The organism is Streptomyces sp. NPDC016640, from assembly GCF_043076215.1.
Classification (GTDB): Bacteria; Actinomycetota; Actinomycetes; order Streptomycetales; family Streptomycetaceae; genus Streptomyces.
In genome coordinates, this window is record NZ_JBIBRG010000018.1 from 1 (window position 1) to 54,892 (window position 54,892).

The window sequence follows — 54,892 nt, forward strand, 5'->3', positions numbered from 1 at the left end:
CTCACCCTCTCGGGCTTTCCTCCGGGCTTCCCTTCGGTGTCTCCGACTCTATCAGATCCTTTTCTCGGTCTGACCCCCGGTCGGCGGGGTTTGCCGTCGGACCTTCGGCTTTCGCCTCTCGCCCTTTCGACGTTCACTACGTTAACCGATTCCCGCGTCCGATTCATAATCGGGCGCTGCGATCCGTAATTCAGGCATGTGAACACACCGAATTCGACCCCGTTGAGGGTGATCGTAGGTAGTGGGTTGTCCGCTTCCGGCTGCAGGCGATCGCCGTACCCGGTCCAGCGGCTCGGACTACATTACGCATCCTTCAAGGTCGAGTCAACTCGACCGGCGCCGCGGTACGTGGGCCCGATACGGACTCGCCGTCGGGTCGTTGGCGACCCGGTAGCGCCGGGGTGGACGGCTCCGTCGGCGAAGACGCCCGCGCGCGGGCCGTTGCCTGCCTGGGCGGAGGGGCGGGAGTTCCGGTGAGGCGCACGGCGGCTCAGGCTCCGGCGGACGGCTTGGCCCTCGGGCTCAGCCGGTACGCCGAGACCGTTGGATCACCGGCGAGGTAGAAGCGGTGCTGCCAGTCGTGGGCTCTGCTCACGCCTACCCGGGGGCCGGCCCGGATGAGCGCAGCGGGTACCGGCTCGCCCTCGGACAGCGCGACCGAGACGCCCGTCAGCAGGTCCGTGCCGTTGTGCTCTGCCGTGATGCCGAGCGCCTGGCAGAAGTTCCCCGGACCCCGCGCAAGGCGTGGGCTCTCGACTTTCGCCCCTCGCCGCTTGCGTGCCAGGTCTTCCCCTTCGATGACCCTGCCTGCCCGGATGAGGACGGCCGAGGCGATGCCGTCCACCCCGGTGACGACGTTGGCGCACCAGTGGAGACCGTGAGACCGGTAGACGTACAGGTGTCCCGCGGGTCCGAACATGACGGCGTTGCGAGGTGTCCTGCCCCGGTAGGCGTGCGAGGCGGGGTCGGCCGTACCCGAGTACGCCTCGGTCTCCGTGATGGTGATACTCACGGTTCCCTCGGGTGTCTTGTGGGTGAGGACGGCACCGAGCAGCTCGGGGGCGACTTCCTCAGCGGGGTGAGCGAGATCCATGACGTTCATACTCGGTCCGGCGGGAGGGCGATCGGGCCGTCCGGGGTGGTGCGTACCGGGATCCGGCCCGGGAGGCCGGGGGTGACCTCGGGCACGGGGCGGTCGAGGAACCTCCCGGGCAGGGGCGTACGGTCGGGGGTCGCGATCATGCCGTCCGAGGGTACTGGAGGCGGGCGGGGCCACGGGGTGGTCACCGGGCGCCGCCCTTGCCGGGGTGCGGGCCACGGAACCGGCCACGGCCGGATCGCGTTGATGTTGACAGGGATCAAGCGTCCATACGCGCGAGGGAGAGACATGGCGTTCAAGAAGCTGCTGGCGAGTCTGGGAGCCGGCGGGGCCTCGGTCGAGACGGTGCTGCACGAGGTCAACGTCGTTCCGGGTGGGGTCGTCCAGGGCGAGGTGCGGATCCAGGGCGGATCCGTGAACCAGCAGATCGAGGGCCTGTCGGTCGGGCTGCAGGCCAAGGTCGAGGTGGAGAGCGGCGACCAGGAGTACAAGCAGGACATCGAGTTCGCGAAGTCGCAGCTCGGTGGGGCCTTCGAGCTCCAGGCCGGTGCGGTGCACGCGGTGCAGTTCGGGCTGGAGATCCCGTGGGAGACGCCGATCACGATGATCGACGGGCAGTCGCTGCGCGGGATGAACATCGGTGTGACCACCGAGCTGGCGATCGCGCGGGCCGTGGACTCCGGTGACCTGGACCCGGTCAACGTGCACCCGCTGCCGGCGCAGAAGGCGATCCTGGACGCGTTCATCCAGCTGGGCTTCCGGTTCAGGAACGCGGACATGGAACGCGGGCACATCCGGGGCACCCGGCAGAAGCTGCCCTTCTACCAGGAGATCGAGTTCGCCCCGCCCCAGCAGTACCGGGGGCTGAACCAGGTCGAGATCAGTTTCGTGGCCGACGAGCAGGCCATGGACGTGGTGCTGGAAATGGACAAGAGGCCGGGTCTGTTCAGCGAGGGCAGCGACACCTTCCGGTCCTTCAAGGTGGGTCTGAACGACTACCAGGGGACCGACTGGACGGCATACCTCAACCAGTGGCTGTCGGAGGTCGGCAGCAAGCGCAACTGGTTCTAGGCTCGGTCCCCACTGAACGCAAACGATCAGGAGGTACCGAGGTGACCGAGCTCAAGCGGCGGCCGCTCCCCCACGACTTCCATCCGCCCGTGCCGTCGTTCGCGGTGACGAGCGAGGACGTCCGGGAAGGGGCGACGCTCAAGGACGCTCAGGTCCACGCGGCCGGCAACACCTCACCGCAGCTGCGGTGGGAGGGCTTCCCGCCCGGGACCAAGAGCTTCGCCGTGACCTGCTACGACCCCGACGCCCCGACGGGCAGCGGGTTCTGGCACTGGGTGGTGTTCGACATCCCGGCCTCGGTGACCGAGCTGCCGGCGGGTGCGGGCAGCGGCGCGTTCGAAGGACTGCCGGAGGGCGCCGTGCAGGCGCGCAACGACTACGGCGGCAAGGACTTCGGCGGGGCCGCGCCGCCGCCCGGGGACGGCCCGCACCGGTATGTGTTCACGGTGTACGCCGTGGATCAGGAGAAGCTGGGGCCGGACTCGGACGCCTCCCCCGCCGTCGTGGGCTTCAACCTGCGGTTCCACACGCTCGCCCGGGCCCAGCTGATCGGTGAGTACGAGGTGCCCGCCGGCTCCTGAGGGTGCTGAGGGTTCACGGAACGTTTGCCCGCCCCTGGTCCTGGAATTGATCAGGGGCGGGCATTTTTGTTGCCGGGAATCGCGGGGGTCACCTCCCGCAGGAGCAGCAGATATTGCGTTGTCCATCTCGGCGTGCCCGGCCAGAGTTGAGCCCAGCCCGCCGAGGAGTGGGCCGGTGCACACGGGAGGTGGGCTGGTATGCGGGACACGCTGGTGCTGAACGCGAGCTTCGAGCCGCTGTCGACGGTGACGCTGAACCGCGCCGTCGTTCTGGTGCTCCAGGACAAGGCCGTCGTCGAGCAGGCCCACCCCGAACTGCGGATGCGTGGAGCCGCCGTCGACATACCGGCGCCCCGCGTGATCAGGCTCTGCCACTACGTGAGGGTGCCGTTCCGAAGACAAGCGCCCTGGTCGAGGCGGGGTGTCCTGGTGCGGGACCGGCACCGGTGCGCGTACTGCGGGCGGCGGGCGACGACCGTGGACCACGTGGTGCCGCGGTCGCACGGCGGGCAGGACACGTGGCTGAACACGGTGGCCTCCTGCGCGGAGGACAACCACCGCAAGGCGAACCGGACGCCGGAGCAGGCGGGTATGCCGCTGCTGCGGAAGCCGTTCGAACCGACGCCCGCCGATGCGATGTTGCTCGCGCTGGCGAAGGACGATCTCGAGTCGTTGCCCGACTGGCTGGCTCGGGACGCCGCGTAGAGGGCTTGCCGCAGGGGCTTCCGTGGGGCGCCGGTGCGCGCGTCGTGGGTGAACGCGCAGTTCCCCGCGCCCCGGGTGGGGTGCGGGGAACTCGTGTTCTCAGGGGTACGTCAGTCGATGGAGGGCTTCTCGCGGCGCTCCTGGGCGGGGACGGAGGCGCCGTTGCCGCCCGAGCCTCCGCCGCCCATGGCGCCGAAGTTGCCCATGGCGCCGGAGAGGCCCTTGAGGGCGTCGCCGATCTCGCTGGGGACGATCCAGAGCTTGTTGGCGTCGCCCTCGGCGATCTTGGGCAGCATCTGGAGGTACTGGTAGGAGAGCAGCTTCTGGTCCGGGTCGCCGGCGTGGATGGCCTCGAAGACCGTACGGACGGCCTGGGCCTCGCCCTCGGCGCGCAGGGCCGCGGCCTTGGCCTCGCCCTCGGCGCGCAGGATCTGGGACTGCTTCTCGCCCTCGGCGCGCAGGATCTCGGACTGCCGGACACCTTCGGCCTGGAGGATGGCGGCGCGCTTGTCGCGGTCGGCGCGCATCTGCTTCTCCATCGAGTCCTGGATGGAGGTGGGCGGTTCGATGGCCTTGAGTTCGACGCGGTTGACGCGAATGCCCCACTTGCCGGTGGCCTCGTCGAGGACGCCGCGCAGGGCCGCGTTGATCTCCTCGCGGGAGGTGAGCGTCCGCTCCAGGTCCATGCCGCCGATGATGTTGCGGAGCGTGGTGACGGTGAGCTGCTCGATCGCCTGGATGTAGCTGGCGACCTCGTAGGTGGCCGCGCGGGCGTCGGTGACCTGGTAGTAGATGACCGTGTCGATGTTGACGACCAGGTTGTCCTGGGTGATCACCGGCTGCGGCGGGAACGGGACGACCTGTTCGCGCAGGTCGATGCGGTTCCGGATGGTGTCGATGAACGGGACCACGATGTTGAGGCCCGCGTTGAGCGTGCGCGTGTAGCGGCCGAAGCGCTCGACGATGGCGGCGCTGGCCTGTGGGATGACTTGGATCGTCTTGATCAGGGCGATGAAGACCAACACCACCAGGATGATCAGGACGATGATGATCGGCTCCATCGGTTCCCCGTACCCTTCTTCGCCTCGGCGCCTTCGGCCAGATCCTATGCCTGCGGAAGATCTTTTGTTGCGGATCTTGCTGCTCGAGTCTGACAGACCGTCGCGCAACTGGGGAGTTGTTCCCGCCAGTTGGGTCGCGGGACGTCACATGACGATCGCCGTGGCTCCCTCGATGTCCACGACGTCCACTTCCTGGCCTGCTTCATAGGCGTGTCCGGCGTCGAGGGCGCGCGCCGACCAGACCTCGCCGGCCAGCTTGATCCGGCCGCCGGCGCCGTCGACGCGCTCCAGCACGACGGCCTGTCTGCCCTTCAGGGCGTCCACCCCGGTGGTGAATTGGGGTCGCTGGGCGCGGTGTCTCCTGGCGATGGGCCGCACGAGGGCGATGAGGGCGGTCGAGGCGACGGCGAAGACCGCGACCTGGGCGACGGCGCCGCCGCCGAAGACGCCGGAGACCACCGCCGCGGCGACGGCGCCCACCGCGAGCATGCCGAGTTCGGGCATCGCGGTGATCACCAGCCCGATGCCGAGTACCGCCGCGCCGATCAGCCACCACAGCCATGCGTCGATGTCCACACCGTCATGGTAGGACCGCGCACCCGGTCGCGGACAGGGCGCGATCGGTTTGAACGGGCCTCGCCGCTCCGGGCATTGGGCGCCGGGAGGGGATCAGGACATGGGAAGGCCCTGGGCGGTCCAGCGGTCGCCGACCTGTTCGACGACGAGCGGGAGGCCGAAGCAGAGGGAGAGGTTGCGGGAGGTCAGTTCGAGCTCCAGCGGGCCGGCCGCGAGCACCTTGCCCTGACGGATCATCAGGACGTGGGTGAAGCCGGGGGCGATCTCCTCGACGTGGTGCGTGACCATGATCATGGAGGGGGCGATCGGGTCGCGGGCGAGCCGGCCGAGACGGCGTACGAGGTCCTCGCGGCCGCCGAGGTCGAGGCCGGCGGCGGGCTCGTCGAGGAGCAGCAGTTCGGGGTCGGTCATCAGGGCGCGGGCGATGAGGGTGCGCTTGCGCTCGCCCTCGGAGAGGGTGCCGAACCTGCGCTCCAGGTACCCGGACATGCCGAGGCGGTCGAGGAAGGCGCGGGCGCGCTGCTCGTCGATGTCCTCGTACTCCTCCTGCCAGCCGGCGGTCATGCCGTAGGCGGCGGTGAGCACGGTCTGCAGGACGGTCTGGCGCTTGGGGAGCTTGTCGGCCATGGCGATGCCCGCGATGCCGATGCGCGGGCGCAGCTCGAACACGTCGGTGCCGGGGGTGCCGAGGGTCTCGCCGAGGATGGAAGCGGTGCCCTTGGTGGGGTAGACGTAGCTCGACGCGACGTTGAGGAGGGTGGTCTTGCCGGCGCCGTTGGGGCCGAGGATGACCCAGCGCTCACCCTCCTTGACCGACCAGGAGACCTGGTCCACCAGAGCCCGGCCCTCGCGGACCACGGATACGTCCTGAAGCTCCAGAACATCGCTCATGAGCGCGTTGTCTCCCCTTGCAGTGTGGCCGGTCTCGGCTGTCGCGTACGCCTGTGGTCGGTCCGCCGCACCCTTGGGCGCAGCCCTTCATGAAATCTACGCCACCGGCCGACCCGGACATTCCATCGGTCCGGCTCTTGGGCTCTGTCTAGGGTGGGGGCATGCTCTCGGAACCTCGCGCCGGACGTCTTGCCGCTTGGGGCAATGCCCTGCTTGCCGGACTTGTCTCACCGGATGATGCCGTACTCGCCGTCGTCGGTGAGGACGCGGTGCACCGGGTGGAGGGGGTTCCGGGGGAGTCCGCGCCCGTGGGGCTCACGCTGGCGCTCGGACGGCTGCGTGCGCTGGGCGTGACCGGGCTGCGGGTGGCGCTGCCGGCGCCGGGGCATCCGCTGGGGCTGAGCGGGCCGCCGGAGTTCAACGCGCGGGCGCTGGAGGCGGAGGAGGCGGTGGTCTGTCACGGGGCCGCCCTGGGGCTGGTGCCGGAGGTGTACGAGGCCGGGCCCGCCGGTGATGTGCATGTGGAGGTGGTGTGGCACTGCCTGCCGGTGCGGGAGGCGCCGCCCGCCGACGTGCCCTCGCTCGGGGAGGCGGAGCGGGAGCTGGCGGAGGCGCTCCGGGAGGCGACCGAGGTGCTGACGCGGCTGGACGTGGCCGGGTCGGGGCCGGTGGCGGAGGCGGCGGTCGAGGCGTACCGGGCGCGGGCCTCGCGCGGGCGGGAGGTGCTGGCGCCGGGGTATCCGCCGCGGGCGGCGCGGGTGCTGGAGCTGGCTCAGCGGGTGGGGGCGCTGGTCTCGCTGGCGGGGGCGCAGGGGCACGGCGGTGCGGTGAGCGCCTCCGAGATGGCGGCGCGGGGTGCCGCGTTGCGGCCGGTGGAGCGGACGGCCCGGCGGGCGCAGGTCGCTGCGTACAACTCCGTTGTGGAGGAGCGGGAGCGGGGGGCGCGGTGACGTCCGCATCCGCTGGCCCGGGGGCCGGCGCCGGAGCCGGACGGGGGCGGTGCGGTGGCCGCGGTCGCGCCACGGCCTCCCGGGTGGGGGCCGGGAGGCCGTGGGTTCACCGGTGCCGTGACAGGCGTCAGTGGTTGACGGCCACGTTGCCGAAGGCCGGGTTCAGCACGCCGATGACGTTGACGCTGTTGCCGGACACGTTGACCGGGACGTCGACGGGGACCTGGACGAGGTTGCCGGAGACGACGCCCGGGGAGCCCACGGCCGTGCCGTCGGCGTGCGCGCCGTCGGTGGCGGAGGCCATGCCGGTACCGGCCGCGAGCAGGCCGCCGGCGATCATCGTCACGGCCGCCGCTTTCTTCAGGTTCTTCACTTTCCGAGCCCTCCTTGCGATGGGCCACGGCAGGCGCCGCGGCACGCACTGGAGAACGGTGGGCGCCTGGAGGGGATACGGCCGTCCGGGGGACATTCCCACGACGGTATGAATCTCTGACCGGAGGGGAACCTTCCGGGCGGTCCGCGGCGTCCCGGGTCAGTCGCTGAGGCCGTGGCGTACGGCCCACAGGGCGGCCTGGGTGCGGTCCGCCAGATCGAGTTTCATCAGGATGTTCGAGACGTGCGTCTTCACCGTCTTCTCGGAGAGCACCAGGGCGCGGGCGATCTCCCGGTTGGCGCGACCGTCGGCTATGAGACCGAGCACCTCGCGCTCCCGTTCGGTGAGGGCCCCCGGGCGTCCCGGGCCGGAGCCGGTCTCCTCCTGCGAGAGCAGGGCACCGGCGACCTCGGCCTGGAGCAGGATGTGTCCGGCGTGCACGGAGCGGATGGCTCCGGCGAGCGCGTCGGGGTCGACGTCCTTGTAGACGTAGCCGGCGGCGCCCGCGCGCAGGGCGGGGACGACGGTGCGCTGTTCGGTGAAGCTGGTGACGACCAGCACGCGCGCGGGGTGCTCCAGTTCGCGGAGCCGGCGCAGCGCCTCCACACCGTCCATGCCGGGCATCCTGATGTCCATGAGGATGACGTCGGGCCCCAGCTCCGCGGCCAGGGCGATGCCTTCGGCCCCGTCCGCGGCCTCGCCGACGACCTCGATGTCGTCCTGCACCTCCAGGAAGGTGTGCAGACCCCGGCGTACCACCTGGTGGTCGTCGACCAGCAGCACCTTGATCGCGTCAGCCACCGGGAACCTCCATCTCGATCGTGGTGCCCTTGCCGGGCGCCGATTCCACGGTCAGCCTGCCGCCGACCCCGCTCGCCCGGTCCCGCATGGAGACCAGGCCCAGATGGCGGCCCGCGCGGCGGACGAGCCGCGGGTCGAAGCCGCCGCCGTCGTCGCTGACGCGCAGGACCGCCCCGCCGCCGCGGCGGTCCAGGGTGACGTCGACGCGGTCGCCGCCGGAGTGCCGCAGGGCGTTGTGCAGCGCCTCCTGGGCGACGCGCAGCACCGCCTCCTCCTGGGCGGCCGGCAGGGCGCGCACACCGTGCCCGGTGAAGGTCACGCGCGCGGTGTGGGCGCGGTCGAGGACCTGGACCTGGGTGCGGAGCGTGGCGACCAGGCCGTCCTCGTCGAGGGCCGCGGGGCGCAGCTCGACGACCGCCGCGCGCAGTTCGTCGACGGCCTCGGCGGCCAGGGCGGCGACCTGCTGGAGTTCGCCCTTGGCCCGGGAGGGGTCGCGGTCGACGAGGCGGGCGGCGGCCTGGGCGGTCAGGCGCAGGGAGAAGAGTTTCTGGCTGACGGCGTCGTGCAGCTCGTGGGCGAGGCGGGAGCGCTCCTCGGCGATGGTCAGTTCGCGGCTGCGCTCGTAGAGGCGGGCGTTGGTGAGGGCGATGGCCGCATGCTGGGCGAGGATGCCGAGCAGTTCCTCGTCGTCCTCGGTGAAGCCGCAGGTGCCCTCGGGCTTGGGGCGCCGCTTGTTGGCCAGGAACAGGGCGCCGATGACCTCGTCCCCGTCGCGGATGGGCAGGCCCAGGAAGTCGGCCAGGTCGGGGTGGGCGCTCGGCCAGCCCTCGAAGCGCGGGTCGCGGCGCACGTCGGCGAGGCGCTGGGGCGTGGCCTCGCGCAGCATCGCGGCGAGGATGCCGTGCTGGCGCGGGAGGGGGCCGATGGCCTTCCACTGGTCGTCGTCGACGCCGTCGACGACGAACTGGGCGAAGCCGCCGTGGTCGTCGGGCACGCCGAGGGCGGCGTACTGGGCGTCGAGGAGGTCGCGGGCCGAGGCGACGATCGTCTTGAGGACGTCGCGTACCTCGAGGTGCCTGCTCATGGCCAGCAACGCGGAGCTCACCGCGGCGAGGCCGGACCGGGGGCCGTGGCTCATGTCCTCACGGTACCGGCGGGCACCGGGGTCGTGGATCGGACGTGCGGCGGCACTCGTCCCGGGCGGTGGTCCTGGGTCCGGGGCCGGGCGTCGTGGCGGGTGCCGTAGGTCCCCGGCGCCGGGGACGGCGGCGCAGGCCGAAAGGACCCGGGGTCCTGCGTCCCGGGCCCGAGGCGGTGGCGGCGGGCCGCCGCTGGCTGGACCGGTCCGGTGGTGACGCCCGAGCGGGGAGTGCGAGTGGTGGACGGTCTGCCGACCGGGCGGCACGAGCCGGAGGTCTCGCGCCTGCTGACGCTGGAGGCGGTCGCGGGACGGGCGGCGGTCGGGCGCGGTTACGAGGAGGCGCTGCGCGGGCGCCGCCTGTGGCACGAGTTCGGGGACGTGCACCTCGTGCTGCCGGGGTGACCCGCCGTCCGGCCCGCCGGAGCACTCCTCACGCTGTGCATTGCTCGCGCAACCATCGGTGAGACAGGCGGGCCGCCGATGTGAGGCCGGGCATAGGGCGTACATCACGTACGAAGGGGATTAGGAGCGACATGACGACCCACATGAGCGGGGCTTATTACCCAATCTGTCCGCATTCGCACCTCCCTGATCCACTACCCGGCTTCGTACGTCACACCTTTGCCCAGTCTTTTCGCGGCCGCTAAGAATTGCAGCGTCGCTCAACGCCGTGGGCCTTCGCCCGCGGCGTTTGTGCCGGAAGCACCCTGTCCCCTCCACCGGACGTGAGCGACCTCCGCGCGATTCGAAGAGGTCCCTTTCGCATGTCCGAGAACTTCCTCACCCGTGGTCGCAGTCGTGCCCTGACCCGCCACCACAAGATCGCCGCCGCGGGTGTCGCCGCCCTCGGCGCCGCCGCCATCGGTCTCTCGGCGGTTCCGAGCGACGCCTCCACGACCACCACGAGCGAGGTCGCCGCCCCCACGGCGAAGGTCGCCTACAGCACCGAGCGGATCGCCGACGTCAGGGCCGACGTCACCGACCAGCTCGCCGGCGCCGGCCTGAAGGCCGAGCAGATCGCGGCGAGGAAGGAGGCGGCGGCCGAGGCCGCCGCCACGAAGAAGGCCGCCGCCGCGAAGAAGGCCGCCGCCGCGAAGGCCGAGGCCGAGAAGGCCCGCCAGGCCGAGGAGGCCGCCGGTCGCGCCGCCGAGCGCGCCGCGGTGAAGAAGGCCGCCGCCCCCAAGAGCCACGCCGACAACCTGGACGGCTGGATCCGTGAGTCCCTGGACATCTTGAGGAAGCACGGCATCCCGGGCTCCTACGAGGGCATCCACCGCAACATCATGCGCGAGTCCTCCGGCAACCCCAGGGCCGTCAACCTCTGGGACGTCAACGCCCGGAACGGCATCCCGTCCAAGGGCCTGCTGCAGGTGATCCCGCCGACGTTCGCGGCCTACCACGTCCCGGGCACCTCGGCGAACATCTACGACCCGGTCGCCAACATCACGGCCGCCTGCAACTACGCGGCCGACAAGTACGGCACCATGGACAACGTCGACAGCGCGTACTGAGGCCGGCGCGGACCTCTCGACGCGAACGCGGACGCCGAAGGGCGGCACCCTCCTGACGGGGTGCCGCCCTTCGGGATCGCACGGCGCGGGTTACTTGCGCATGACCTCGGGCTCGTGGCGGCGCAGGAAGCGGGCCACGAAGAAGCCGCAGACCACGCCGAGGGCGAGCAGCGCGCCCATGTCCATCGCCCAGGCCCCGACCGTGTGCTCCCACAGCGGGTCGGTGTCGCCGGCCGTCTCCGGCGGGCTGATCCTGTTGAAGTCCAGCGTGGCGCCCGACGCGGCGACCGCCCAGCGCGACGGCATCAGGAACGAGAACTGGTTGACGCCGACCGAGCCGTGCAGGGCGAACAGGCAGCCGGTGAAGACGACCTGGATGATCGCGAACATGACCAGCAGCGGCATGGTCTTCTCGGCGGTCTTCACCAGCGCGGAGATGATCAGGCCGAACATCATCGAGGTGAAGCCGAGCGCCATGATCGGCAGGGAGAGCTCCAGCAGCGTGAAGCCGCCGAGGACCAGGCCCTCCTCCGGGAGCTCCCGGCTGGAGAAGCCGATCACGCCGACCAGCAGGCCCTGCAGCACGGTGATCATGCCGAGCACGAACACCTTGGACATCAGGTACGCCGACCGGGACAGACCGGTGGCGCGCTCCCGCTCGTAGATGACCCGTTCCTTGATCAGCTCGCGCACGGAGTTCGCGGCGCCCGCGAAACAGGCGCCCACCGCGAGGATCAGCAGCACCGTGGTCGCCGTGCCGTTGGGGATGATCCGGCCGGTCTGCGGGTTGGGCGGGTTGGGCAGCAGCCCCCTGTCCGGGTCGATGAGCAGGCTGACCGCGCCCAGGACGGCCGGCAGGATCACCATCAGGGCGAGGAAGCCCTTGTCGGAGACGATCACGGAGACGTAGCGGCGCACCAGCGTGACGAACTGCGACATCCAGCCCTGCGGCTTGGGCGGCTTCATCGCCTGCATCGCCGGTACCTGTACGGACTGCGGCGCGACCGCGTCGATGTCCGCGGCGTACATCTGGTAGTGCTGCGAGCCCTTCCAGCGGCCCGCCCAGTCGTAGTCGCGGTAGTTCTCGAAGGCGGAGAAGACGTCGGCCCAGGTGTCGTAACCGAAGAAGTTCAGCGCCTCCTCGGGCGGGCCGAAGTAGGCGACCGAACCGCCCGGCGCCATCACCAGGAGCTTGTCGCAGATCGCCAGCTCGGCCACCGAGTGGGTGACGACGAGGACCGTACGGCCGTCGTCGGCCAGACCGCGCAGCAACTGCATGACGTCACGGTCCATGCCCGGGTCGAGGCCGGAGGTCGGCTCGTCCAGGAAGATCAGCGACGGCTTGGTCAGCAGCTCCAGGGCGACGGAGACGCGCTTGCGCTGGCCGCCGGAGAGGGAGGTGACCTTCTTGTCCTTGTGGATGTCGAGCTTGAGCTCGCGCAGCACCTCGTCGATGCGGGCGTTGCGCTCGGCGACCGTGGTGTCGGAGGGGAAGCGGAGCTTGGCCGCGTACTTGAGGGCCTTCTTGACGGTCAGCTCCTTGTGCAGGATGTCGTCCTGCGGGACCAGACCGATGCGCTGGCGCAGCTCGGCGAACTGCTTGTAGAGGTTCCGGTTGTCGTAGAGGACCTCGCCCTGGTTGGCGGGGCGGTAGCCGGTGAGCGCCTTGAGCAGGGTGGACTTGCCGGAGCCGGACGGGCCGATGACCGCGATCAGCGACTTCTCCGGGACACCGAAGGAGACGTCCTTGAGGATCTGCTTGCCGCCGTCGACCGTGACGGTCAGGTGACGGGCGGAGAAGGACACCTCACCGGTGTCGACGAACTCCTCGAGCCGGTCTCCGACGATCCGGAACGTCGAGTGACCGACGCCCACGACGTCGGCGGGGCCGAGCAGTTGCGTGCCGCCCTTGGGGATCGGCTGCCCGTTGACGTACGTGCCGTTGTGCGAGCCCAGGTCGCGGATCTCCATGCGGCCGTCGGGCGTCGAGTGGAACTCGGCGTGGTTGCGGGAGACCTGGAGGTCGGAGACGACCAGGTCGTTCTCCAGGGCACGGCCGATGCGCATCACGCGGCCGAGCGAGAACTGGTGGAACGTGGTCGGGCTGCGGTCGCCGTGGGCCGGCGGCGCCCCCGCCGCGCCACCGGGGCCCTGCTGCTGCGGGATGTGCGGCGCGGACTGCTGTGGTGCCGCCTGCTGCGGCTGCTGCCAGCCGGGCTGCTGCACGGGGGGCTGCTGCGCCGGCGGCTGCTGGTGCGGCGCCTGCTGGGCCCAGCCGGCCTGCGCACCCTGGGCGGCGTACGGCTGCTGCGGCTGTGCCTGCGGCGTGGCGGCCGGTGCCGCGGTGCCGGACAGGGTCACGCGCGGCCCGTCGGTGGCGTTGCCCAGGTTCAGCACCGTGCCGGAGCCGAACTCCAGATGGTGGATCCGCTGCCCCTGCACGAACGTGCCGTTGGTGCTGCCGTGGTCCTCGATGACCCAACTGCGGCCGTTGAAGCTGATCGTGGCGTGGCGCCAGGAGACCCTGGCGTCGTCCAGCACGACGTCCCCCTGCGGATCGCGTCCGAGGGTGTAGGCCCTGGACGGATCAAGCGTCCAGGTCCGTCCGTTTGATTCCAGTACGAGTTCCGGCACTCCATGCCCCACTGAGTTGTCCCCCGAATTTCCCCCATCGCAGGGAGTCTAGGGATGTCGAACATCGGGGGAACTATTTCAGGCTCGGCCCTCCGACCGAAAGTCGGGCCTTGTCACGAGCGCGCACCAAGGCGTTCACGGTCTTTCTCCCAGGGGGTTGAAACCTGCCCGGAGGTGGCAAACCCCGCGAGGTGGACACACGCGGCGGTTTCGCCGCGACCCGGTCACGCCGTCCGGTGATGTGTCCGCGTTCGGGCTGTCGGGCGCGGAGGCGGACCCGGCCATCCGGATCGCGCCACCGGGCGCGAGCCCGGTGGGCGCGCTGCTGCTGTCGTTCTTCTTGCTGCGTTCCCTGCGGGCGGCGGGAGGTGTGGTGACCGCCGCCGAAACTCCTCGCGCGTGTGGGCACGGTGGTCGCGCTGTTCGTGGCGATGACGGGCGGGCTGGTCCGGAGGAAGCACGGCGTCGTCACCGTCGACGGGGGCTCATGGGGGCTGGACGGTCCGCCGGCCGGGGACGGGGGACGGGGACGGCATTCCGGGGCTGGGCGACGTCGGCGACATCGGGGAGCTGCTGCCGGACCGGGTCGGCACGGCGCTCCTGCTGGGCGCGGTCTGGGGGGCGGGCGCCGGTGCGGCGGGGCATCGCCGGCACGGGTGAGCGGTGCGGCCGGGATGCGGACGGCGCCTCTGGCACGGGGTGACATGGGATCGGAGGGGCCGGGGAGGGATGGGCGGTGGGGAGCTCCGGTGCCGGGGGGCGTACGGCGGGAGCCGGGCCGTGCACGCCGTGGGGCGCGTGGGAGCCCGAGGACGCGCCACCGGGGCCCGGTGGCAGCACGGGCGCGGGCGGGCCGACACGTGCCGGTGGTCCCGCGGGCTCGGGCGGTCCCACAGGCACGGGCGATCCCGCAAACGCCGGTGATCCGGGTTCCGGGGACGGGCCGGGTCCCGGTCATCCGACGGGACCCGGAGTCCCGGCGCGCCCTGGGAGGAGGGCGGCGGGCACGGTGACGGGGAGGACGGCGACGGGCGCGGTGACGTCTGCAGTGCGCCCACCGTGATCCGGCCCGTCGGGCCGGCCGGACGTGGTGCCACCACCCCCTCCTCCACCCCCTCCCCCGGCGCCGCGGAAGCCGGACGGTGCGTAAGGTCCGGGACACCCGCGCGACGGGCAGTGTTCGCTGTCCGCCAGCCGGACCTCGGAGGCGCGGGGCACTGCGTGCCGGATACGGTGGAAGCACCATGAGCGCATCGCAGACCCCCGACGTCCCCACTCTCCTTGTCAAGATCTTCGGCAAGGACAGGCCGGGCATCACGGCCGGCCTCTTCGACACCCTCGCCGCCTACTCGGTCGACGTGGTCGACATCGAGCAGGTCGTCATCCGTGGCCGCATCGTGCTCTGCGCGCTGGTGACCGAACCCCCCGCGAGGCTGGAAGGCGATCTCCGGGCCACCGTCCACAGCTGGGCGGAGTCGATGAAGATGCAGGCGGAGATCATCTCCGGCCTCGGCGACAACCGTCCGCGCGGGCTCGGCCGTTCCCTGGTCACCGTGCTGGGCCACCCCCTCACCTCGGAGGCGACGGCGGCGATCGCCGCGCGGATCACCAGGACCGGCGGCAACATCGACCGTATCTTCCGGCTCGCCAAGTACCCGGTGACGGCCGTGGAGTTCGCGGTGTCCGGCGTGGAGACGGAACCGCTGCGGACCGCCCTGGTGACCGACGCGGCGCGGCTGGGGGTCGACGTGGCCGTGGTCGCCGCGGGGCTGTACCGGCGGGCGCAGCGCCTGGTCGTCATGGACGTGGACTCCACCCTCATCCAGGACGAGGTGATCGAACTCTTCGCCGCGCACGCCGGCTGCGAGGACCGGGTCGCCGAGGTGACCGCGGCCGCGATGCGCGGGGAGCTGGACTTCGAGCAGTCGCTGCACGCGCGCGTGGCGCTGCTGGAAGGGCTGGACGTCTCCGTGGTGGACAAGGTGCGCAGCGAGGTGCGGCTGACGCCGGGCGCCCGCACCCTGATCCGCACGCTGAAGCGCCTCGGCTTCCAAGTGGGCGTGGTGTCCGGCGGGTTCACCCAGGTCACGGACGACCTGAAGGAGCGGCTGGGGCTGGACTTCGCCCAGGCCAACACCTTGGAGATCGTCGACGGGAAGCTGACCGGCCGGGTCACCGGAGAGATCGTGGACCGGGCGGGCAAGGCCCGGCTGCTGCGCCGGTTCGCCGCCGAGGCCGGGGTGCCGCTGTCGCAGACCGTGGCGATCGGTGACGGCGCGAACGACCTGGACATGCTGAACGCGGCGGGACTCGGGGTCGCCTTCAACGCCAAGCCGGTGGTGCGCGAGGCGGCCCACACGGCGGTGAACGTCCCCTTCCTCGACGCGGTCCTCTATCTGCTGGGCATCACCCGGGAAGAGGTCGAGGCGGCGGACACGCTCGACGTGGACTGAGCCGCCGTCCGGGCGTGGCACAGCGTCGGGCGGGCCCGGCACCGACGGACGTCGGGCGTCGGGTGCCGGGCCCCTGTCGTGCCGGGGGGGGTCAGCGGAGGGTCGCGCCGGGTGTCACTCGGTGGGCGCCCAGTAGTCGACCAGCGTGCCGGCACCGGGCTCGAGGGACTTCCAGGAGCCGGTGAAGGACAGGACGGCGAAGGCGGCGGCCGGATAGCCGCGGCGGCTCATGCGTTCGCGGGTGTCGCCCTCGGCCGCGCCGGCCAGGATGTCGGCGAGTCCCTGGATGCCGGGGTTGTGGCCGACCAGGAGGACGTTCTGCGCGTCGTCGGGGGTTTCGTTGAGCAGGGCGATCAGTTCGCCGGGCGAGGCCTCGTAGATCCGCTCCTCGTAGACGGTCTTCGGCCGCTGCGGGAACTCCTGGACCGCGAGCTTCCAGGTCTCGCGGGTCCGGACCGCGGTGGAGCACAGGGCCAGATCGAAGGCGACGCCGGTGTCGGCGAGCTTGCGTCCGGCGACCGCTGCATCCATGCGGCCCCGCTCGGCGAGTGGGCGCTCGTGGTCGGACACCGGGGGCCAGTCGGCCTTCGCATGCCGGAAAAGGACAATCCTGCGGGGTTCTGCGACGCTCATGTGACCCAGCTTCGCATGAAGCAGGCCACGCGGCGCAGGGAGTTGACCGGCGCTTTCCGGGGTGTTCAGCGGGCTATGAGCTGCTGCGCGCGCTCCACGAGGTGGGTGAGCGCGGGTTCACCGGCGGTCGCGTGCGCGTCGGAGGGGTTCAGGACCAGGGCGAGCAGGGTGAGGAAGGCGAGTGTGGGCAGGGCCAGGGCCCACCACGGCAGCCGGGTGTCGACGCCGCCCCGGGGGGCCGGGCGGGGCCGGGTGTGCGTGTGGGCCGGCATGAGGGTCCTCCGCTCTTCGCATGGTCCGTGGCCCGCCTTCGCGGCCACATCTCGAAGGTACGGATCGTCGGGCGCCCAACCCATCCGGTGACCCACCCACTTGACCCTGAGCCCTGCCCCCTAGGGGATAGGGGGGCCAGCCCCACCACGGGTGTCCGGCGGGGGCGCCGTCACGGCGCGAGGATGGTCGCGATCACGCCGATGACGATGAAGATGGCGAAGAACGAGCCGAAGACGAGCAGCATCTTCTTCTGGCCGTTCTGCGGGTTCGGGTCGAGGACTGGCATGCGGCAAGTCTCGCACCTCGCTCGCCTGCGGCGGGTCCCGGGGTCGCCCCGGGGCGACAGCGTCCCGGGACGGGTCCGCCCGGGCGCGGCGACGGGCGCCGGAGGACGCGCAGCCACGCCGGAGGGCGGCCCACCGCCGCCCGCGGGCGCCCCGTCACTGTCCGCGGGCCGCCCCGCCGCTGCCGGATCCCGACCCGTTCAGGCCGCCGTCGCCTCGTCCTCCACCGTGCGGTCGCGGCCCGCCAGGACGCCCACGATCATCTGGGGGATCATCAGGCCGGCCATCAGCGCGATCGGCAGCCCCCAGCCGCCGCTGTGCTGGTAGAGCACGCCGACCAGGAGCGGGCCGGGGATGGAGATCAGATAGCCGGTGCTCTGTGCGAAGGCCGACAGCTGGGCCACGCCCGCGCCGGTCCGCGCCCGCATCCCGACCATGGTGAGCGCCAGCGGGAAGGCACAGTTGGCGACGCCCAGCAGCAGCGCCCAGGCCCAGGCGCCGGCGGCCGGCGCGAGGTACAGGCCCGCGTATCCGAGGAGGCCGCTCACGCCCAGCGCGAGCACGATCGGCCCCTGGTGGGGCAGCCGTGTGGCGAGGCGCGGTATGACGAAGGCCAGCGGTACGCCCATCACCATGGTGACCGCGAGGAGCAGCCCGGCCCTGCCCGCGGGGACGCCCGCGTCACGGAAGATCTGGGCCATCCAGCCCATGGTGATGTAGGCGGCGGTGGCCTGGAGCCCGAAGAAGACGGCCAGCGCCCAGGCGGTGCGGCTGCGGGTGACGCGCAGCGCGGGCGCCGGGCCGGGGGCCCGCCCGGCCGGTGCCGGCGTCCCGTCCTCCCGCGCGGGCGTGTGCCCGGCCCGGTCCTCGCCCCGGCCCCGCGCGAAGGACAGCCACGGCAGTACGGCGGCGGCGGCCAGGGCCGCCCACACGGCGAGGCCCGTCCGCCAGTTCCCGCCCAGCGCGCCGGTCATCGGCACGGTCGCCGCCGCCGCGGTGGCGGTGCCGAGGGCGAGGGCCATGGAGTACAGGCCGGTCATGGAGCCGACCCGGTCGGGGAACCGGCGCTTGACGATGACCGGCATGAGGACGTTGCCGACGGCGATGCCCATCAGCGCGAGGGCGCTGGCGGCCAGGAACCCCGCCGTGCCACCGGCGTACGGGCGGATCAGCAGGCCGGTGCCGATGGCTGCCATGCCGGCGCACACCACCGTGCCCGCGCCGAAACGGCGGGCCAGACGGGGCGCGGTGACGCCGAAGAGGGCGAAGCACAGCGGGGGCACCGAGGTGAGCAGTCCGGCCGTGCTCCCGCTCATGCCGAGCCCGTCGCGGACCTCTTCGAGCAGCGCGCCCAGGCTGGTGATCGCCGGGCGGAGGTTCAGTGCGGCCAGCACGATGCCGACGACCAGCAGCCGCGTCCGCCAGGGGCGCGCGGCGCCGCTCCCGGGAGCCTCCCGGGCTTCGGGCGCGGCCGTCGTGCGTACGGACGTGGACGCGGGTGTCCGGGTTTCCTGGCGAGTCATGCGACCCATCATAGAATCATGGGATGATTGGTTGTCCAGGCCGAGGCCGCCGTGCGGCGTCCCCGTCGTGCGAAGGTGAGTCATGCCACTGAGCCACCCCCGTCGTTCGGCGCTGTCCGAGCAGGTCATCGCCGCGCTGCGGGCCCAGATCACCTCGGGCGAGTGGCCGGTCGGCGCGCGCATCCCCACCGAGCCGGAGCTGGTGGAGCAGCTGGGGGTGGCCCGCAACACGGTCCGTGAGGCCGTCCGCGCGCTGGCGCACAACGGGCTGCTGGACATCCGCCAGGGATCGGGCACGTATGTGGTGGCCACGAGCGAGCTGGCGGGCGTGATGCACCGCCGCTTCGCCGGCGCCGACCCCCGGCACATCGCCGAGCTGCGCTCGACGCTGGAGTCGGCCGCGGCGCGGCTGGCCGCCGGGCGGCGTACCGAGAAGGACCTCAAACAGCTCGACACCCTGCTGCTGCGCCGGGAGGAGGCCTGGGAGTCGGGTGACGCGGAGGCGTTCGTGGCCGCGGACGCCACCTTCCACCTGGCCGTGGTGGCCGCCTCGCACAACGACGTGATGACCGCGATGTACGCGGACCTGAGCGAGGTGCTGCGGGACTGGCTGCGCGACGACGTGGGCGGGGAGCTGACCCCGCAGACGCACCTGGACCACGGGCGGCTGGTGGACGCCATCCGCACGGGTGACACGGCGACGGCGGCCGAGGAGGCCGCCGCCTATCCGTTCGCGTGCCGTCCGGGGCTGTTCAGTCCGCCCTCAGGTGGCTGACCCACGCCGAGTCGACCTCGCTCCAGCAGCGTCCGGTCAGCCGTACGGTCTGCGCGGGCCCGGCCGCCACCCGGGAGCCGTCGCTGTCCAGGTCCCACCAGTGGACGCATTCGACGTGCAGGCCGACCCGGTCGATGTCCGGATAGGGGTTGTGGCAGAACGCCGTCACCTCGGAGCCCTCGACGCGGATCCAGCACGCGGCGCCGAACGGGTCGCCGGGATCCGCCGTCGCGGGGCGCACGTGCGCCACCGCCTCGTAGGGAAGGGTGAGCACGAGGACGACGGCTGCGGTCGCCGGCGCCAGGCGGGACAGGCGTGACAGGCGCACAAGGGGACCTCCTCGGCCGGGCTGGGGAGGGGGAACACGCGGTGGACGCGTACTCCACCGTGCCCGCCGAGCTGCCGCCCCGCCCGCGCGGCTGAGCCGAACGGGTGACAGCACCGAGGGCCCGCACCCCCTTCGGGACACGGGCCCTCGCGCAGTGCCCGGTCAGGCGCCGATGGCGTGCAGACCGCCGTCCACGTGGATGATCTCGCCGGTGGTCTTCGGGAACCAGTCGCTGAGCAGGGCGACGATGCCGCGGCCGGCCGGCTCCGGGTCCTTGAGGTCCCACTCCAGGGGCGCGCGGCTGTCCCACACGGAGGCCAGCTCGCCGAAGCCCGGGATGGACTTGGCGGCCATGGAGCCGATCGGGCCCGCCGAGACGAGGTTGCAGCGGATGTTCTGCTTGCCCAGGTCACGCGCCATGTAGCGGCTGGTGGCCTCCAGAGCGGCCTTGGCCGGGCCCATCCAGTCGTACTGCGGCCAGGCGTACTGGGCGTCGAAGGTGAGACCGACGACGGAGCCGCCGTTCTGCATCAGCGGCAGGCAGGCCATGGTCAGCGACTTCAGGGAGTACGCCGAGACGTGCATGGCCGTGGCGACCGACTCGAACGGCGTGTTGAGGAAGTTGCCGCCGAGCGCGTCCTGCGGGGCGAAGCCGATGGAGTGCACGACGCCGTCGAGTCCGCCGAGCTCCTCGGCGACCAGGTCGGCCAGCCGGCCCAGGTGCTCGTCGTTGGTGACGTCGAGCTCGATGACCTTGGTGGGCTTGGGGAGCTTCCTGGCGATGCGCTCGGTCAGGGTGGGCCGCGGGAACGCGGTCAGGATGATCTCAGCGCCCTGCTCCTGGGCCAGCTTGGCGGCGTGGAAGGCGATGGAGGACTCCATCAGCACACCGGTGATCAGGACGCGCTTGCCCTCGAGAATTCCGCTCATGGTGTTTCAGTGACCCATTCCCAGTCCGCCGTCAACGGGGATGACGGCTCCAGTGATGTACGAGGCGTCGTCCGAGGCGAGGAACCGCACCGTCGCGGCGATCTCCTCGGGCTGCGCGTACCGGCCGAGCGGCACCTGCTTGACGATGCCGGCCCGCTGCTCGTCGGTGAGCACCTTGGTCATGTCGGTGTCGACGAAACCGGGCGCGACGACGTTGAAGGTGATGTTGCGCGAGCCCAGCTCACGGGCGAGGGAACGCGCGAGGCCGACCAGGGCGGCCTTGGAGGCGGCGTAGTTCGCCTGCCCCGCCGAGCCGAGCAGGCCGACGACGGACGAGATGAGCACCACGCGGCCCTTCTTGGCGCGCAGCATGCCGCGGTTGGCGCGCTTGACCACCCGGAAGGTGCCGGTGAGGTTGGTGTCGACGACCGAGGTGAAGTCCTCCTCGGACATGCGCATCAGGAGCTGGTCCCTGGTGACGCCGGCGTTGGCCACAAGCACCTCGACGGTGCCGTGCGTCTCCTCGATCTCCTTGTAGGCCTGCTCCACCTGCTCGGGGTCGGTGATGTCGCACTTGACGGCCAGGAAGCCGGCCGGCGGCTCACCCGAGCGGTACGTGATGGCGACCTTGTCGCCGGCGTCGGCGAACGCGCGGGCGATGGCGAGGCCGATGCCCCGGTTGCCTCCGGTGACGAGAACCGAGCGGCTCAACGGATCACCCTTTCGATAGCGGTCTGGCTACACCCGCCCGGACAGCTGGACGGCAGGCGGCTTCCCCGAAAACCTATCGGTCCCGGTCCGTCCCGGAACATTCGGGCACCGACAGTGGCTCCCACGGCCTCCTGTCGGGTTCCTACAGTCCGGCCCCCGGGTCAGTCCGCCATACCGGGCGCGTGAGCCGACAGCCCTCCGGCGCGAGCGGTATCGAGCATCCGGCGGTCGTAGGTCACCAGGGCGGTCAGGTCCTCCCGCAAGGAGAATGCGCTGGCCACGTGAATCGCGTCCAATGTCCTCAGACGCCCAACCAGCAGAGCCGCCGCGTCACGGACCTCCCGGGTGAGGAGGATCTCGGTGATCCGGGCGTCCAGGTCCTCCATGGCCTTCGGGAAGTGCCCCATGAGGTCCAGAGTCCGTACGGTCTCCACGAAGCCGAGCGTGCTGGTGGCGAGCGGCTCCGTGGCCCGTTCCTGGAGGAAGGCGTCCAGCGCGTCCCAGTGACTGCGCCGGGTCATCCAGGTGACCAGTGCGGACGTGTCCATGTAGATCAACGGTCGTCCTCTTCGCGCTCGGCCAGCAGCAGCGCGACGGGATCGACGTCTTCCGGCACCTCGTAGTGCGGCATGCTGTGGCGCTCGGCGGCGGTGACCGGCTTCAGCTTGATCTTCCCCTGCGCCACCAGGTGCGCGTACCGCTCCATGGGGCTGCCGGCCGGTGACAGTATCGCGATCACGTTGCCGTGCCGGGTGACCTCGATCGCCTCGCCCTTCTCGACCCGGGCGAAGACCGCGCTGGGGTTGTACGAGAACTCGCGGACGGAAATGGTGCTCATACCGCGCCCCCCTCACAGCAGGCAGGTTGTGCGTACATATCCCTGAGGGTACCTACATCCGGCCCACCGTGGTCGCCTTCACAGGGTGCCGCTGCCCCGCGCGGCGTCGACCGACTCGGCGAGAGCGTCGATGTCCGCGGCCAGGTCCCGCCAGGGACGGGAGAGGTCGACGACGTGCCGCCAGATCCTCAGCCGCCCCTCCCCCACCGGCACATCCACGACCCCGGCCCTGCCGGAGGCGTAGACGAGATGCCCCTCGGCGAGACCGAGGCGTACGCAGTAGGCGGTCATCTGGTAGAGGTCGTCCCGCTGGGGCTTGGTCTTGAACTTGGCGTCGAGGACCACGGCCTGGCGGAGCGCCCCGTCCCGCGGCGACGGCAGGTAGTGCACCAGGTCCGGCTTGAGCACATGTCTGCCCGCGGTGTCGAGGGAGAAGTTCCGGTCCTGCGGCTCGGGTCTGCCGCCGACGCGGTGGCACAGCGCCTCCCCGACCGCTCGGGCCAGATAGGCCTCGAAGAGCCGCCACATGGTCACCAGCATCCCGTCCACGGCGATCTCCCGGCCGTCGCCGAGTTCGTACGAGGCACCGCGCAGGACGAGTTCCGCCAGGGCGAGGGCGTGCGCGTAGCGGGCGTTGCGCCGGTCGGGCGTCCAGCGGGAAGCGGGGGCGCCCGCGGGCAGGACGCGCACTCCGTCCAGGCGGGCGGTGAGCCGTTGGAGGGCGGCGCGCGGCGCGGGATCGATGCCGGGCATGCGGAGGAGGCGGCGGGCGGCTGCGAGGAGGAGGCGGTTCTCCGGTATGTCGGGGGTGTGGTCGTCGTAGACGACCTCCAACGGCACGGGTACGCCCGGCCGGCGGCGGAGCTGGTCCGCGTGGCGGATGCGGCCCCGGACGACGGGCAGCGTGTCGTACGTCTCCCGGTAGTCGTGCAGGACTCCGTGTTCCAGGGCACGGTCCGCGGCGGAGACGAAGGCGTGCGCGAGGGCGGGGAGGAGGTCGGGGCGCGGGTCGGCGGCGACGGGGCGCGGGTCGAACACGACACGGTCGGGGGCGTACGAGATCAGGTGCAGGAGCCGGTCGACGGGCACCTTGGGGCTGATGGTCAGCTGGACCGTGCCGTCGCCGGCACCGAGGCGTACGGAGCCCACCCTGTCCTTGGCCTTCAGTCGCCAGCGGGTGGCCGTCTCCGGATGCATCTGGAGGAGCCGGTCCTGCTCGGCGAGCGTGGCGACCTGCGCCGGGGTGAGGGTCCATACGGTCCAGCCGCCGCCCTCCGCGAGGCCGACGCGCAGGGCGGCGTCGCGGCAGTGGCGGGGCTGAGCGCGGCGGGCGGTCACTGGTTCGCGGGGTCGTCCGCGCTGTCGGCGGGGCCCGCGTCCGCGGGCGGCGGGATGTTCAGTCGTGCGCGCAGGACGGGGAGGCCGTAGACCGCCTCCACGTCGGTGCCGTCGCCCCAGTGGTGCTCGGTGAGGAGCGGGATGATCTGGGTCTTCCACAGCCGTTCGAGGGCGCCGTCTCCCGTGTGGGCGAGGTCCTGCATGAAGTACGAGGGGCCGACGCGGAAGGAACGGTCCCCGGGGCTGCCGTCGGCGAGGAGGCGGTTGATCTCGTCGAGGAGGCGGACGTGGGAGTCGTCGTACGTGTCCGGGTCCTCGCCCCGTTCCTCCGCCCGCCCGCGCAGCCAGGAGGACAGCAGTCCGGCGACCGGCGGGGTGTCGGGGTGCAGTTCCATGAAGGAGAAGCGGCGGCGCATGGCCGCGTCCATGTACGCCACCGAGCGGTCGACGGTGTTCATGGTGCCGAGGATGTACAGGTTGGGCGGGAGGCGGAAGCCCCGGCCGTCGTCGGAGCCGTACAGCAGGTGGACGCGCTCGTTGCGGTACTCCAGGAGGAAGTACAGCTCACCGAAGATCTTCGCCAGGTGCCCCCGGTTTATCTCGTCGACGACCAGGACGAACACCTCGGCCGGGCGCCGCTCCGCCTCGTCGGCGAGCTTGCGCAGCGGGCCCCGGACGAGGTCGTAGGCGAGCCCGCCGCCCGTGTCACCGTCCGGGCCGGCGCCCAGGCGCGGGCGGATGCCCTCGAAGAAGTCCTCGTAGGAGTAGGCGGGGTGGAACTGGACGAGGCGTACGTTCGTGGCGCTGGAGGCGCCGGCCAGGTGGCGGGCGAGGGCGAGCGCCGTGTACGTCTTCCCGGTGCCGGGCGGCCCGTGGAAGATCAGCTGCGGGGTGGCGCGGAGGAGTTCGACACAGTCCTGGAGCCAGGTGGTGTCGGGCATGTGGAGCGCCTCGGCCAGGTCGGCGGTGGCGTCGGGCAGGACGGCCGGGCCGGTGGGCAGCGGGGCGGTGCGCGGCATGTCGCCGATCAGGGCGAGGACGGTCTCGGCGTACTCGGTGGCCTCCAGGACCTGGGAGTCCGCGTCCTGGACCACGCTGGAGAGTCCGGAGGGGAGGTCCTCGAGGAAGTCCAGGGGCTTGTTCAGGTTCCGCCAGTCGACGGGGCGCTCCAGCCGTTCCGCGCTGTGGGCGGCAGGGCCGTCGACCACTCCGACGTACGTCTGGAAGCCGTCGGTGGACAGCACGATGTCGCCCTTGCGCATGCGGTTGAGGAAGGCGTCGAGTTCCCGGGCGATGGCCTCCCTGCGCGCGGGCCCGGTGGCGGGGAGGGCCGTTTCGACGGCCCTGCGGACACTGTCCAGGTCCCGGGCCCCCGCGGTCGGGGGCGGGAAACCGGTGTCGAGGGTGACCTTCGAGTCATCGCGCCACGGTCCCCGGACGAGGGGGACGCCGGTGGCGGCGTCCACGCCCCGGATGATCCAGAGCTGGCGGGGGGTCTCCTCGTCGGCCGCCGTCTCCTCGAGTGGTTGCTTGGCAGCCACCAGTGCCTCCCGGACGGGCATCCGCCGGTCGGGCAGGGCCCGGACGGTGTCCAGGCTGCTGCGGCCGGCGTCGAGGAGGCCTTCCTCGTCGAGCAGGGAGCGCCACTGGTCACGCTCGTGCGGCAGCAGGGGCAGTCCCGCCCCTGCCCGCCCGTCCTCGCCGAGCGCCAGGTACCAGCCCGGAGGGCGCGTGCCGCACAGCACCGTCGCCAGGACGTCGGGGTCGACGCCGAACTCCGCGGCGACCTCCTCCAGGACGACCCAGGATCCGCTGTCGGGAAGCTGTTCGAGCGCGGTCACCGCCACGGAGACCTCGCGCTGCTGCCGCTCCCACCTCCGGTAGCGCCGGCCCGCCTCCAGTGAGAAGTCGACCGGGTCGGGAAAGCGGTCGAGGGCGTCAGCACCGACCCCCGTCAGCTGCCAGCGGCGTTGAGCCCGGTACAGCCAACCCGCCCTGACGAGACTGCTCGCGTTCCTGTTCACGTAGTTCTTGAAGCGTGCGCCGGCCACAGGCAGGGAGTCAGGCATTGCCTGCGCCCAGTCGTCCCTCAGCCCCGGGTTCCGGGCGAGAACCCGTTCCCAGAGTTCCCCGAAGGCCATGCCGTCCTGGGGCGCGTCCTCCCGCAGGACGGTCGCGGCGGTGTGCAGGGCCTGGGCGACGACGGTCGTGATGCTGGGCACGGCGTCCCTTCTTCGCGGGGTACGGGGATGACGGCCGCGGCCGGGCTCAGTCCAGGCCGACCGGGGTGATCGGGGTGACCGGGCTGTCGTCGGGGCCGTTGGTCTGGACGAGCAGGAGGTCACCGACCGTGGCCTCACGCCCGAGACCTAGGCAGGAGACCGGGACCGCGCCCGGGGCCCGTGCCGTGCCGACGGGCTGGAGACGCAGCTCGCGCTCCGCGCCCTGGAAGGCGAGGACGGCCCACACCTCGTCGTGGCCGATGCGGGACACCACGCTGCTCAGCCGGTCGGTGAGGACCGCGCACACGACGGTGAGCCGCTGCTGCTCCGTCCTGGGTACGGGGATCGCCGCGATGCGCTCCAGGACGCCGGGCAGCGCCAGCGTGCCCTCCAGCAGCCGCTGGACGGTCTCCCGCTCCTCGTCCCGGCCGTCCCCGCTCTCGGCGGCGGCGAAGTGCACCAGGGGCAGGCCGTCGTCCAGGGTGCGCTGCCACTTGGGCAGCAGGAAGTCGATGGTCAGGGCCTCTTCGCGGGTGGGTGGGTGGACGTCGTCGCCCTCGCCGAACTGGGCGAGCCAGGCGTTGACGTCTCCCCAGCGCCACACCGGTGAGCGTCCGACGATCCCCTCGGGGTCCGGGAAGGGCAGCTTGTCCTGCCGCCGCTCGCCGCTCACCCACTGCTGGACGTTCTGCCGGGAACGGTCGACACGCTCCGCGATGTCGGAGACCCCGACGAGGTCGGGATCGGTGCGCAGCAGTCTCAGGGCGGGCAGGGACTTACGCAGTCGTACGACGATGCGGTGGGCCGCGTCGATCGCGTTGATCCCGCTCTCGGAGACGTCCAGAAAGTGCCTGCCCCGGTGACGGGTCAGGACCCCGTCGAAGGTGTCGTGGACGATCGCGACGGCCTTGTCGTCGTCCACCTCGATCCCGTCCACGACGAAGTGAAACTCGTACTCCATGGCGCCCCAGCCCCCCATGCGTATGCCTGTTCGCTCTTCCTGGTTCCGGTATCTGCGGCCTCTCGCTCCAGGGAACCCCCACAGACGCAAGTTTTGCCGAGCCCGACGGTGTTGTCAATTGCCAACGCCGCCGCGGAGGGCCGCACGGGGGTCGCCCGGAGGCAGCGGGCACAACTTCGCCCTGCGGGCTATTCGACGGGCCTCCTGGCTGGGATTCTTCGGCGTGCCACCCACACGGATCACCGTGCAGCCACTATCGGGGCACGGGCAGTACAGCGTGCCCCAGTGGGCCTCCGACGCGAGGGTCCACCCATCGGCGACGAGCCGCTTGAGGACCGCCCTGACCTCCTTGCTCGGATGGTCCGCCGCAGCAATCTCGCGTCCGACCACGTACGCCTCCACAAGCCTTCGCCCGTCGCAGAGCTGACCGTCAACTCGGGCAGGCCGACAACCCTACCCGGCACTACTGACATTGACCGAAATCACAACTCGGCACGTGTAGCGGGGCGTTGCGGAAGATGATCGTCAACTACGGCTGAACCGGGCGCGGATCGTCCGGGATGCGTACCGCGCACTCGGCCCACACGGTCTTCCCCGGCCCCGTCCGCCCGGCCACGCCCCAGCGGTCGGCGACGGCTTCCACCAGGAGCAGGCCTCTCCCGCCGTCGGTGTCCGCGGACGGCAGGCCCGCCGACCCGGGAATCTCCGGGTGTCCCGGGTGGGTGTCGGACACCTCGACGCGGACGAGGCCCGCGGACCGGTCGTACGTGAGCCGCAGCTCGAAGTCGCGTCCCGGGACACGGCCGTGGAGGGCCGCGTTGGAGGCGAGTTCGGCCACGACGAGGGTGACGGTGTCGGAGGCCGGGCTGCCGTACGGCAGGTGCCACAAATCGAGCCGGTGGGTGGCGAGCCTGCGGGCGAGGCGTGCGCCCCGGCGGGTGGCGGAGAAGCGCTGGGCGAACACACTTACGGTTACGGCCTCTTGGGCCCGTGGTGCTGGCATGCGGCCAGCGTTCCGGGCCGCTCCCGGCCCTCAACAGGGACGACACCCATACAGGCGTGACTGTATCGGTACACACTCTGGACTGGGTGGGTAACTCCCCGTGACCCTGGGCGGGTCGGGCGGGGTTGAGCGAGGCGTGAAAGCGCGGACACGGGAGGCACGCGGCGATGAGGGCGGACCACGGCGAAGGCGGGAACGGCGGCGCGAACGGCACGGAGGCGGAACTCTCCGACAGTCTGAAGACCTTCGGCGCGGTCCTCAAGGCCCTGCGGGAGGAATCCGGCCTGACGCAGGAGGAGTTCGCGGTGCGGGTGCGGTACTCGGCCGCGTACGTGGCCAAGATCGAGCAGGGGAAGCGGTTCCCGCCGGCGGACCTGCCGGGGCGGGCGGAGGAGGTGTTGGGGCCGGTGGCGGTCAAGGTGCTCACCGCTGCGGCGAAGAGTCTGACGCGGAGGGCGGGACTGGCGTCGTGGTTCCGGCAGTGGGCGGGGATCGAGGAGGAGGCGATCTCCTTGTATGCGTATGAGTGCCGGGCGGTTCCGGGGTTGTTGCAGCCGGAGGGGTACGCGCGGGCGGTATTCGAGCGCAATCTGCCGCCACTCTCGCAGGAGCAGATCGAGCGGCAGGTGTGCGCGAGGCTGGAGCGGCAGGAGCTTCTGACCTCGCGGCCGAACACAGCCTTCAGCTTCGTCATCGAGCAAGGCATCCTGGAGCGGTGCGTTGGGGGAACCACCGTCGCCAACGAAGTCATCGACCACCTTCTCCTCGTTGGGCAGCGGCACAACGTGGAGATCCAGGTAATGCCGCTTCGGCAAGAAGAACACTGTGGCGTCGAGGGACAGATGTACCTGGCCGAGACACCGACTCACCAGTGGATCGGGTACACCGAAGGGCAGCGATCAAGCAACCTGATCACCGCCCCGAACGACCTGAGTGTCCTCCTCCAGCGCTATGGCAAACTGCGTGCCCAGGCCCTGGACTGCCGGGCCACCGTGAGCCTGCTGGAACAGATGCGAGGAGCACTATGAGCACCACTGATCAGCTGCGCTGGTTCAAGAGCAGCTACAGCGGGGGCGAGGGTGACAACTGCGTCGAGGTCGCCATGCGCCCCGAGGTGGTCCACATCCGCGACTCCAAGGACAAGCGCATCCGTCCTCTCGTCGTCACGCCGAACGCCTGGGCGGCGTTCGCGGCACTCGCCGCCGACGCCTCTTTGGACGACTGAGGTTGCGTCGTACGTAACACCAGCGGGCGGGTACGGGAGTCGTTCTCGTGCCCGCCCGCTGGTCTGCACCCACGAGCTACTCCTGCCCGGCCTCGCCGAACATGTTGAGCATGTCGAGCTGTATGTCGCCGCCCTCAACCTCGTGCAGGCCGAACAGGCCTCCGCCCAACTGGTCGGGTGCGGACTTGCCCCGCCGCTTCCTTTTGGCCGTCGGGGCGATCGGGTGCTTCGGCGGGCCTCCGGCCGGGATGACACGGGTCAGTGGGCTGTTCCCGTCCTCCCGCTCCAGCGTTTCGAAGGGGAGAACGTGAGGAGTCAGTCATGGTTCACTGCCTCCGACGGTCACCGCAGGCAAGCGCCCGAAGGGATGTCCAGCCGTGCCCCATGACATCGATCAGTCGTTCCTGGCGCTCCCCCTGCGCGCCCTCGCCGACGCGGCCCTCGCCCGCGCGCGGGCGCTCGGGGCGGAGCACGCGGACTTCCGCCTGGAGCGGGTACGCAGCGCCTCCTGGCGGTTCCGGGACGCCCGGCCGGCCGGGTCGTCGGACACCACCGACCTCGGGTACGCGGTGCGCGTGGTGCACGGCGGGACGTGGGGGTTCGCCTCCGGGGTGGACCTGACCCTCGGCGCCGCCGCCAAGGTCGCCTCGCAGGCGGTGGCGATGGCGAAGCTGTCCGCCCAGGTGATCAGGGCGGCCGGGTCCGACGAGCGGGTGGAGCTGGCCGACGAGCCGGTGCACTCGGAGAAGACCTGGGTGTCGTCGTACGACGTCGATCCGTTCGCCGTGCCGGACGAGGAGAAGACCGGGCTGCTCGCCGAGTGGAGCGCGCGGCTGCTGGCGGCGGACGGGGTGGACCACGTCGACGCCTCGCTGCTCACGGTGCACGAGAACAAGTTCTACGCCGACACCGCCGGGACCGTGACCACCCAGCAGCGGGTGCGGCTGCACCCGGTGTTCACGGCCGTGTCCGTCGACGACTCCAGCGGGGAGTTCGACTCCATGCGCACCCTGGCGCCGCCCGTCGGCCGTGGCTGGGAGTACCTGACGGGGACCGGCTGGGACTGGGACGACGAACTGGGGCGGATCCCTGAACTGCTCGCCGAGAAGATGCGGGCGCCGAGCGTCGAGCCGGGGCTGTACGACCTGGTCGTCGACCCGTCCAACCTGTGGCTGACCATCCACGAGTCCATCGGGCACGCCACCGAGCTGGACCGCGCGCTCGGCTACGAGGCGGCGTACGCGGGGACCTCGTTCGCCACCTTCGACCTGCTGGGCAAGCTGAAGTACGGCTCCGAGTCGATGAACGTCACCGGTGACCGCACCGCCGAGCACGGGCTCGCCACCGTCGGCTACGACGACGAGGGCGTCGAGGCGCAGTCCTGGGACCTGGTGAAGGACGGCACGCTGGTCGGCTACCAGCTGGACCGGCGGATCGCGAGGCTGACGGGGTTCGAGCGGTCCAACGGGTGCGCGTTCGCGGACTCTCCCGGCCATGTGCCGGTGCAGCGCATGGCCAACGTGTCGCTGCGGCCGGACCCGGCGGGGATGTCGACGGAGGACCTGATCGGGGGCGTGGACCGGGGCGTCTACGTGGTCGGTGACCGCTCCTGGAGCATCGACATGCAGCGGTACAACTTCCAGTTCACCGGGCAGCGCTTCCACCGGATCGAGAACGGCCGGCTCGCGGGACAGCTGCGGGACGTGGCCTACCAGGCCACGACCACCGACTTCTGGGGTTCCATGGCGGCGGTCGGCGGCCCGGGGACGTACGTGCTGGGCGGTGCCTTCAACTGCGGCAAGGCTCAGCCGGGGCAGGTCGCGGCGGTCTCGCACGGCTGCCCGTCCGCGCTCTTCAAGGGAGTCAACATTCTGAACACCACCCAGGAGGCCGGTCGATGAGCGCGCCCACCAGCAAGCCGCACGAGATCGTCGAGCGCGCCCTCGAACTGTCCCGGGCCGACGGCTGCGTCGTGATCGCCGACGAGCACTCCACGGCCAATCTGCGCTGGGCGGGCAACGCGCTCACCACGAACGGGGTCACGCGCGGGCGCACGCTCACCGTCGTCGCCACGGTGGACGGCGCGCGGGGCACGGCCTCCGGGGTGGTCTCCCGTTCCGCGGTGACCGTGGACGAGCTGGAGCCGCTGGTGCGGGCCGCCGAGGCCGCCGCGCGGGGCGCGGGACCGGCCGAGGACGCCCAGCCACTGGTCACCGGGGTGCCGGTGACCCCCGAGTTCACCGAGGCGCCCGCCGAGACCTCCTCCGCCGTGTTCGCCGACTTCGCGCCGGCGCTCGGCGAGGCGTTCGCCCGCGCGCGGGCGGGCGGGCGGGAGCTGTACGGCTTCGCCCACCACGAGCTGGTCTCCAGCTACCTGGGCACCTCGGCGGGGCTGCGGCTGCGGCACGACCAGCCCAACGGCACGCTCGAGCTGAACGCCAAGTCGCCGGACCGTACGCGTTCGGCGTGGGCGGGACGCTCCACGCGGGACTTCGAGGACGTCGACCCCGGGGCGCTCGACGCCGAGCTGGCCGTGCGGCTGGGCTGGGCCGAACGGCGCCTGGAGCTGCCCGCGGGCCGCTACGAGACGCTGCTGCCGCCGACCGCCGTGGCGGATCTGCTGATCTACCAGATGTGGTCGGCCTCGGGGCGGGACGCGGCCGAGGGCCGCACGGTGTTCTCCCAGCCGGGCGGCGGCACCCGGGTCGGTGAGCGGCTCACCGAGCTGCCGCTGACCCTGCGCAGCGACCCGGACGCACCGGGGCTCCAGTCCGCGCCGTTCGTGATCGCGCACTCCTCCGGCGGCGACCGGTCGGTGTTCGACAACGGACTGCCGCTGACGGCCACGGAGTGGATCCGCGCGGGTGAGCTGAAGCACCTGACCACCAGCCGGCACAGCGCGGGACTGACCGGGCTGCCCGTGGCGCCCGGGATCGACAACCTGATCCTGGACGGGGGCGACGACCGCTCCCTGGAGGAGATGGTCGCGGCCACCGGGCGGGGGCTGCTGCTCACCTGCCTCTGGTACATCCGCGAGGTCGACCCGGCGACGCTGCTGCTCACCGGCCTGACCCGGGACGGTGTCTACCTCGTCGAGAACGGCGAGGTCACCGGGGAGGTCAACAACTTCCGGTTCAACGAGTCGCCGGTCGGCCTGCTCGGCCGGGCGGTGGAGGCGGGCCGTACGGAGAAGACGCTGCCCAGGGAGTGGAGCGACTGGTTCACCAGGGCCGCCATGCCCGCGCTGCGCATCCCCGATTTCAACATGAGCTCGGTCAGCCAGGGCGTATAACCTCGTAGGCGTTCGCGGTCGGCCGACGCCCGACCGGCTGGAAACCATCGAGGAGACACGAGAACCGTGACGGACATCGTCGACGAGCTGAAGTGGCGCGGGCTGTTCGCCCAGTCCACCGACGAGGACGCTTTGCGCAAGGCGCTCGCGGACGGTCCCGTCACGTTCTACTGCGGTTTCGACCCGACCGCGCCGTCGTTGCACGTGGGGCACCTGGTGCAGGTGCTCACCGTGCGCCGGCTCCAGCGGGCCGGGCACCGGCCGCTGGCGCTGGTCGGCGGGGCCACGGGGCAGATCGGCGACCCGCGGCCGACCGCGGAGCGCACGCTGAACGCGCCGGAGACCGTCGCGGGCTGGGTGGAGCGGCTGCGTGGCCAGATCGAGCCGTTCCTGACCTTCGAGGGCGAGAACGCGGCCGTGATGGTCGACAACCTCGACTGGACGCAGAACCTCTCCGCGATCGAGTTCCTGCGGGACATCGGCAAGCACTTCCGCGTCAACAAGATGCTGACGAAGGACTCCGTCGCCCGGCGTCTGGAGTCCTCCGAGGGCATCAGCTACACGGAGTTCAGCTACCAGCTGCTGCAGGCCATGGACTTCCTCCAGCTGTTCCGGAGGTACGGCTGCACGCTCCAGCAGGGCGGCAGCGACCAGTGGGGCAACCTCACGGCGGGTCTGGACCTGCTGCACCGGCTGGAGCCGGAGGCCTCGGTCCACGCCTTCGCGACGCCGCTGATGACCAAGGCGGACGGCACCAAGTTCGGCAAGACCGAGGGCGGGGCCGTCTGGCTCGACCCGGAGATGACGACGCCGTACGCGTTCTACCAGTTCTGGCTGAACGTGGACGACCGGGACGTCTCGGGCTACATGCGGATTCTGTCCTTCAAGTCCCGTGAGGAGCTGGAGGAGCTGGAGCGGCAGACGCGGGAGCGGCCGCAGGCCCGGGCCGCGCAGCGCGCCCTGGCCGAGGAGCTGACGACGCTGGTGCACGGCGCCGACCAGACGGCCGCCGTGATCGCCGCGTCCAAGGCCCTCTTCGGCCAGGGCGAGCTGGCGGAGCTGGACGAGAGGACGCTGGCGGCGGCGCTCTCCGAGGTGCCGCACATCCGGGTGACCGAGCTCGGTCCGGTGGTCGACCTGTTCGCCGGGGTCGGCCTGGTGGCGAGCAAGTCGGCCGCGCGGCGCACGGTGAAGGAGGGCGGTGCCTACGTGAACAACGTCAAGGTCACCGCCGAGGACGCCGTCCCCGCGAAGGAGGACCTGCTGCACGGGCGCTGGCTGGTGCTGCGCCGCGGCAAGAAGAACCTGGCGGCGGTGGAGGTCACGGCCGGCTGAGCCGGCGGGTCGCGCGGGGCGGTTTCCGGTGCGCGCCGGAGGCCGCCCCTGCGCCGGGCGCCGCCGTCGACGGTGGCGCGCCGTGCGGGATCAGGGCCGTACCGTGCGGTGTCAGGGCCGTGCACCGTGCGGTCAGACCCGTTGATGCCGCTGGGTCCCCTTGCGCTTCATCGCGGTGTAGAGCATGTCCACGAAGAAGACGATCACGATCGCCGCGACCAGCTGGAAGATGTGCCGGCTCCAGTCGATGCCGCGCGTCTCCTCCACGCCGAAGCCCCGCGCCACGGCATTGCCCGCGATGGCGCCGAGGATGCCGCAGATGGTGGTCAGCCACAGGGGACTGTGCTGCTTGCCCGGGATCACCGCCTTGGCGATCAGACCGAGCACGAGTCCCACGATGATCGCCCACAACCAGCCCATGACTGCCTCCTCGTACGGCTTGACGCGAGCATTACGGCCAGTGTCGGCCGAGACGCCCTGTGCCGCATGTCGGGGACTGCCGTACACGCCCCGGCACAGGGGGTGCGCCGGGGCCGGGGCCGACCCGGCCTCGTGACGGGCGGGGGCGCGGCGTACCGTGGAGGTGTCCGGGCCCGTGTCCCCGACGCAGCCGCGGACGGTCAGGGACGGGCAGGTCCGATGCGGGCGGATGGTGGAATGTGATGCGGAAGCAGCATGGCGGCGGCAGCGCCCAGGTGTTCCGGATCACCGGCGCCCGGGCGGGACTCCAGGAGGACGTGCGCCGCCGTCAGCGCCGGTACGTCATCTCGATGCTCGTCCGTACCATCTCGGTCATCCTCGCGGCGACACTGTGGAATGTGGAGCGGCACGTCGCGGTCGTGGCGCTGGTGCTCGGAGTGGTGCTGCCGTACATCGCGGTGGTGATCGCCAACGCCGGGCGGGAGAACACGCCGTCCCTGCCGTCGACCTTCGTGACGGCGCCGATGAGGCCGATGATCGAGCCGTCGCGGACGGATGACGGTTCCACGGAATCCGATGCGGAAGACGGGGCGCCACAGCCGGTGCCGGACGCACGGACGGAGCGGCCGGAAGGGCCGTGAGGATCGGGGCATGGGGAAAACCGCGTCAAGCGGAAGGCATTTCCCCGCCAAGCTGAGGAAAAGCTGAGATCAATCATGTTGTTCCGGTGCCGGGCGCGGGGTGCTCCGTGACATACTTCGTACGCGCTCCGCATCCCCCGTCGGAGCGACGGACCGACGCCGGGCAGCTCCCCCCGTGGCTGCTCGGCGTCGCCCTTTTCTGGGGTTCGACCTGCGGAAACCGGGTTAGGGTCGGCGGTGTGATGGTCCCTGATCCCGAGACGCCGATCTGTTCCGCCAAGGGTTGCCGTGCCGCTGCCGTGTGGGTACTGGCCTGGAACAATCCGACGATCCACACGCCGGAGCGCCGTAAGACCTGGCTCGCGTGCGAGGAGCACCGCGAGCACCTGTCGCAGTTCCTCGGGGTGCGCGGATTCCTGAAAGAGGTCGTCCGGTTCGAGGAGTGGGAAGCGCCCGGGGGCGCTTAGCCCTTCAGCCCCCGATGGCGGACATCGGGCGGTCCGGCTGGACGAAGGACGGGTCGTCCAGGCCCGCGCCCGCCTTCTTGCCCCACATGGCCAGCTTCCAGATACGGGCGATCTCCTCGTCGGGGGCGCCGGAGCGCAGGGCCGCCCGCAGGTCCGTCTCCTCGGTGGCGAACAGACAGGTGCGCACCTGTCCGTCGGCGGTGAGACGGGTGCGGTCGCAGGCGCGGCAGAAGGGGCGGGTGACGGAGGCGATGACCCCGACCCGGTGCGGGCCGCCGTCGACCAGCCAGCGCTCGGCCGGTGCGGAGCCGCGCGCCGCGTCACCCTCCTCGGTGAGCTCGAAACGGGTGCGCAGGGAGGCCAGGATGTCCCCGGCGGTGATCATGCCCTCGCGCTTCCAGCCGTGCTGGGCGTCCAGGGGCATCTGCTCGATGAAGCGCAGTTCGTAATCGTGCTCGACGGCCCAGGCGAGCAGGTCGGGGGCCTCGTCGTCGTTGAGCCCCGGCATCAGGACCGAGTTGACCTTCACCGGGGTCAGTCCGGCCTCGCGGGCCGCGTACAGGCCGTCGACGACGTCCCGGTGGCGGTCGCGGCGGGTGAGGGTCCTGAAGACGTCCGGGCGCAGCGTGTCGAGGGAGACGTTGACCCGGTCCAGGCCCGCGGCCTTCAGGGCGGGCGCGATGCGCCGCAGCCCGATACCGTTGGTGGTGAGGGACATCTGCGGACGGGGCTCCAGGGCGGCGACCCGCTCGACGATGCCGGTCAGGCCGGGGCGGAGCAGGGGCTCACCGCCGGTGAAGCGGACCTCCCGGACACCGAGGGAGGTGGCGGCGACGCCGATGAGGCGGACGATCTCGTCGTCGGTGAGCAGGTCGGGCTTGGCCAGCCACTGCAGTCCCTCCTCGGGCATGCAGTAGGTGCAGCGCAGATTGCACCGGTCGGTCAGCGAGACCCTCAGGTCGGTGGCCACCCGGCCGTAGGTGTCGATGAGCACGTAACCCCCCCCCTCCCTGGACACGGACTCGTGTCCGAATACCAGCGAGCCTACGTGACACCACCGACAACCCACAGCGACTCGGTGTGACGAGATGACGAACGGCCGCGTCGCGGAGACCTCCAGGGTCCGGGCGACGCGGCCGTGCGGGGTGCGGATCAGTGGGCGCCGGTGCCGGTCAGGGACCGGACCTCCAGCTCCGCGTACTTCTTGGCGTCGGGCTCCTCCTTGGACAGGACCGTGCCGAGCCAGCCCATCGCGAAGCCGAACGGGATGGAGATGATGCCCGGGTTCTTCAGCGGGAACCAGGCGAAGTCGACGTCCGGGAACATCGCCTTGGGGTCGCCGGAGACCACGGGCGAGAACAGCACCAGGCCGACGGCGACGACCAGACCGCCGTAGATCGACCACAGCGCGCCCTGGGTGGTGAACCGCTTCCAGAACAGGCTGTAGAGGATGGTCGGCAGGTTGGCGGAGGCGGCGACCGCGAAGGCCAGCGCGACCAGGCCGGCCACGTTGAGGTCGCGGGCGAGGGCGCCCAGGCCGATGGAGACGACGCCGATGAGGACGGTCGCCCAGCGGGCCGCCCTCATCTCCTCCTTCTCCGTGGCCTTCCCCCTGCGGATGACGTTGGCGTAGATGTCGTGCGCGAAGGAGGACGAGGAGGCGAGGGTGAGTCCGGCGACCACGGCGAGGATCGTCGCGAAGGCGACCGCCGAGATGGTGGCGAGCAGGATCGCGCCCCAGGCCGAGTCGACGCCGCCCAGGTGCAGCGCGAGCAGCGGGGCCGCCGTGTTGCCGGACGGGTTGGACGCGATGATCTCTTCCTGCGAGATGAGCGCGGCGGCGCCGAAGCCGAGCGCGATGGTCATCAGGTAGAAGCCGCCGATGATGCCGATGGCCCAGTTCACGGACTTACGGGCGGCCTTGGCGTTGGGCACCGTGTAGAAGCGGATCAGGATGTGCGGCAGGCCGGCGGTGCCGAGCACCAGGGCGATGCCGAGGGAGATGAAGTCCAGCTTGGTGGTGCCGTCGGCGCCGTACTGGAGGCCGGGCTCCAGGAAGGCGTCGCCCTTGCCGCTGTTCTCGGCGGCGCTGCCCAGCAGGTCGGAGACGTTGAAGTTGAACTTCAGCAGCACCAGGAAGGTGATCAGGACGGTGCCGCCGATGAGCAGCACGGCCTTGACCATCTGGACCCAGGTGGTGCCCTTCATGCCGCCGATGGAGACGTACACGATCATCAGGACGCCGACGAGGGCGACGATGAGGATCTTGCCGGCGTCGGAGGTGATGCCGAGCAGCAGCGAGACCAGGACGCCCGCGCCCGCCATCTGGGCCAGCAGGTAGAAGATCGACACCACGATGGTGGAGGTGCCGGCGGCGGTGCGCACGGGGCGCTGGCGCATGCGGTAGGCGAGGACGTCGCCCATGGTGTAGCGGCCGGAGTTCCGCAGCGGCTCGGCGACCAGGAGGAGGGCGACGAGCCAGGCGACCAGGAAGCCGATGGAGTACAGGAAGCCGTCGTAGCCGAAGAGGGCGATGGCGCCCGCGATGCCGAGGAAGGACGCGGCCGACATGTAGTCGCCGGAGACCGCGAGCCCGTTCTGGAAGGCGCTGAACTGGCGTCCGCCCGCGTAGAAGTCCGCGGCGTCCTTGGTCTGCCGGCCCGCCCAGATGGTGATGCCGAGGGTCGCGAGGACGAACAGCGCGAACAGCGTGATGATGAGCGGCCGGTGTTCGCTGGCCTCGTTCGCGGCGAGCTGGACGTGGGTGATCGCGGGGCTCATGCGCCGCCCTCCATACGGGTCTTGATGGCCTCGGCCCTGGGGTCGAGCTGGGCGGCGGCGTGCCGGGAGTACCACCACGCGATGACGAACGTGGTGACGAACTGCAGGACGCCGAAGACGAGGGCGACGTTGATGTTGCCGAACAGCTTGGTGCCCATGAAGCCGCCCGCGTAGTTGGACAGCAGCACGTACAGCAGGTACCAGGCGATGAAGGCGACGGTCAGCGGGAAGGCGAAGGAACGGTAGGAGCGGCGCAGTTCACCGAACTCAGCGCTCTCCTGCACCTCGGTGAACTCCTCCGGAGTGGGGAGTTTGTGTTGTTCTGACGAGGGGGGCGGTGCTTCGGCGGCCACGGAGTCTCCTCGCGGTGCGGGTTCGGGTCGGACGGGGGACGGAAGGCGAGTGTCCCCGCGCTTCCTGCCCAAGGGCACGGCGCCACGCGAGGACCGGTTCAACGGTCCGCCCTTCTTTTCCCCTGCCGTTTTCCGAAGACGTTGCCGGCAAAACATTGCTGGCCAGCGAGAGCGCGGGATAGCTTCACCCTGCACCACCCCGTCATGTACCTGCCTGAGCCTCACCACCCTGTGTTCGGGCCGGTTTCGTTTCCGGATGATGTGGAGACCCCATGGCTCATCTGCGTTCCAGACGCCGGCTCGCCCTCGCCGTGCCCGTCGTGCTGTCCCTGACCGCCTCGCTCGGCTTCCTGCCGGCGGCGGCCTCGGCGGCCCCCCGGACGGCGCCGGCCGCCGAGCGGGCGGCCGACGCGCCCAGCTTGGCGTACGTCGTCAACACCGAGGTGGACCGGCGCACGATCGCGTCGGTGAAGAGGGCGATCGCCGCGGCCGGCGGGACCGTCGTGGTCACGTACGACAGGATCGGCGTGATCGTCGTGCACTCGGCGGACCCGGCCTTCGGCGAGGAGATACGGAAGGCGCGCGGAGTGCGGTCCGCCGGCGCCACCCGCACCGCGCCGCTGACCGCCGCCGGGACGACCGACGAGGGCGCCGCCGACTACCTGACGGCCGCCGAGGCGGCACGGACGAGGGCCGCCTCCGCCGCGGCCCCCGGCAGCGAGCCGCTCGAGGCCGACCAGTGGGACCTGCGCGCGATCGGCGCCGACGAGGCCGCGAAGATCAACCCGGGCAGTGACAAGGTGACCGTCGCCGTGATCGACACCGGCGTCGACGACACCCACCCGGACCTCGCCCCGAACTTCTCCGCCGCCCAGTCGGCCAACTGCGTCGGCGGCAAGGCGGACACCAGCGAGGGTGCCTGGCGCCCGTACACCGCCGACGACTACCACGGCACGCATGTGGCCGGTGAGATCGCCGCCGCCCGCAACGGCATCGGTGTCGCCGGTGTCGCACCCGGCGTCAAGGTGGCCGGCATCAAGGTCAGCGACCCGGACAACGGGCTGTTCTACCCGGAGAACGTCGTCTGCGCCTTCGTGTTCGCCGCCGACCACGGCGTGGAGATCACGAACAACAGCTACTACGTCGACCCGTGGCTGTACAACTGCATGGACGACCCGGACCAGAAGGCGATCGTCGACGCCGTCAACCGGGCCCAGCTGTACGCGCAGAAGAAGGGCACCCTGCACCTGGCGTCGGCCGGCAACTCCAACCACGACCTGGCCTCCGACGCCATCGTCGACGACTCCAGCCCCGACGACTCCACGCCGGTGACCCGGACCATCGACCCGAGCGAGTGCTTCGACCTGCCGACCCAGCTCCCGGGCGTGGTCACGGTCAGCGCGACGGGCGTGCAGAACCTGAAGTCGTACTACTCCACCTACGGCCGGGGCGTCGTCGACATCGCCGCGCCGGGCGGCGACCGCCGCTACCAGCTGCCGGACACGCCGTCGAAGGACGGCCGCATCCTGTCCACCATGCCGAACGGCGAGTACGCCTTCCTGCAGGGCACCTCGATGGCCTCGCCGCACGCCGCCGGTGTCGCCGCGCTGCTGAAGTCCGAGTACCCGCGGGCCACCCCGGCCCAGCTGCAGGCGCTGCTGAAGGCCCAGGCGGACAACCCGGGCTGCCCCGAGTCCTACGACCAGGACGGCGACGGGGTGCAGGACGCGACGTGCGAGGGCGGCGACCGGGTCAACGGCTTCTACGGCTTCGGCGTCGTCAACGCGCTGCGCGCCGTCGACTGAGCCCCGCGGCCCGGACTTTCCGCCTGTACGCCCATCATCGTGAACGAACTGGAGACTTCATGACAGCGTCGCACCCGCGCCGCCGCCGCGCGCTCGTCCTCCCGGCCGGGATGGCCGTGGCGACGGCGCTCGCGTTCCTGCCGAACACCGCGGCCACGGCGGCGCCGGCCGCCGGCACGCCGGCCGCTGCCGCCGCCGACGCGACCTCGCTCAGCTACGTCGTCAACGTCCGGGGCGGGCACGGCGCGCCGGCCCGTGTGAAGAAGGCGATCGGCGAGGCCGGCGGCACGATCGTGACGTCGTACGACAGGATCGGCGTCATCGTCGTCCACTCGGCGAACCCGGACTTCGCGAAGGCCGTCCGGGCGGTGCGCGGGGTGCAGTCGGCCGGTGCCACCCGCACCGCGCCGCTGCCGTCGGCGGCCACCACGGACATGGGCACCCCGAAGGTGCTCAGCGCCTCCGAGGTCGCCGGCGCCGAGGCCGCCGAGGGGCAGGACCCGCTCCAGGGGCTGCAGTGGGACCTGCCCGCCATCAAGGCGGACCGGGCGCACGAGAAGTCGCTGGGCAGCTCGAAGGTGACCGTCGCCGTCATCGACACCGGCGTCGACGACACCCACCCCGACATCGCGCCCAACTTCGACCGCGCCGCGTCGGTCAACTGCGTGTCGGGCAAGCCCGACACCAGCGACGGCGCCTGGCGGCCGGGCGCGGCGGAGAGCCCGCACGGCACGCATGTCGCCGGTGAGATCGCCGCCGCCAAGAACGGCGTCGGCATGACCGGTGTGGCGCCCGGCGTGAAGGTCTCCGGCATCAAGGTGTCCAACCCGGACGGCTTCTTCTACACCGAGGCCGTGGTGTGCGGCTTCATGTGGGCGGCCGAGCACGGGGTCGACGTCACCAACAACAGCTATTACACCGACCCCTGGTACTTCAACTGCACGGACGACCCGGACCAGAAGGCGCTCGTCGAGGCCGTCACCCGGGCCTCGGCGTACGCGGAGCGCAAGGGCGCGGTCAACGTGGCCGCGGCCGGCAACGAGAACTACGACCTCGCGGCCGACGAGATCACCGACCCGGTCTCCCCCAACGACTCCACGCCCTCGGACCGGGTGGTGGACCCGTCGAAGTGCCTCGACATCCCGACCCAGTTGCCGGGTGTCGTGACGGTCGCGGCGACCGGCGCCAAGGGCCTGAAGTCGTCCTTCTCCAACTACGGCCGCGGTGTCGTCGACATCGCCGCGCCCGGCGGCGACTCGACGGCCTACCAGACGCCGGAGCCGCCCGCCACCAGCGGTCTGATCCTGGGCACGCTGCCCGGCGGCAAGTGGGGCTACATGGCGGGCACGTCGATGGCGTCCCCGCATGTCGCGGGTGTCGCCGCGCTCATCAGGTCGACGCACCCGTACGCCTCGCCGGCGTTGGTGAAGGCCCTGCTGTACGCGCAGGCCGACGCCACCGCGTGCGCGGACCCGTACGACATCGACGGCGACGGCAAGGCCGACGCGGTGTGCGAGGGCCCGAAGAACCGCAACGGCTTCTACGGCTGGGGCATGACCGACGCGCTGGACGCGGTGACGCGGTAGTTCCGCGGGAGCGGTGAGGGCCGGGGGCCGGGCGGACACGTCCGGCCCCCGCGCCGTCCGGCCGCCCCCGCGCGGCGTTCGCGGGTCACCCGTACTTGCCCGCGTCCGGGCGGCCTTGTGAGGATCCCGGGGTGATTGCGACGAAACCCCGGTCCGGGGCGAGGGGTGCGCGTCACGGCGCGCGGCGTTCGGGCGCCGGGCGGGCCGCCGCCGTGCTCGTGCTGGTGGCGCTGGCCGCGCTCATACCGCTCCTCGGCCCGTCCCCCGCGCTGCACGGCACCGGGGAGGCCGCCGCGCCCGGCACCGGCGGCACAGCCCTGCTGCGCACGGTGCTGTTCGCCGCGCTGTCCATCTCCCTGGGCGAGCTGTTCGTGCGGCGGCTGGTCCGCTCCGTGCCCGGCGCGCCGCCCGCCGTGCCCCGGAGTTGGTCCGCCGCGGCGAACTCCGCCGGTTTCCTGGCAGCCCTGTCACTCGCCTCCGTGGTGGCCACCGGCAACCTGGTTCCCGGCGGTCCCGCCGACATCGACATCGGTGGTCTCCACGAGTCCCGGGACGGCAGACTCGCCCTCCTGGAGGTCAACGCCTTCCTCGCGGCGGGCCTGTGCGCCGTGTCGGGCCGTCCCGGAACCCAGGTGTGGCCGCTGGCCGCGGTCGTGGTCGCGGAGGCCCTGCGCGCGCATCCGGCGACCGAGTACGGCCCGCTGCTCGGCTCCGGGCTGACGCTGGTGCACCTGGTGTGCGCCTCGCTGTGGGCGGGCGGTCTGCTGCAGGTGCTGCGCGTCCTGGGACGGTGGCGGGCGGCGGAGGCGGGCGGCGCGCTGCTGGGACGCTACGCGCGCGTGGCCGTCGCCCTGCTCGTCGCCGTCACCGCGACGGGGGTGTGCAGTGCGCTGCGCCGGATGCCGCCGGAGACGGTCCTGGAGCAGCTGACGGACACCGCGTACGGGCGCGTGCTGCTCGCCAAGGTGGTCCTGATGACCGGTGTCGCCGTCCTCGCCCTGTGGGCCCGGATCCGGCTGGCCCGGGCGGCCGACCCGCTGACCGCGGTCGCTCCCGCGCGGGCGGAGGTGTACGCGCTCGGCGTGGTCGTCGCGGTGTCGGGGCTGCTGACGGCGCTGCCGGTGCCGATCCGGTGGTGACCGGCTCACCGGACAACGGGGGTGCGGGCGCGGAAGCCGACGGGGTGCCGGCGGCCGCCCCGCGGTCCGGGCGGTGCCGCCGTTCGAACGGGCGGCTCGCACAGGGCACCTGAAGGGCAGGGGTGTCAGTCGTGGCCCGTATCCTCGTGAACCATGCTCGAAGACCTCACGACCGCAGCGTCCTCCCCCACCGCGTGGCCGGCCGCGTATCCGCGGGGATACGCGGTCGTCGACGTGGAGACCACGGGGCTGGCCCGCGACGACCGCATCATCTCCGCGGCCGTCTACCGGCTGGACGCCCGCGGCGAGGTCGAGGACCACTGGTACACGGTGGTCAACCCGGAGCGGGATCCGGGCCCGGTGTGGATACACGGTCTGACGAGCGAGGTGCTCGAGGGCGCGCCCCTCTTCCAGGACGTCGCCGCGGAGTTCGCGGCCCGGCTGGAGGGCCGGGTGCTCGTCGCGCACAACGCCGTCTTCGACTGGCAGATGATCGCCCGGGAGTACGCCCGCGCGCGCGGCGAGGCGCCGGTGAAGCAGCGACTGTGCACCATCGCCCTGTCCAAGGAGCTGGGACTGCCGCTGCCCAACCACAAGCTGGAGTCGCTCGCCGCGCACTTCGGCGTCGTACAGCGGCGGGCGCACCACGCGCTGGACGACGCGCGCGTGCTGGCGGAGGCGTTCCGGCCCAGTCTGCGGGCCGCGGCGGCGGGCGGCCTGCGGCTGCCGTTGCACGAGTGCCGGCCGCTGACGGAGTGGACGGACCGGCCCCGCGTCGCGCAGCACGCCGGCTACGGCGGCAACCGGGCGTCCGGTTGGCGCCCCTCCCGCAAGCGGCCCGCCTGCCCCTACCCCAACCCGGGGCGGTACGCGCCGGGCGGGCGGCTCAAGCAGGGCATGCGGGTGGCGTTCTCCGGCGACACCTCCGTCGAGCGGGACCTGCTGGAGGACCGCGCGACCGAGGCGGGCCTGCACGTCGCCACCAGCCTGTCCCGGCTGACCAGCCTCCTGGTCACCAACGATCCCGGCTCGGGCACCTCCAAGGTGGTCAAGGCCCGGCAGTACGGGACGCCGGTCGTCGACGAGGCCGCGTTCGGCCAGCTGCTCGGGGACGTGGAGCCGGCGGACCGTACGGACGGGTGATTGGCGGGCGACTCGCCCGCCGTCCGCTCGCCCGTACCGGGCCGACGGCTCACGCTGTGGCCCATGGCGACATGCGAAGTCTGCGGCAACAGTTACGGAATGACCTTCGAGGTGCACGCGCAGGGCGCGGTGCACGTCTTCGACTGCTTCTCCTGCGCGATCCACCGCATGGCCCCGATCTGCGAGCACTGCCGGGTGCAGATCATCGGCCAGGGCGTCGAGGCCGACGGTCACTGGTACTGCGGCGCCCACTGCGCCCGCGCGGAGGGAAGGGCGGGCATCGTCGACCGGGTGTGAAGGGACGTACCCCCCTCGGTGCACCCCGCGACCGAGTTGTACGGTCGTGGGGTGTACCGCTTCCTCTTGTCCCGCCAATGGGTGATCATCACACTGGTCGCCCTGCTCCTCATCCCCACGATGATCAGGCTGGGCATCTGGCAGATGGACCGCTACGAGGAGCGCTCCGCGCGGAACCGGCTGGTCGCGGACGCGCTGGCGGCCGGCCCCGTGCCCGTGGAGCGGCTCGCCGCCCCGGGAGAGGCCGTGACGCGCGCCGAGCGGTACCGCACCGTGACCGCCGAGGGGCGCTTCGACACCGATGACGAGGTCGTCGTCCGCCGTCGCACCAACGCCGACGACGAGGTCGGCTTCCACGTCCTGACCCCGTTCGTCCTCGACGACGGCAGGGTCCTGCTGGTCAACCGGGGCTGGGTTCCCGGTGACAGGACGAGCCAGAGCGCGTTCCCCGAGGTGCCGGCACCGCCCCGCGGCGAGATCACGATCGAGGGCCGGCTCATGCCGGACGAGACGACCGAGGCGAGCGGCATCAAGGACCTCGACGGCCTGCCGGACCGGCAGATCATGCTGATCGACAGCGGGCGGGAGGCGGAGCGCCTCGGGGCCCGGGTGCTCGGCGGCTACGTGGCGCAGACGGCGCCCGAACCGGAGGACGGCACCCCGGAGCGGCTCGGGGACCCCGGCGAGGAGAACGCGGCGCTGAACTACGCCTACGCCGTCCAGTGGTGGCTGTTCGCGGCGGCCGTACCGGTCGGCTGGCTGGTGCTGGTCCGCCGGGAGGCCCGGGAACGGGCGCGGGCGGCGGCCGGGCGGACGGACGCCGAGGAGACGGAACCGGCGGCGGTGTAGGCCGGGGCGGCGCGGCCGGGGGCGGGCCGGCGCGGTGCGGCCGGGCGGTGCGTCGGCTGAAGGACCGGCGGGTGCTGATCGGCGCGCTCCGGCAGGTGCCGGCCCGGCGGGGCGCCGGTGCCGCGCCACCGGCGCCGGTCACGCCGACCGGCCTCCCGCCGATCGGCCCGTGGGTGCTCAACCCGGTTCCTCCCGGAGCCCGGTGGCGTCTTCCGTGGCGGGGGTGCAACGGCGGGCGACGGTCCGTCACTCCCCGACGCCGGACCTGATTGCGGGTCGTGAAGGCCGGGAACCCGCATCCCGTGCACCGTATCGAGGACTACGCGCTCATCGGCGACCAACAGACCGCTGCCCTGGTGGGCGCGGACGGCTCGGTCGACTGGCTCTGTCTGCCCCGCTTCGACTCGGCGGCCTGCTTCGCCCGGCTGCTCGGGGACGAGAGCAACGGCCACTGGCGCATCGCCCCGGCCGGCGCCGACCGGTACACCCGCCGGTCCTACCGCCCCGACACCCTGGTCCTGGACACCGAGTGGGAGACCCCGGACGGGGCGGTGCGGGTCACCGACCTGATGCCGCAACGCGACCGCGCGCCCGACCTGGTGCGGATCGTGCAGGGCGTGCGCGGCGAGGTGACCGTGCGCAGCACGCTCCGGCTGCGCTTCGACTACGGCTCGGTGGTGCCCTGGGTGCGCAGGGAGGACGGCCACCGGGTGGCGGTGGCCGGACCGGACTCGGCGTGGCTGCGCAGTGTGCCGGAGGTGCCCACCTGGGGCGAGGACCGGACCACCGTCTCGGAGTTCACGGTGCGCGAGGGTGAGCGGGTGGCGTTCGTGCTCACCTGGCACCCCTCCCACGAACCGCGGCCCCCGCTGGTCGACCCCTACGCCTCGTTGCGGCACAGCGTCGCGGACTGGCGGGCCTGGGCGTCCCACTGCCGTTACGACGGCCCGCACCGGGACGCGGTCGTCCGGTCGCTGATCACCCTCAAGGCGCTCACCTACGCGCCCACCGGAGGCATCGTCGCCGCGCCCACCACCTCGCTGCCGGAGGAGCCGGGCGGGGTGCGCAACTGGGACTACCGCTTCTGCTGGCTGCGCGACGCCACGCTCACGCTGAACGCGCTGCTGGCGGCCGGGTACCAGGACGAGGCGGAGGCCTGGCGCAACTGGCTGCTGCGCGCGGTCGCGGGCGACCCGGCGCAGCTCCAGATCATGTACGGCCTGGCGGGCGAGCGGCGGCTGCCGGAGTTCGAGCTGCCGTGGCTGTCCGGCTTCGGCGGTGCCACGCCCGTACGGATCGGCAACGACGCCGTGAACCAGCTCCAGTTGGACGTGTACGGCGAGGTCATGGACACCCTGGCGCTGGCCCGCGGTTCGGGGCTGTCCCCGCAGCCCGACGTATGGGCGCTGCAGTCGGTCCTGATGGACTTCCTGCGCACGGCCTGGCGGCAGCCGGACGAGGGGCTGTGGGAGGTGCGCGGCGGCCGGCGCCACTTCGTGCACTCCAAGGTGATGGTGTGGGTGGCCGCCGACCGCGCGGTGCGCACCCTTCAGGAGCACCCGGACTTCGAGGGGGACCTCGACGGGTGGCGGCGGCTGCGCGACGAGGTGCACCGGGAGGTGTGCGAGAAGGGGTACGACCCGGAGCGCAACACCTTCACGCAGTCCTACGGCTCGCGTGAACTCGACGCCGCGCTGCTGCTGATCCCCCGGGTGGGTTTCCTGCCGCCCGACGATCCCCGGGTGCTCGGCACCATCGACGCGGTCCGGGCGGAGCTGGGGCAGGACGGCCTCCTGCGCCGCTACACCCCGGACGCCACGGCCGTCGACGGGCTGCCCGGCGAGGAGGGGACGTTCCTGGTGTGCTCGTTCTGGCTGGCCCACGCGCTGCACCTGGCGGGCAGGCGGAAGGAGGCGCGCGAGCTGTTCGAACGGCTGCTGGGGCTCGCCAACGACGTGGGTCTGCTGGCGGAGGAGTACGACCCCGTGGGCGGGCGGCTGCTCGGCAACTTCCCGCAGGCCTTCAGCCACATCGGCCTGGTGAACACCGCCCTCGCCCTGTTCGGGGACGAGGAGGCAGGATAGGGGCCATGGATCTTGGACTGAAGGACCGGGTGTACGTCGTCACCGGGGCGACCCGGGGGCTGGGCAACGCCTCCGCGCGGGAGCTCGTGGCCGACGGCGCGAAGGTGGTCGTCACGGGGCGGGAGGAGAAGAGCGTCGCGGAAGCGGCGGCAGCGCTGGGGCCGGGCGTGGCCGGGGTGGCCGTCGACAACGCCGACCCACAGGCTCCCGCGCGGCTGATCGCCACCGCGCGGGAGCGGTTCGGCCGCTTCGACGGCATCCTCGTCAGCGTGGGCGGGCCGCCGCCGGGATTCGTCGCCGACACCACCGACGAGCAGTGGCAGTCGGCGTTCGAGTCGGTGTTCCTGGGCGCGGTGCGGCTGGCCCGGGCCGCCGCGGCGGAGCTGGGCGAGGGCGGTGTCATCGGTTTCGTGCTGTCCGGCTCGGTGCACGAGCCGATTCCCGGCCTGACCATCTCCAACGGTCTGCGCCCCGGGCTCGCCGGTTTCGCCAAGTCCCTGGCGGACGAGCTGGGTCCGCGCGGCATCCGCGTCGTCGGGCTGCTGCCCGGCCGCATCGACACCGACCGGGTCCGCGAGCTGGACTCCCTGTCCGCCGACCCGGAGGCCACCCGCCGGGCGGCGGCGTCCCGCATCCCGCTGCGCCGCTACGGCACCCCGGAGGAGTTCGGCCGCGCGGCGGCGTTCCTCCTCTCCCCGGCGGCCTCGTACCTGTCGGGCGTGATGCTCCCGGTGGACGGCGGGCTGCGGCACGGGTTCTGAGCCGCGTCCGACGGCTGCCTCCGCCGCCCGGAGGGCGGTCCGGCGGTGTCGGGTGCGTGCTCCCCCGTGCGGCGGGGTCAGGTCACCCGTTCCGGCCGGTGTCTGACGCCGCGCAGGCGGACCTCCGCCGGCAGGTGCGCGAGGCGCGTGGAGTCGCGGGCGTGGGCGAGGGCGCCGGTGGTGAGGGCGTGGAGGGCGGAGCCGGGGTCGACGTGGGGCTCCAGGAGGAGCAGCACCCGGACCCTCGGGGTGCCGCGGCCGCCGGTGAGCAGGACGTGGGCCCGTTCGACGCCGTCCAGGCGGTTCGCCTCCTGGGCGAGGGCGTGTTCCAGGGCCCGGCCGCGCAGTGCCGCGCCCTCGCCGTCGCCGGTGTCGACCAGCACCTCGGCCGGCCGCCGCCGGCGCACCACCGCGAGCAGCCACCACAGGCAGAGCAGGACCACCACGGCGAGGACCGCGAGGACGGCCGGCCACCACCAGCCGGCGTCCCGCCACCGGGTCCGCTCGGCCTCGTCCAGCAGCACGTCGTGCCGTCCGTCGTGCGGCCACCAGGAGGGCGCCGGCGCCCCCAGCCCGAGCGCGAGCACCGACCCGCCGAGGACGGTCAGCACCAGCCCCGCCAGCGCGAGCAGTACGCGGTTGACTCCCCTGACCACCGCTACCTCCCCTTCCGGCCGGGGCGCCGCACGCGCAGCGACAGCGCGGGCGGCCGGGCCAGGCCCAGCCCCCGGACCGCGTCGTCGAGCACGGCGGCCAGGTCGGCCCGTACGTCGTCCAGTGCGCGGAAGTGGGACACGGCGCGGACGTCGGCCCGGGTACGGGTCACCCGGACCCGCACCGCCTGCACCCCGGCCACTTCCAGGGCCCGGTCGCGCAGCACCGTCGCGGCGGCGTCCCGGTGGAGTACCGCGCGGACGTCGGGACGGGTGCGGCGCATCGGGAGCAGGGAACGCAGACCGGGTGTCAGGGCGAGGAACAGCAGCCAGAGTCCGAGCACGGCGGCGACGGCGGCGCCGGCCAGCACCCAGACGTCGTCCAGGGGCCGTTCGGCCAGCTGCCGGGCCAGCCCGCGGCGCCAGCCCGCCGCGGTCCGGTGGGCGCGCACCGCGGCGATGTCGTACAGGAACGCGCCCGCGACCACCAGGACCGCCAGGGTGAGCAGGCCCGCGGGCACCCGGCGGGCCGACCAGAGGCGCCGGTGCCCGCCGGTTCCACCGGCCGCGGCGTCCGGTACGGGCGGCGGGGTCTGCTCGGCGACCGTGCCCGGGACGGGGGCGTCCGTGGACCCGGTGCGCCGGGACGGGCTCATCCGGTCCTCCCTCGCGCCGCGCCGGACGCCTCCGTCAGGTGCAGCCGTTCCACCTGGACGACGACCTCCGGCACCCGCAGGCCCGTCAGGGCGCGCACCCGGTCGGCCACCCGGCGCCGGACCAGTCCGCACCGGCCGCCGATGTCGTCGGGGTAGCCGAGCTCGATGTGCACCCTGACCCGGGCGGCGCCGTTGCGGACGAGCACCGTGGCGTAGGGCGGCGCGGCGCCCTCCGGCAGCGGGCCGGTCACCTCGCGGGCGGCCAGCGCGGCGATCTTGGCGACCACCCGGTCGGCGATCCTGGTCGCCCCGCGCTCGCCCGGCGCGACGGCGGCCGGGCCCCGGCCCGGCCCGGCGGCCGCCGTGCTCATCGTCGTCACCGCCGCCGTTCGCCGCGGGAGCGGAAGAAGTCGCCGGGCTCCAGGTCCCCCTCGAGGAACCGCCCGACGACGAAGCCGACCGCGCCCAGGGCCGCCACCAGCAGGAAGGCCCAGAATCCGCCGAAGTACCCGGCGAAGCCCAGTACGATGCCGGCGATCATGCCGACCAGGGCCGTGTTCATGATGCGCTCCTCCGCTCGGTGAGCCTCACTGGAGCCGGGTCTCCGGCTCCTCTTCCTCTTCGTCGGGCAGCTTCACGTCGCTCACCGCGATGTTGACCTCGACCACTTCCAGTCCGGTCATCCGCTCGACCGCCGCGATGACGTTCTCCCGTACGTCCCTGGCGACGTCGGAGATGGACACTCCGTAGTCGACGACGATCTCCAGGTCGAGCGCCGTCTGCACCTCGCCGACCTCGACCTTCACGCCGCGCGTCACCGTCTTCGAGCCTCCGGGCACCCGGTCGCGCACGGCGCCGAGGGTCCGGGACAGTCCGCCGCCCATGGCGTGCACGCCGAGCACGTCCCGCGCGGCCAACCCGGCGATCTTCTCCACGACGCCGTCGGCGATGGTGGTGCGGCCGCGGGCGCCGGGGTCGCCGCCGCCGCGCCGGGTCCCCTGGCTCCTGCGGGGGGAGGTCTCCAAGAGGTTCTTCTCGGGATCGGTGGCCCTTTCCGGGCCTCCTCCGGTCATGTCGGTCATTGCCGTACATCCCTTCGATCGTCCTCTTTCGACCACGGTATGCGCGGTTGCCCGAAACCGCGCCAGGGATACGGCAGGCTGGAGGAATGACGACGGACCGATGGACCCGAGCGGTACGGCAGCAGGTGGGGCTGGGCAGGATCCTGCCCCTGGGAGGAGCGCGCGACGGCGCGTGGATCGCGGAGCGGGCCGCGGAGGCCGCTCTGCGGCGTGCGGTGGCGCGAGATGCGCCCGGCGTGCGCCTGGACGGTCTGCGGATCGGGCTCGCCGACCCGGAGGGGGCGGACGAGCCCGCCGTACCGGCGCCGCCGAGCGCGCTGCCGCCGGGGCCGCTGCGGCTGACCGCGGAGTTCGCCGCCACGGCGGCGCAGCCGCTGCCGGTGACGGCGTCCCGGCTGCGCACGGCGCTGGCTGAGGCCGCGGCGGAACGGATCGGGCTGGCGGTCACGGAGGTGGATCTGCGGGTGACGGAGCTGCTGGACGCGCGGCCGCCGGGTGCGCCGGCCGCGCCGCGTCAGGACGCGGCGCCCGAGGCGGTCCCGGAACCCGGGACGCTCCCGGAGCCCGGTGACACCGAGGAGGGCCGGGCCGCGGCCGCGGCGCTCGCCGTGCCCGGGGTGATCCGTCTGACGGGCGCGCCGGGCCGCCCGGTCCGCCTGACCGCGGGGCCGCCCGCGGCCTCGCTCCCCCACCGCCACGCCCGGGTGGACCTGGCGGTCCGTGCGGACCACCGGGCCCTGGACGTGGCCCGGGCGGTCCGCTCGGCGGTGGCGGCTTCGCTGCCGGACCGTCCCACGGTGGCCGTACTGGTCACGGCGTTCGACTGAGCGGGCTCGACCGGCCGGCGGCCGGTCGCCGCGCTCCCGCGGACCGCGGCCGTGTCCTGTTCGCCGTGCCCTATTCGCCGAGGCCGGCCAGGTCGCGCAGGCGGCGGGCCTGGGCCGCGCGCTCGGCGGCGCGCTGCTCCTCGAAGGTGCGGTCCCGGGCGCCGCGCAGGAGGGCCTTGGTCTCGATCACGGCGTCGCGGGGTGCGGCCAGCAGGGCCGCGGCGAGGTCCCGGACCGCCGCGTCCAGTTCGGCCGCGGGCACGGCGAGGTTGGCCAGGCCGGTGTTCACGGCCTCCTCGGCGGCGACGAAACGCCCGGTCGCGCAGATCTCCAGAGCGCGGGCGTAGCCGACGAGCCCGACGAGGGGATGTGTGCCGGTGAGGTCGGGGACCAGGCCGAGGCTGGTCTCGCGCATGGCGAACTGCACATCGTCCGCGACGACACGCAGGTCGCAGGCGAGCGCCAGCTGGAAACCGGCCCCGATGGCGTGTCCCTGGACGGCCGCGACGGACACGATGTCGCTGCGCCCCCACCAGGTGAACGCTTCCTGGTACCGGGCGATGGTCGCGTCCAGCTCGGCGTCGTTGCCGCGCGCGAGCTCGGCGAACGACGGTTCGCCGTCGAAGCCCTCGGGCGTGAACGCCTGCCGGTCGAGTCCGGCGGAGAAGGACTTGCCCTCGCCGCGCAGCACCACGACCCGGACGGAGCCGGGCAGCAGCCGGCCCGCCTCGGTCAGCGCCCGCCACAGAGCGAAGTTCTGCGCGTTGCGCTTGGCCGGGTTGGTCAGCGTGACCGTGGCGATCGCGTCGTCGACGGTGAGCCGTACGCCGTCCTTGTCGAGTACCGGACCGAGGTCCTGGGCGGGCGTGGCCATGGGGCGCCTCCGATGGGTGCGGTCATCCAAGTGACTGCACAGTAACCACCCGGCCGGTCAGTCGGCCGACCGGGTGGCCACCATCGGGACCGCGGGGCGCCCGGGGTCAGGCCGCGGGGGCTTTTTTGCCCCGTGTCGCCCCGCCTCGCCCTCGCAGTGTGACGCCCGATTCGCTGAGCATGCGGTGCACGAAGCCATACGAGCGGCCGGTCTCCTCGGCCAATGCCCGGATGCTCGCACCGGCGTCGTACTTCTTCTTCAGGTCTGCCGCGAGCTTGTCGCGCGCGGCGCCGGTCACCCGGCTGCCCTTCTTCAGAGTCTCGGCCACCCGTGCCTCCTCATGGGAAGTGCGCTCTGGTCCCCTCATGATCACCCCTCCAGGCCCTCATGGCCACCCATTCGGCAAGGTCGGTGAGACAAGGTTGTGACGACAGGAGCGCGTCCCCACATGTGGAATTCGTCATTCCAGCATGTACCGCCGGTACCCCCGAACGGGTTCCTCGGAGAAATGCCAGGTCAGAGACGAGCGACGGCCGAGCCCCGGTGTGGCAGGGGCTCGGCCGCGCAACTCGTGTAGGACACACGTCGGTATGAGGAGATCTCACACGAATGACGGATCACCGATGGGCCGAATGATCCATACGCGGTGGATCACGCCTTCGGCCACCCCCCGCTGACCGCTTCCGGCCCCGGGATGACCGTTTCGGGTCCGGGGCTGCCCGCGGCGGGCTGCCCGCCGCGGGCTCAGGCCAGGGCGACCAGGTCCGCGTAGTCGGAGCCCCACAGGTCCTCGATGCCGTCCGGCAGCAGGATGATCCGCTCCGGCTGGAGCGCCTCGACGGCGCCCTCGTCGTGGGTCACCAGGACGACCGCGCCCTTGTAGGTGCGCAGGGCGCCGAGGATCTCCTCCCTGCTGGCCGGGTCGAGGTTGTTGGTGGGCTCGTCGAGCAGCAGCACGTTCGCCGAGGAGACCACGAGGGTCGCGAGCGCCAGACGGGTCTTCTCGCCGCCGGAGAGGACACCGGCCGGCTTGTCGACGTCGTCGCCGGAGAACAGGAACGAGCCGAGCACCTTGCGGACCTCGACGAGGTCCATGTCGGGCGCGGCGGAGCGCATGTTCTCCAGCACCGTGCGGTCGGGGTCCAGGGTCTCGTGCTCCTGGGCGTAGTAGCCGAGCTTGAGGCCGTGGCCCGGGACGACCCTGCCGGTGTCGGGCTGTTCCGCTCCGCCGAGCAGGCGCAGCAGGGTGGTCTTGCCGGCGCCGTTGAGGCCGAGGATGACCACCCGGGAGCCCTTGTCGATGGCCAGGTCGACGTCGGTGAAGATCTCCAGCGAGCCGTACGACTTCGACAGGCCCTCGGCCATCAGCGGGGTCTTGCCGCAGGGCGAGGGATCGGGGAAGCGCAGCTTGGCGACCTTGTCGGACTGGCGGACCTCCTCGAGGCCGGCCAGCAGCTTCTCCGCGCGGCGTGCCATGTTCTGCGCGGCGACCGTCTTGGTGGCCTTGGCCCGCATCTTGTCGGCCTGGGAGTTGAGGGCGGCCGCCTTCTTCTCGGCGTTCTGCCGTTCGCGCTTGCGGCGCTTCTCGTCGGCCTCGCGCTGCTGCTGGTAGAGCTTCCAGCCCATGTTGTAGACGTCGATGGTGGCGCGGTTGGCGTCGAGGTAGAACACCTTGTTGACGACCGTCTCGACCAGGTCGACGTCGTGGGAGATCACGATGAAGCCGCCGCGGTAGGTCTTCAGGTAGTCGCGCAGCCAGACGATCGAGTCGGCGTCGAGGTGGTTGGTCGGCTCGTCCAGCAGCAGGGTGTCCGCGTCGGAGAAGAGGATCCTGGCCAGTTCGACGCGGCGGCGCTGACCGCCGGAGAGGGTGTGCAGCGGCTGGCCGAGCACGCGGTCGGGCAGGTTCAGCGCGGCGGCGATGGTGGCGGCCTCGGCCTCGGCGGCGTAACCGCCCTTGGTGAGGAACTCGGTCTCCTGGCGCTCGTACTGCCTGAGCGCCTTCTCCCGGGTGGAGCCCTGGCCGTTCGCGATGCGCTGCTCGTTCTCGCGCATCTTGCGCAGCAGTGCGTCCAGGCCGCGCGCGGAGAGGATGCGGTCGCGGGCGAGGACGTCGAGGTCGCCGGTGCGGGGGTCCTGGGGGAGGTAGCCGACCTCGCCGGAGCGGGTGACGGTGCCGCCGGCGGGGATGCCCTGGCCGGCGAGGACCTTGGTGAGGGTGGTCTTGCCGGCGCCGTTGCGGCCGACGAGGCCGATGCGGTCGCCCTTGGCGACGCGGAAGGTGGCGCTTTCGATGAGGACGCGGGCACCGGCGCGCAGCTCGATGCCGGAGGCGGAGATCACGGACAGACTCCTGGGCGGGTTGGTGGCGGGCTGGGCGGCTGAGGGCGTTCCCGCCGTTAATGCGCGAGGAGAATGGCCATGGCAGCCATTCTAACGGGGCCGTGCAAGCGGATTGTCCGAACGCGGTCCCCGGCCACGGCGCACGGGGAAGCGGTCGCCGGGGCCGCACGGCCCGGGACCCCGGGGGCGCCGCGCGGAGCTCCGGCGCTTACGCCCTCGGGACCGGAGGGCCCGGGCCCGGGGCCCGGCTGACGGTTCAGCTGCCGGTGTGCACCTGGAAGGCGGCCCGGCGGACGGCCTTGGCCAGGGCCGGGTCGGGGTGCGCGGCGGCGAGCGCGACCAGGACCTGCACGGTGCGCGGGTGACCGACCGCGCGCACCTCGTTGAGCAGCGCGGGGACGGTCGGCTGCACCGCGGACTCCAGGTGCCGCACGAGCAGCGGGGCCTCGCCGTGGTCGGCGACGGCGGCCGCGGTGTCCACCCACAGCCAGGTCGCCTCCTGGCGGGTGAGGACCTCGTGGGCGTCCTCGGGGTCGGCACCGTCGTGCTCGGCGAGCCACAGCAGGGCGTAGGGCCGCAGCGTCGGTTCGTCGAGGACGGCGCGGACCTCGGG

At 72.1% G+C, this 54,892-nt stretch carries 57 protein-coding genes and 3 pseudogenes (1 of these 60 cut by a window edge); 25 read left to right on the forward strand and 35 right to left on the reverse strand.

Annotated elements, in window-relative coordinates:
• Positions 1 to 490: 490 nt before the first annotated feature.
• A complete protein-coding gene (locus tag ACF07S_RS29360) occupies positions 491 to 1,102 on the reverse strand; it encodes a DNA-3-methyladenine glycosylase (RefSeq protein WP_391966453.1) in 612 nt (203 codons plus the stop codon).
• A 14-nt stretch (positions 1,103 to 1,116) separates the two neighbouring features.
• Positions 1,117 to 1,242 (reverse strand): annotated as a pseudogene (locus ACF07S_RS29365) (3-methyladenine DNA glycosylase); the annotation flags it as partial.
• 145 nt (positions 1,243 to 1,387) lie between these two features.
• Here ACF07S_RS29365 and ACF07S_RS29370 point away from each other — a divergent pair.
• The 3 genes from ACF07S_RS29370 (at position 1,388) to ACF07S_RS29380 (ending at position 3,456) form a co-directional block, all read left to right on the forward strand.
• Positions 1,388 to 2,170 carry a sporulation protein gene (locus tag ACF07S_RS29370; RefSeq protein WP_391966454.1) on the forward strand — a complete coding sequence of 261 codons (783 nt, stop codon included), beginning with the start codon at positions 1,388 to 1,390 and terminating at the stop codon, positions 2,168 to 2,170.
• Between the two features lie 41 nt (positions 2,171 to 2,211).
• Positions 2,212 to 2,751, forward strand: coding sequence for a YbhB/YbcL family Raf kinase inhibitor-like protein (locus ACF07S_RS29375; RefSeq protein WP_391975582.1), 540 nt, complete (start codon positions 2,212 to 2,214; stop codon positions 2,749 to 2,751).
• Between the two features lie 198 nt (positions 2,752 to 2,949).
• Positions 2,950 to 3,456 carry an HNH endonuclease gene (locus ACF07S_RS29380; protein WP_391966456.1) on the forward strand — a complete coding sequence of 169 codons (507 nt, stop codon included), beginning with the start codon at positions 2,950 to 2,952 and terminating at the stop codon, positions 3,454 to 3,456.
• Between the two features lie 110 nt (positions 3,457 to 3,566).
• Here ACF07S_RS29380 and ACF07S_RS29385 read toward each other — a convergent pair whose 3' ends face one another.
• The 3 genes from ACF07S_RS29385 to ACF07S_RS29395 form a co-directional block, all read right to left on the reverse strand.
• Positions 3,567 to 4,517, reverse strand: a complete 951-nt coding sequence (locus tag ACF07S_RS29385) for an SPFH domain-containing protein (RefSeq protein ID WP_391966457.1) — start codon at positions 4,515 to 4,517, stop codon at positions 3,567 to 3,569.
• A gap of 144 nt (positions 4,518 to 4,661) precedes the next feature.
• Positions 4,662 to 5,093: an NfeD family protein gene (locus tag ACF07S_RS29390; RefSeq protein WP_391966458.1), complete on the reverse strand. Its 432-nt coding sequence runs from the start codon at positions 5,091 to 5,093 to the stop codon at positions 4,662 to 4,664.
• A 93-nt stretch (positions 5,094 to 5,186) separates the two neighbouring features.
• On the reverse strand, positions 5,187 to 5,984 hold the full coding sequence (locus ACF07S_RS29395) for an ABC transporter ATP-binding protein (RefSeq protein ID WP_391966459.1): 798 nt from the start codon (positions 5,982 to 5,984) through the stop codon (positions 5,187 to 5,189).
• 161 nt (positions 5,985 to 6,145) lie between these two features.
• Here ACF07S_RS29395 and ACF07S_RS29400 point away from each other — a divergent pair, with 161 nt between their 5' ends.
• The gene (locus ACF07S_RS29400; protein ID WP_391975583.1) at positions 6,146 to 6,934 is read left to right on the forward strand and encodes a hypothetical protein; all 789 of its coding nucleotides are present in this window, start codon (positions 6,146 to 6,148) and stop codon (positions 6,932 to 6,934) included.
• A gap of 127 nt (positions 6,935 to 7,061) precedes the next feature.
• Here ACF07S_RS29400 and ACF07S_RS29405 read toward each other — a convergent pair whose 3' ends face one another.
• The 3 genes from ACF07S_RS29405 to ACF07S_RS29415 all read right to left on the reverse strand — a co-directional run bounded on the left by ACF07S_RS29405 (position 7,062) and on the right by ACF07S_RS29415 (position 9,246).
• The gene (locus ACF07S_RS29405; protein ID WP_391966461.1) at positions 7,062 to 7,307 is read right to left on the reverse strand and encodes a chaplin; all 246 of its coding nucleotides are present in this window, start codon (positions 7,305 to 7,307) and stop codon (positions 7,062 to 7,064) included.
• Between the two features lie 159 nt (positions 7,308 to 7,466).
• Complete coding sequence (locus ACF07S_RS29410; RefSeq protein WP_391966462.1) at positions 7,467 to 8,108, reverse strand: response regulator; 642 nt, start codon at positions 8,106 to 8,108, stop codon at positions 7,467 to 7,469.
• Positions 8,101 to 9,246, reverse strand: a complete 1,146-nt coding sequence (locus ACF07S_RS29415) for a GAF domain-containing sensor histidine kinase (RefSeq protein WP_391966463.1) — start codon at positions 9,244 to 9,246, stop codon at positions 8,101 to 8,103. Before ACF07S_RS29415 ends, ACF07S_RS29410 begins: the two co-directional genes overlap by 8 nt.
• 183 nt (positions 9,247 to 9,429) lie before the next feature.
• Here ACF07S_RS29415 and ACF07S_RS29420 point away from each other — a divergent pair.
• Together ACF07S_RS29420 and ACF07S_RS29425 are read left to right on the forward strand one after the other, a co-directional pair.
• Positions 9,430 to 9,651, forward strand: a pseudogene (locus ACF07S_RS29420) (S-adenosylmethionine:tRNA ribosyltransferase-isomerase); the annotation flags it as partial.
• A gap of 362 nt (positions 9,652 to 10,013) precedes the next feature.
• A complete protein-coding gene (locus ACF07S_RS29425) occupies positions 10,014 to 10,760 on the forward strand; it encodes a transglycosylase SLT domain-containing protein (RefSeq protein WP_391966464.1) in 747 nt (248 codons plus the stop codon).
• 90 nt (positions 10,761 to 10,850) lie between these two features.
• On the opposite strand, the gene ACF07S_RS29430 is transcribed toward ACF07S_RS29425, so the two are convergent.
• The gene (locus ACF07S_RS29430; protein WP_391966465.1) at positions 10,851 to 13,394 is read right to left on the reverse strand and encodes an FHA domain-containing protein; all 2,544 of its coding nucleotides are present in this window, start codon (positions 13,392 to 13,394) and stop codon (positions 10,851 to 10,853) included.
• Between the two features lie 223 nt (positions 13,395 to 13,617).
• Between ACF07S_RS29430 and ACF07S_RS29435 the strand changes: the two are divergent.
• Positions 13,618 to 14,021 (forward strand): annotated as a pseudogene (locus ACF07S_RS29435) (streptophobe family protein); the annotation flags it as partial.
• A 617-nt stretch (positions 14,022 to 14,638) separates the two neighbouring features.
• Positions 14,639 to 15,847 carry a phosphoserine phosphatase SerB gene (gene serB / locus ACF07S_RS29440; RefSeq protein ID WP_391966466.1) on the forward strand — a complete coding sequence of 403 codons (1,209 nt, stop codon included), beginning with the start codon at positions 14,639 to 14,641 and terminating at the stop codon, positions 15,845 to 15,847.
• 114 nt (positions 15,848 to 15,961) lie between these two features.
• On the opposite strand, the gene ACF07S_RS29445 is transcribed toward serB, so the two are convergent.
• The 4 genes from ACF07S_RS29445 to ACF07S_RS29460 form a co-directional block, all read right to left on the reverse strand.
• Complete coding sequence (locus ACF07S_RS29445; protein ID WP_391966467.1) at positions 15,962 to 16,480, reverse strand: SixA phosphatase family protein; 519 nt, start codon at positions 16,478 to 16,480, stop codon at positions 15,962 to 15,964.
• A gap of 65 nt (positions 16,481 to 16,545) precedes the next feature.
• Entirely contained in the window at positions 16,546 to 16,752 is a 207-nt protein-coding gene (locus ACF07S_RS29450) for a hypothetical protein (RefSeq protein WP_391966468.1), read from the reverse strand.
• A 170-nt stretch (positions 16,753 to 16,922) separates the two neighbouring features.
• Positions 16,923 to 17,039, reverse strand: coding sequence for an SGM_5486 family transporter-associated protein (locus tag ACF07S_RS29455; protein ID WP_260825721.1), 117 nt, complete (start codon positions 17,037 to 17,039; stop codon positions 16,923 to 16,925).
• A gap of 198 nt (positions 17,040 to 17,237) precedes the next feature.
• Positions 17,238 to 18,572, reverse strand: a complete 1,335-nt coding sequence (locus ACF07S_RS29460; protein WP_391975584.1) for a CynX/NimT family MFS transporter — start codon at positions 18,570 to 18,572, stop codon at positions 17,238 to 17,240.
• 70 nt (positions 18,573 to 18,642) lie between these two features.
• Between ACF07S_RS29460 and ACF07S_RS29465 the strand changes: the two genes are divergently transcribed.
• Positions 18,643 to 19,335 carry a FadR/GntR family transcriptional regulator gene (locus tag ACF07S_RS29465; protein ID WP_391975585.1) on the forward strand — a complete coding sequence of 231 codons (693 nt, stop codon included), beginning with the start codon at positions 18,643 to 18,645 and terminating at the stop codon, positions 19,333 to 19,335.
• On the opposite strand, the gene ACF07S_RS29470 is transcribed toward ACF07S_RS29465, so the two are convergent.
• The 9 genes from ACF07S_RS29470 to ACF07S_RS29510 form a co-directional block, all read right to left on the reverse strand.
• Positions 19,313 to 19,663, reverse strand: coding sequence for a hypothetical protein (locus tag ACF07S_RS29470; protein WP_391966471.1), 351 nt, complete (start codon positions 19,661 to 19,663; stop codon positions 19,313 to 19,315). The genes ACF07S_RS29465 and ACF07S_RS29470 overlap by 23 nt on opposite strands.
• 162 nt (positions 19,664 to 19,825) lie before the next feature.
• The gene (gene fabI, locus ACF07S_RS29475) at positions 19,826 to 20,593 is read right to left on the reverse strand and encodes an enoyl-ACP reductase FabI (protein ID WP_391966472.1); all 768 of its coding nucleotides are present in this window, start codon (positions 20,591 to 20,593) and stop codon (positions 19,826 to 19,828) included.
• 6 nt (positions 20,594 to 20,599) lie between these two features.
• Positions 20,600 to 21,304, reverse strand: a complete 705-nt coding sequence (gene fabG / locus ACF07S_RS29480; protein WP_391966473.1) for a 3-oxoacyl-[acyl-carrier-protein] reductase — start codon at positions 21,302 to 21,304, stop codon at positions 20,600 to 20,602.
• Between the two features lie 161 nt (positions 21,305 to 21,465).
• Positions 21,466 to 21,852, reverse strand: a complete 387-nt coding sequence (locus ACF07S_RS29485; RefSeq protein WP_391966474.1) for a type II toxin-antitoxin system VapC family toxin — start codon at positions 21,850 to 21,852, stop codon at positions 21,466 to 21,468.
• Positions 21,853 to 21,857: 5 nt separating this feature from the next.
• Positions 21,858 to 22,142 carry a type II toxin-antitoxin system Phd/YefM family antitoxin gene (locus ACF07S_RS29490; RefSeq protein WP_019522103.1) on the reverse strand — a complete coding sequence of 95 codons (285 nt, stop codon included), beginning with the start codon at positions 22,140 to 22,142 and terminating at the stop codon, positions 21,858 to 21,860.
• A gap of 78 nt (positions 22,143 to 22,220) precedes the next feature.
• Positions 22,221 to 23,480 carry an McrC family protein gene (locus tag ACF07S_RS29495; RefSeq protein WP_391975586.1) on the reverse strand — a complete coding sequence of 420 codons (1,260 nt, stop codon included), beginning with the start codon at positions 23,478 to 23,480 and terminating at the stop codon, positions 22,221 to 22,223.
• Positions 23,477 to 25,702: an McrB family protein gene (locus ACF07S_RS29500; protein ID WP_391975587.1), complete on the reverse strand. Its 2,226-nt coding sequence runs from the start codon at positions 25,700 to 25,702 to the stop codon at positions 23,477 to 23,479. Before ACF07S_RS29500 ends, ACF07S_RS29495 begins: the two co-directional genes overlap by 4 nt.
• 46 nt (positions 25,703 to 25,748) lie before the next feature.
• Positions 25,749 to 26,663: a helix-turn-helix transcriptional regulator gene (locus ACF07S_RS29505; RefSeq protein WP_391975588.1), complete on the reverse strand. Its 915-nt coding sequence runs from the start codon at positions 26,661 to 26,663 to the stop codon at positions 25,749 to 25,751.
• Between the two features lie 529 nt (positions 26,664 to 27,192).
• Entirely contained in the window at positions 27,193 to 27,666 is a 474-nt protein-coding gene (locus ACF07S_RS29510; RefSeq protein ID WP_391966478.1) for an ATP-binding protein, read from the reverse strand.
• A 167-nt stretch (positions 27,667 to 27,833) separates the two neighbouring features.
• On the opposite strand from ACF07S_RS29510, the gene ACF07S_RS29515 reads away from it, so the two are divergent.
• From ACF07S_RS29515 to tyrS, 5 genes are all read left to right on the forward strand, one after another.
• Entirely contained in the window at positions 27,834 to 28,694 is an 861-nt protein-coding gene (locus ACF07S_RS29515; protein WP_391975589.1) for a helix-turn-helix domain-containing protein, read from the forward strand.
• Positions 28,691 to 28,891 (forward strand): DUF397 domain-containing protein, encoded by a 201-nt coding sequence (locus ACF07S_RS29520; protein WP_184763643.1) that lies wholly within the window; start codon positions 28,691 to 28,693, stop codon positions 28,889 to 28,891. Before ACF07S_RS29515 ends, ACF07S_RS29520 begins: the two co-directional genes overlap by 4 nt.
• A gap of 377 nt (positions 28,892 to 29,268) precedes the next feature.
• On the forward strand, positions 29,269 to 30,792 hold the full coding sequence (locus ACF07S_RS29525) for a TldD/PmbA family protein (protein WP_391975590.1): 1,524 nt from the start codon (positions 29,269 to 29,271) through the stop codon (positions 30,790 to 30,792).
• The gene (locus tag ACF07S_RS29530) at positions 30,789 to 32,183 is read left to right on the forward strand and encodes a metallopeptidase TldD-related protein (protein ID WP_391975591.1); all 1,395 of its coding nucleotides are present in this window, start codon (positions 30,789 to 30,791) and stop codon (positions 32,181 to 32,183) included. Before ACF07S_RS29525 ends, ACF07S_RS29530 begins: the two co-directional genes overlap by 4 nt.
• A gap of 66 nt (positions 32,184 to 32,249) precedes the next feature.
• Positions 32,250 to 33,518, forward strand: a complete 1,269-nt coding sequence (gene tyrS, locus ACF07S_RS29535; RefSeq protein ID WP_391975592.1) for a tyrosine--tRNA ligase — start codon at positions 32,250 to 32,252, stop codon at positions 33,516 to 33,518.
• Between the two features lie 132 nt (positions 33,519 to 33,650).
• On the opposite strand, the gene ACF07S_RS29540 is transcribed toward tyrS, so the two are convergent.
• The gene (locus tag ACF07S_RS29540; protein ID WP_391975593.1) at positions 33,651 to 33,938 is read right to left on the reverse strand and encodes a GlsB/YeaQ/YmgE family stress response membrane protein; all 288 of its coding nucleotides are present in this window, start codon (positions 33,936 to 33,938) and stop codon (positions 33,651 to 33,653) included.
• 242 nt (positions 33,939 to 34,180) lie between these two features.
• Here ACF07S_RS29540 and ACF07S_RS29545 point away from each other — a divergent pair, with 242 nt between their 5' ends.
• Both ACF07S_RS29545 and ACF07S_RS29550 read left to right on the forward strand, forming a co-directional pair.
• Entirely contained in the window at positions 34,181 to 34,579 is a 399-nt protein-coding gene (locus ACF07S_RS29545; RefSeq protein ID WP_391966485.1) for a DUF3099 domain-containing protein, read from the forward strand.
• A 242-nt stretch (positions 34,580 to 34,821) separates the two neighbouring features.
• The gene (locus ACF07S_RS29550) at positions 34,822 to 35,046 is read left to right on the forward strand and encodes a hypothetical protein (RefSeq protein WP_391966594.1); all 225 of its coding nucleotides are present in this window, start codon (positions 34,822 to 34,824) and stop codon (positions 35,044 to 35,046) included.
• 4 nt (positions 35,047 to 35,050) lie between these two features.
• Here the strand turns inward: ACF07S_RS29550 and moaA are convergent, their stop codons facing one another.
• From moaA to ACF07S_RS29565, 3 genes are all read right to left on the reverse strand, one after another.
• Positions 35,051 to 36,040, reverse strand: a complete 990-nt coding sequence (moaA, locus tag ACF07S_RS29555; protein ID WP_391966486.1) for a GTP 3',8-cyclase MoaA — start codon at positions 36,038 to 36,040, stop codon at positions 35,051 to 35,053.
• Between the two features lie 158 nt (positions 36,041 to 36,198).
• Positions 36,199 to 37,827: a cation acetate symporter gene (locus ACF07S_RS29560; RefSeq protein ID WP_391966487.1), complete on the reverse strand. Its 1,629-nt coding sequence runs from the start codon at positions 37,825 to 37,827 to the stop codon at positions 36,199 to 36,201.
• The gene (locus tag ACF07S_RS29565) at positions 37,824 to 38,180 is read right to left on the reverse strand and encodes a DUF485 domain-containing protein (protein ID WP_391966488.1); all 357 of its coding nucleotides are present in this window, start codon (positions 38,178 to 38,180) and stop codon (positions 37,824 to 37,826) included. Before ACF07S_RS29565 ends, ACF07S_RS29560 begins: the two co-directional genes overlap by 4 nt.
• Positions 38,181 to 38,452: 272 nt before the next feature.
• On the opposite strand from ACF07S_RS29565, the gene ACF07S_RS29570 reads away from it, so the two are divergent.
• From ACF07S_RS29570 to ACF07S_RS29605, 8 genes are all read left to right on the forward strand, one after another.
• Positions 38,453 to 39,985 (forward strand): S8 family serine peptidase, encoded by a 1,533-nt coding sequence (locus ACF07S_RS29570; protein ID WP_391975594.1) that lies wholly within the window; start codon positions 38,453 to 38,455, stop codon positions 39,983 to 39,985.
• A 59-nt stretch (positions 39,986 to 40,044) separates the two neighbouring features.
• The gene (locus tag ACF07S_RS29575) at positions 40,045 to 41,571 is read left to right on the forward strand and encodes a S8 family serine peptidase (protein ID WP_391966490.1); all 1,527 of its coding nucleotides are present in this window, start codon (positions 40,045 to 40,047) and stop codon (positions 41,569 to 41,571) included.
• A 131-nt stretch (positions 41,572 to 41,702) separates the two neighbouring features.
• Positions 41,703 to 42,710 (forward strand): CopD family protein, encoded by a 1,008-nt coding sequence (locus tag ACF07S_RS29580; RefSeq protein WP_391975595.1) that lies wholly within the window; start codon positions 41,703 to 41,705, stop codon positions 42,708 to 42,710.
• Positions 42,711 to 42,863: 153 nt separating this feature from the next.
• Positions 42,864 to 43,853, forward strand: coding sequence for a DEDDh family exonuclease (locus ACF07S_RS29585; protein WP_391975596.1), 990 nt, complete (start codon positions 42,864 to 42,866; stop codon positions 43,851 to 43,853).
• Positions 43,854 to 43,916: 63 nt separating this feature from the next.
• Entirely contained in the window at positions 43,917 to 44,150 is a 234-nt protein-coding gene (locus ACF07S_RS29590; RefSeq protein WP_145825068.1) for a hypothetical protein, read from the forward strand.
• 51 nt (positions 44,151 to 44,201) lie between these two features.
• Complete coding sequence (locus ACF07S_RS29595; protein ID WP_391966493.1) at positions 44,202 to 44,999, forward strand: SURF1 family protein; 798 nt, start codon at positions 44,202 to 44,204, stop codon at positions 44,997 to 44,999.
• 302 nt (positions 45,000 to 45,301) lie between these two features.
• Complete coding sequence (locus ACF07S_RS29600) at positions 45,302 to 47,083, forward strand: glycoside hydrolase family 15 protein (RefSeq protein ID WP_391966494.1); 1,782 nt, start codon at positions 45,302 to 45,304, stop codon at positions 47,081 to 47,083.
• Positions 47,084 to 47,088: 5 nt separating this feature from the next.
• A complete protein-coding gene (locus tag ACF07S_RS29605) occupies positions 47,089 to 47,844 on the forward strand; it encodes an SDR family oxidoreductase (protein WP_391966495.1) in 756 nt (251 codons plus the stop codon).
• Positions 47,845 to 47,921: 77 nt separating this feature from the next.
• Here the strand turns inward: ACF07S_RS29605 and amaP are convergent, their stop codons facing one another.
• Genes amaP through ACF07S_RS29630 form a run of 5 tightly spaced genes read right to left on the reverse strand, consistent with a single transcriptional unit; the run spans position 47,922 to position 50,235 of the window.
• Positions 47,922 to 48,500, reverse strand: coding sequence for an alkaline shock response membrane anchor protein AmaP (amaP, locus tag ACF07S_RS29610; RefSeq protein ID WP_391966496.1), 579 nt, complete (start codon positions 48,498 to 48,500; stop codon positions 47,922 to 47,924).
• 2 nt (positions 48,501 to 48,502) lie between these two features.
• On the reverse strand, positions 48,503 to 49,153 hold the full coding sequence (locus ACF07S_RS29615; RefSeq protein WP_391966497.1) for a DUF6286 domain-containing protein: 651 nt from the start codon (positions 49,151 to 49,153) through the stop codon (positions 48,503 to 48,505).
• A complete protein-coding gene (locus ACF07S_RS29620; protein WP_391966498.1) occupies positions 49,150 to 49,524 on the reverse strand; it encodes a hypothetical protein in 375 nt (124 codons plus the stop codon). Before ACF07S_RS29620 ends, ACF07S_RS29615 begins: the two co-directional genes overlap by 4 nt.
• Positions 49,525 to 49,529: 5 nt before the next feature.
• On the reverse strand, positions 49,530 to 49,715 hold the full coding sequence (locus tag ACF07S_RS29625) for a hypothetical protein (protein WP_391966499.1): 186 nt from the start codon (positions 49,713 to 49,715) through the stop codon (positions 49,530 to 49,532).
• A 25-nt stretch (positions 49,716 to 49,740) separates the two neighbouring features.
• A complete protein-coding gene (locus ACF07S_RS29630) occupies positions 49,741 to 50,235 on the reverse strand; it encodes an Asp23/Gls24 family envelope stress response protein (protein ID WP_391966500.1) in 495 nt (164 codons plus the stop codon).
• An 86-nt stretch (positions 50,236 to 50,321) separates the two neighbouring features.
• Here ACF07S_RS29630 and ACF07S_RS29635 point away from each other — a divergent pair, with 86 nt between their 5' ends.
• Positions 50,322 to 51,062, forward strand: a complete 741-nt coding sequence (locus ACF07S_RS29635) for a nucleopolyhedrovirus P10 family protein (protein ID WP_391975597.1) — start codon at positions 50,322 to 50,324, stop codon at positions 51,060 to 51,062.
• Positions 51,063 to 51,132: 70 nt separating this feature from the next.
• Here ACF07S_RS29635 and ACF07S_RS29640 read toward each other — a convergent pair whose 3' ends face one another.
• The 4 genes from ACF07S_RS29640 to ACF07S_RS29655 all read right to left on the reverse strand — a co-directional run.
• A complete protein-coding gene (locus tag ACF07S_RS29640) occupies positions 51,133 to 51,936 on the reverse strand; it encodes an enoyl-CoA hydratase/isomerase family protein (RefSeq protein ID WP_391966502.1) in 804 nt (267 codons plus the stop codon).
• 106 nt (positions 51,937 to 52,042) lie between these two features.
• On the reverse strand, positions 52,043 to 52,264 hold the full coding sequence (locus tag ACF07S_RS29645; RefSeq protein WP_391966503.1) for a helix-turn-helix domain-containing protein: 222 nt from the start codon (positions 52,262 to 52,264) through the stop codon (positions 52,043 to 52,045).
• Positions 52,265 to 52,680: 416 nt separating this feature from the next.
• Entirely contained in the window at positions 52,681 to 54,279 is a 1,599-nt protein-coding gene (abc-f, locus tag ACF07S_RS29650) for a ribosomal protection-like ABC-F family protein (RefSeq protein WP_391966504.1), read from the reverse strand.
• A gap of 256 nt (positions 54,280 to 54,535) precedes the next feature.
• On the reverse strand, positions 54,536 to 54,892 hold the end of the coding sequence (locus ACF07S_RS29655) for a hypothetical protein (RefSeq protein ID WP_391966505.1). Its footprint extends 1,125 nt past the window's final position; the window shows 357 of its 1,482 coding nt (coding positions 1,126–1,482); the start codon falls outside the window, past its right edge; it ends in the stop codon at positions 54,536 to 54,538.

Coding starts and splice junctions, on each gene's coding strand:
- ACF07S_RS29360 (WP_391966453.1), bottom strand. CDS start 1,102: ATGAACGTCATGGATCTCGCTCACCCCGCTGAGGAAGTCGCCCCCGAG.
- ACF07S_RS29370 (WP_391966454.1), top strand. CDS start 1,388: ATGGCGTTCAAGAAGCTGCTGGCGAGTCTGGGAGCCGGCGGGGCCTCG.
- ACF07S_RS29380 (WP_391966456.1), top strand. CDS start 2,950: ATGCGGGACACGCTGGTGCTGAACGCGAGCTTCGAGCCGCTGTCGACG.
- ACF07S_RS29385 (WP_391966457.1), bottom strand. CDS start 4,517: ATGGAGCCGATCATCATCGTCCTGATCATCCTGGTGGTGTTGGTCTTC.
- ACF07S_RS29395 (WP_391966459.1), bottom strand. CDS start 5,984: ATGAGCGATGTTCTGGAGCTTCAGGACGTATCCGTGGTCCGCGAGGGC.
- ACF07S_RS29400 (WP_391975583.1), top strand. CDS start 6,146: ATGCTCTCGGAACCTCGCGCCGGACGTCTTGCCGCTTGGGGCAATGCC.
- ACF07S_RS29415 (WP_391966463.1), bottom strand. CDS start 9,246: ATGAGCCACGGCCCCCGGTCCGGCCTCGCCGCGGTGAGCTCCGCGTTG.
- ACF07S_RS29425 (WP_391966464.1), top strand. CDS start 10,014: ATGTCCGAGAACTTCCTCACCCGTGGTCGCAGTCGTGCCCTGACCCGC.
- serB (WP_391966466.1), top strand. CDS start 14,639: ATGAGCGCATCGCAGACCCCCGACGTCCCCACTCTCCTTGTCAAGATC.
- ACF07S_RS29445 (WP_391966467.1), bottom strand. CDS start 16,480: ATGAGCGTCGCAGAACCCCGCAGGATTGTCCTTTTCCGGCATGCGAAG.
- ACF07S_RS29450 (WP_391966468.1), bottom strand. CDS start 16,752: ATGCCGGCCCACACGCACACCCGGCCCCGCCCGGCCCCCCGGGGCGGC.
- ACF07S_RS29455 (WP_260825721.1), bottom strand. CDS start 17,039: ATGCCAGTCCTCGACCCGAACCCGCAGAACGGCCAGAAGAAGATGCTG.
- ACF07S_RS29460 (WP_391975584.1), bottom strand. CDS start 18,572: ATGATGGGTCGCATGACTCGCCAGGAAACCCGGACACCCGCGTCCACG.
- ACF07S_RS29465 (WP_391975585.1), top strand. CDS start 18,643: ATGCCACTGAGCCACCCCCGTCGTTCGGCGCTGTCCGAGCAGGTCATC.
- fabI (WP_391966472.1), bottom strand. CDS start 20,593: ATGAGCGGAATTCTCGAGGGCAAGCGCGTCCTGATCACCGGTGTGCTG.
- ACF07S_RS29485 (WP_391966474.1), bottom strand. CDS start 21,852: ATGGACACGTCCGCACTGGTCACCTGGATGACCCGGCGCAGTCACTGG.
- ACF07S_RS29490 (WP_019522103.1), bottom strand. CDS start 22,142: ATGAGCACCATTTCCGTCCGCGAGTTCTCGTACAACCCCAGCGCGGTC.
- ACF07S_RS29505 (WP_391975588.1), bottom strand. CDS start 26,663: ATGGAGTACGAGTTTCACTTCGTCGTGGACGGGATCGAGGTGGACGAC.
- ACF07S_RS29510 (WP_391966478.1), bottom strand. CDS start 27,666: ATGCCAGCACCACGGGCCCAAGAGGCCGTAACCGTAAGTGTGTTCGCC.
- ACF07S_RS29515 (WP_391975589.1), top strand. CDS start 27,834: ATGAGGGCGGACCACGGCGAAGGCGGGAACGGCGGCGCGAACGGCACG.
- ACF07S_RS29520 (WP_184763643.1), top strand. CDS start 28,691: ATGAGCACCACTGATCAGCTGCGCTGGTTCAAGAGCAGCTACAGCGGG.
- ACF07S_RS29530 (WP_391975591.1), top strand. CDS start 30,789: ATGAGCGCGCCCACCAGCAAGCCGCACGAGATCGTCGAGCGCGCCCTC.
- ACF07S_RS29540 (WP_391975593.1), bottom strand. CDS start 33,938: ATGGGCTGGTTGTGGGCGATCATCGTGGGACTCGTGCTCGGTCTGATC.
- ACF07S_RS29545 (WP_391966485.1), top strand. CDS start 34,181: ATGCGGAAGCAGCATGGCGGCGGCAGCGCCCAGGTGTTCCGGATCACC.
- ACF07S_RS29550 (WP_391966594.1), top strand. CDS start 34,822: ATGGTCCCTGATCCCGAGACGCCGATCTGTTCCGCCAAGGGTTGCCGT.
- ACF07S_RS29560 (WP_391966487.1), bottom strand. CDS start 37,827: ATGAGCCCCGCGATCACCCACGTCCAGCTCGCCGCGAACGAGGCCAGC.
- ACF07S_RS29570 (WP_391975594.1), top strand. CDS start 38,453: ATGGCTCATCTGCGTTCCAGACGCCGGCTCGCCCTCGCCGTGCCCGTC.
- ACF07S_RS29575 (WP_391966490.1), top strand. CDS start 40,045: ATGACAGCGTCGCACCCGCGCCGCCGCCGCGCGCTCGTCCTCCCGGCC.
- ACF07S_RS29585 (WP_391975596.1), top strand. CDS start 42,864: ATGCTCGAAGACCTCACGACCGCAGCGTCCTCCCCCACCGCGTGGCCG.
- ACF07S_RS29590 (WP_145825068.1), top strand. CDS start 43,917: ATGGCGACATGCGAAGTCTGCGGCAACAGTTACGGAATGACCTTCGAG.
- ACF07S_RS29605 (WP_391966495.1), top strand. CDS start 47,089: ATGGATCTTGGACTGAAGGACCGGGTGTACGTCGTCACCGGGGCGACC.
- ACF07S_RS29615 (WP_391966497.1), bottom strand. CDS start 49,153: ATGAGCCCGTCCCGGCGCACCGGGTCCACGGACGCCCCCGTCCCGGGC.
- ACF07S_RS29620 (WP_391966498.1), bottom strand. CDS start 49,524: ATGAGCACGGCGGCCGCCGGGCCGGGCCGGGGCCCGGCCGCCGTCGCG.
- ACF07S_RS29625 (WP_391966499.1), bottom strand. CDS start 49,715: ATGAACACGGCCCTGGTCGGCATGATCGCCGGCATCGTACTGGGCTTC.
- ACF07S_RS29630 (WP_391966500.1), bottom strand. CDS start 50,235: ATGACCGACATGACCGGAGGAGGCCCGGAAAGGGCCACCGATCCCGAG.
- ACF07S_RS29635 (WP_391975597.1), top strand. CDS start 50,322: ATGACGACGGACCGATGGACCCGAGCGGTACGGCAGCAGGTGGGGCTG.
- ACF07S_RS29640 (WP_391966502.1), bottom strand. CDS start 51,936: ATGGCCACGCCCGCCCAGGACCTCGGTCCGGTACTCGACAAGGACGGC.